The 56,959-nt window shown below is 57.9% G+C and carries 49 protein-coding genes and 6 tRNA genes (2 of these 55 cut by a window edge); 21 read left to right on the top strand and 34 right to left on the bottom strand.

Annotated elements, in window-relative coordinates; translation table 11 throughout:
• Both BW956_RS14755 and BW956_RS14750 read left to right on the top strand, forming a co-directional pair.
• Window positions 1-227, top strand: the 3' portion of a protein-coding gene (locus BW956_RS14755; RefSeq protein ID WP_076463590.1) for an HNH endonuclease. It extends 139 nt beyond the left edge of the window; the window shows 227 of its 366 coding nt (coding positions 140-366); the start codon falls outside the window, past its left edge; it ends in the stop codon at window positions 225-227.
• Between the two features lie 147 nt (window positions 228-374).
• Entirely contained in the window at window positions 375-848 is a 474-nt protein-coding gene (locus BW956_RS14750; RefSeq protein WP_076463588.1) for a hypothetical protein, read from the top strand.
• A gap of 126 nt (window positions 849-974) precedes the next feature.
• On the opposite strand, the gene BW956_RS14745 is transcribed toward BW956_RS14750, so the two are convergent.
• Window positions 975-1,061, bottom strand: a tRNA-Leu gene (locus BW956_RS14745).
• A gap of 147 nt (window positions 1,062-1,208) precedes the next feature.
• Between BW956_RS14745 and queA the strand changes: the two genes are divergently transcribed.
• The 6 genes from queA to rnr all read left to right on the top strand — a co-directional run bounded on the left by queA (window position 1,209) and on the right by rnr (window position 9,214).
• Entirely contained in the window at window positions 1,209-2,261 is a 1,053-nt protein-coding gene (gene queA, locus BW956_RS14740) for a tRNA preQ1(34) S-adenosylmethionine ribosyltransferase-isomerase QueA (RefSeq protein ID WP_076463585.1), read from the top strand.
• Between the two features lie 14 nt (window positions 2,262-2,275).
• Complete coding sequence (gene tgt / locus BW956_RS14735; RefSeq protein WP_076463582.1) at window positions 2,276-3,394, top strand: tRNA guanosine(34) transglycosylase Tgt; 1,119 nt, start codon at window positions 2,276-2,278, stop codon at window positions 3,392-3,394.
• A 38-nt stretch (window positions 3,395-3,432) separates the two neighbouring features.
• Window positions 3,433-3,768, top strand: a complete 336-nt coding sequence (gene yajC / locus BW956_RS14730) for a preprotein translocase subunit YajC (protein WP_010322688.1) — start codon at window positions 3,433-3,435, stop codon at window positions 3,766-3,768.
• Window positions 3,769-3,836: 68 nt separating this feature from the next.
• A complete protein-coding gene (gene secD / locus BW956_RS14725) occupies window positions 3,837-5,690 on the top strand; it encodes a protein translocase subunit SecD (protein WP_076463579.1) in 1,854 nt (617 codons plus the stop codon).
• A 10-nt stretch (window positions 5,691-5,700) separates the two neighbouring features.
• Window positions 5,701-6,624, top strand: a complete 924-nt coding sequence (gene secF, locus BW956_RS14720) for a protein translocase subunit SecF (protein WP_076463576.1) — start codon at window positions 5,701-5,703, stop codon at window positions 6,622-6,624.
• 106 nt (window positions 6,625-6,730) lie between these two features.
• Entirely contained in the window at window positions 6,731-9,214 is a 2,484-nt protein-coding gene (gene rnr, locus BW956_RS14715) for a ribonuclease R (RefSeq protein ID WP_083703091.1), read from the top strand.
• Window positions 9,215-9,235: 21 nt separating this feature from the next.
• Here rnr and BW956_RS14710 read toward each other — a convergent pair whose 3' ends face one another.
• On the bottom strand, window positions 9,236-10,579 hold the full coding sequence (locus tag BW956_RS14710; RefSeq protein WP_076463573.1) for a phosphatase PAP2 family protein: 1,344 nt from the start codon (window positions 10,577-10,579) through the stop codon (window positions 9,236-9,238).
• 112 nt (window positions 10,580-10,691) lie between these two features.
• Here BW956_RS14710 and serB point away from each other — a divergent pair, with 112 nt between their 5' ends.
• Window positions 10,692-11,915: a phosphoserine phosphatase SerB gene (serB, locus tag BW956_RS14705; RefSeq protein ID WP_076463570.1), complete on the top strand. Its 1,224-nt coding sequence runs from the start codon at window positions 10,692-10,694 to the stop codon at window positions 11,913-11,915.
• 24 nt (window positions 11,916-11,939) lie between these two features.
• Here the strand turns inward: serB and BW956_RS14700 are convergent, their stop codons facing one another.
• The 6 genes from BW956_RS14700 to BW956_RS14675 all read right to left on the bottom strand — a co-directional run bounded on the left by BW956_RS14700 (window position 11,940) and on the right by BW956_RS14675 (window position 15,668).
• Window positions 11,940-14,090, bottom strand: coding sequence for a bifunctional diguanylate cyclase/phosphodiesterase (locus BW956_RS14700; RefSeq protein ID WP_076463567.1), 2,151 nt, complete (start codon window positions 14,088-14,090; stop codon window positions 11,940-11,942).
• An 81-nt stretch (window positions 14,091-14,171) separates the two neighbouring features.
• Window positions 14,172-14,246: transfer RNA gene (locus tag BW956_RS14695), tRNA-Gln, on the bottom strand.
• A gap of 11 nt (window positions 14,247-14,257) precedes the next feature.
• Window positions 14,258-14,334 (bottom strand) — tRNA-Met (locus BW956_RS14690).
• A gap of 9 nt (window positions 14,335-14,343) precedes the next feature.
• Window positions 14,344-14,418: transfer RNA gene (locus tag BW956_RS14685), tRNA-Gln, on the bottom strand.
• 11 nt (window positions 14,419-14,429) lie between these two features.
• A tRNA-Met gene (locus BW956_RS14680) sits at window positions 14,430-14,506 on the bottom strand.
• A 166-nt stretch (window positions 14,507-14,672) separates the two neighbouring features.
• Complete coding sequence (locus BW956_RS14675) at window positions 14,673-15,668, bottom strand: helix-turn-helix transcriptional regulator (RefSeq protein ID WP_076463565.1); 996 nt, start codon at window positions 15,666-15,668, stop codon at window positions 14,673-14,675.
• Between the two features lie 157 nt (window positions 15,669-15,825).
• Here BW956_RS14675 and BW956_RS14670 point away from each other — a divergent pair, with 157 nt between their 5' ends.
• The 3 genes from BW956_RS14670 (at window position 15,826) to BW956_RS14595 (ending at window position 22,804) form a co-directional block, all read left to right on the top strand.
• A complete protein-coding gene (locus BW956_RS14670; RefSeq protein WP_175612022.1) occupies window positions 15,826-16,782 on the top strand; it encodes a helix-turn-helix domain-containing protein in 957 nt (318 codons plus the stop codon).
• Window positions 16,783-16,902: 120 nt separating this feature from the next.
• Window positions 16,903-22,098: an autotransporter-associated beta strand repeat-containing protein gene (locus BW956_RS22295; protein WP_139327200.1), complete on the top strand. Its 5,196-nt coding sequence runs from the start codon at window positions 16,903-16,905 to the stop codon at window positions 22,096-22,098.
• Entirely contained in the window at window positions 22,061-22,804 is a 744-nt protein-coding gene (locus tag BW956_RS14595) for an autotransporter outer membrane beta-barrel domain-containing protein (protein ID WP_175612021.1), read from the top strand. The genes BW956_RS22295 and BW956_RS14595 overlap by 38 nt, the downstream gene beginning before the upstream one ends.
• Window positions 22,805-22,888: 84 nt before the next feature.
• On the opposite strand, the gene ychF is transcribed toward BW956_RS14595, so the two are convergent.
• The 7 genes from ychF to BW956_RS14560 all read right to left on the bottom strand — a co-directional run bounded on the left by ychF (window position 22,889) and on the right by BW956_RS14560 (window position 28,807).
• Window positions 22,889-23,980, bottom strand: a complete 1,092-nt coding sequence (ychF, locus tag BW956_RS14590) for a redox-regulated ATPase YchF (protein WP_076463556.1) — start codon at window positions 23,978-23,980, stop codon at window positions 22,889-22,891.
• 21 nt (window positions 23,981-24,001) lie between these two features.
• On the bottom strand, window positions 24,002-24,589 hold the full coding sequence (gene pth, locus BW956_RS14585; protein WP_076463553.1) for an aminoacyl-tRNA hydrolase: 588 nt from the start codon (window positions 24,587-24,589) through the stop codon (window positions 24,002-24,004).
• A gap of 21 nt (window positions 24,590-24,610) precedes the next feature.
• Window positions 24,611-25,201: a 50S ribosomal protein L25/general stress protein Ctc gene (locus BW956_RS14580; protein WP_076463550.1), complete on the bottom strand. Its 591-nt coding sequence runs from the start codon at window positions 25,199-25,201 to the stop codon at window positions 24,611-24,613.
• A 121-nt stretch (window positions 25,202-25,322) separates the two neighbouring features.
• A complete protein-coding gene (locus tag BW956_RS14575) occupies window positions 25,323-26,264 on the bottom strand; it encodes a ribose-phosphate pyrophosphokinase (protein ID WP_139327199.1) in 942 nt (313 codons plus the stop codon).
• Window positions 26,265-26,327: 63 nt separating this feature from the next.
• A tRNA-Gln gene (locus BW956_RS14570) sits at window positions 26,328-26,402 on the bottom strand.
• Between the two features lie 111 nt (window positions 26,403-26,513).
• Window positions 26,514-27,083, bottom strand: a complete 570-nt coding sequence (gene lolB / locus BW956_RS14565; RefSeq protein WP_076463544.1) for a lipoprotein insertase outer membrane protein LolB — start codon at window positions 27,081-27,083, stop codon at window positions 26,514-26,516.
• Entirely contained in the window at window positions 27,080-28,807 is a 1,728-nt protein-coding gene (locus tag BW956_RS14560) for a tetratricopeptide repeat protein (RefSeq protein ID WP_076463541.1), read from the bottom strand. The genes lolB and BW956_RS14560 overlap by 4 nt, the downstream gene beginning before the upstream one ends.
• A 192-nt stretch (window positions 28,808-28,999) precedes the next feature.
• Here BW956_RS14560 and hemA point away from each other — a divergent pair, with 192 nt between their 5' ends.
• Genes hemA through BW956_RS14535 form a run of 5 tightly spaced genes read left to right on the top strand, consistent with a single transcriptional unit; the run spans window position 29,000 to window position 33,395 of the window.
• Window positions 29,000-30,268, top strand: coding sequence for a glutamyl-tRNA reductase (gene hemA / locus BW956_RS14555; RefSeq protein WP_010322671.1), 1,269 nt, complete (start codon window positions 29,000-29,002; stop codon window positions 30,266-30,268).
• Window positions 30,269-30,295: 27 nt separating this feature from the next.
• Complete coding sequence (prfA, locus tag BW956_RS14550; protein ID WP_076463538.1) at window positions 30,296-31,381, top strand: peptide chain release factor 1; 1,086 nt, start codon at window positions 30,296-30,298, stop codon at window positions 31,379-31,381.
• Window positions 31,374-32,216, top strand: coding sequence for a peptide chain release factor N(5)-glutamine methyltransferase (prmC, locus tag BW956_RS14545; RefSeq protein ID WP_076463536.1), 843 nt, complete (start codon window positions 31,374-31,376; stop codon window positions 32,214-32,216). Before prfA ends, prmC begins: the two co-directional genes overlap by 8 nt.
• A gap of 5 nt (window positions 32,217-32,221) precedes the next feature.
• Window positions 32,222-32,986 (top strand): molybdopterin-synthase adenylyltransferase MoeB, encoded by a 765-nt coding sequence (moeB, locus tag BW956_RS14540; protein WP_076463533.1) that lies wholly within the window; start codon window positions 32,222-32,224, stop codon window positions 32,984-32,986.
• The gene (locus BW956_RS14535) at window positions 32,976-33,395 is read left to right on the top strand and encodes a CoA-binding protein (protein ID WP_076463530.1); all 420 of its coding nucleotides are present in this window, start codon (window positions 32,976-32,978) and stop codon (window positions 33,393-33,395) included. The genes moeB and BW956_RS14535 overlap by 11 nt, the downstream gene beginning before the upstream one ends.
• On the opposite strand, the gene BW956_RS14530 is transcribed toward BW956_RS14535, so the two are convergent.
• From BW956_RS14530 to BW956_RS22775, 4 genes are all read right to left on the bottom strand, one after another.
• Window positions 33,396-34,016: a hypothetical protein gene (locus tag BW956_RS14530; RefSeq protein ID WP_076463527.1), complete on the bottom strand. Its 621-nt coding sequence runs from the start codon at window positions 34,014-34,016 to the stop codon at window positions 33,396-33,398.
• Window positions 34,017-34,029: 13 nt separating this feature from the next.
• The gene (locus BW956_RS14525; protein ID WP_076463524.1) at window positions 34,030-34,986 is read right to left on the bottom strand and encodes an AEC family transporter; all 957 of its coding nucleotides are present in this window, start codon (window positions 34,984-34,986) and stop codon (window positions 34,030-34,032) included.
• 119 nt (window positions 34,987-35,105) lie between these two features.
• Complete coding sequence (locus BW956_RS14520; protein ID WP_010322664.1) at window positions 35,106-35,996, bottom strand: DMT family transporter; 891 nt, start codon at window positions 35,994-35,996, stop codon at window positions 35,106-35,108.
• Window positions 35,997-36,082: 86 nt separating this feature from the next.
• The gene (locus BW956_RS22775) at window positions 36,083-36,205 is read right to left on the bottom strand and encodes a hypothetical protein (RefSeq protein ID WP_276327837.1); all 123 of its coding nucleotides are present in this window, start codon (window positions 36,203-36,205) and stop codon (window positions 36,083-36,085) included.
• 145 nt (window positions 36,206-36,350) lie between these two features.
• On the opposite strand from BW956_RS22775, the gene BW956_RS14515 reads away from it, so the two are divergent.
• A complete protein-coding gene (locus tag BW956_RS14515; protein WP_010322663.1) occupies window positions 36,351-37,304 on the top strand; it encodes an AEC family transporter in 954 nt (317 codons plus the stop codon).
• On the opposite strand, the gene BW956_RS14510 is transcribed toward BW956_RS14515, so the two are convergent.
• From BW956_RS14510 to BW956_RS14495, 4 genes are read right to left on the bottom strand one after another with little or no spacing between them, the layout of a single operon-like run.
• Entirely contained in the window at window positions 37,296-37,919 is a 624-nt protein-coding gene (locus BW956_RS14510; RefSeq protein ID WP_076463522.1) for an HvfX family Cu-binding RiPP maturation protein, read from the bottom strand. The two genes, BW956_RS14515 and BW956_RS14510, sit on opposite strands and share 9 nt — an antisense overlap.
• Entirely contained in the window at window positions 37,916-38,713 is a 798-nt protein-coding gene (locus BW956_RS14505; RefSeq protein ID WP_076463519.1) for an HvfC family RiPP maturation protein, read from the bottom strand. The genes BW956_RS14510 and BW956_RS14505 overlap by 4 nt, the downstream gene beginning before the upstream one ends.
• Window positions 38,694-39,548: an HvfB family MNIO-type RiPP peptide maturase gene (locus BW956_RS14500; RefSeq protein ID WP_076463517.1), complete on the bottom strand. Its 855-nt coding sequence runs from the start codon at window positions 39,546-39,548 to the stop codon at window positions 38,694-38,696. The genes BW956_RS14505 and BW956_RS14500 overlap by 20 nt, the downstream gene beginning before the upstream one ends.
• 55 nt (window positions 39,549-39,603) lie before the next feature.
• Window positions 39,604-39,942 (bottom strand): HvfA family oxazolone/thioamide-modified RiPP metallophore, encoded by a 339-nt coding sequence (locus BW956_RS14495; RefSeq protein ID WP_076463515.1) that lies wholly within the window; start codon window positions 39,940-39,942, stop codon window positions 39,604-39,606.
• Between the two features lie 344 nt (window positions 39,943-40,286).
• Between BW956_RS14495 and BW956_RS14490 the strand changes: the two genes are divergently transcribed.
• Window positions 40,287-40,871: a histidine phosphatase family protein gene (locus BW956_RS14490; protein WP_076463512.1), complete on the top strand. Its 585-nt coding sequence runs from the start codon at window positions 40,287-40,289 to the stop codon at window positions 40,869-40,871.
• Here BW956_RS14490 and BW956_RS14485 read toward each other — a convergent pair.
• The 7 genes from BW956_RS14485 to BW956_RS14455 all read right to left on the bottom strand — a co-directional run bounded on the left by BW956_RS14485 (window position 40,855) and on the right by BW956_RS14455 (window position 48,694).
• On the bottom strand, window positions 40,855-42,183 hold the full coding sequence (locus BW956_RS14485) for a BatD family protein (protein ID WP_076463510.1): 1,329 nt from the start codon (window positions 42,181-42,183) through the stop codon (window positions 40,855-40,857). The two genes, BW956_RS14490 and BW956_RS14485, sit on opposite strands and share 17 nt — an antisense overlap.
• Entirely contained in the window at window positions 42,173-43,663 is a 1,491-nt protein-coding gene (locus BW956_RS14480; protein WP_083703087.1) for a vWA domain-containing protein, read from the bottom strand. Before BW956_RS14480 ends, BW956_RS14485 begins: the two co-directional genes overlap by 11 nt.
• Entirely contained in the window at window positions 43,660-44,655 is a 996-nt protein-coding gene (locus BW956_RS14475; protein ID WP_076463506.1) for a VWA domain-containing protein, read from the bottom strand. The genes BW956_RS14480 and BW956_RS14475 overlap by 4 nt, the downstream gene beginning before the upstream one ends.
• A complete protein-coding gene (locus BW956_RS14470) occupies window positions 44,642-45,145 on the bottom strand; it encodes a DUF4381 domain-containing protein (protein WP_076463503.1) in 504 nt (167 codons plus the stop codon). Before BW956_RS14470 ends, BW956_RS14475 begins: the two co-directional genes overlap by 14 nt.
• On the bottom strand, window positions 45,142-46,149 hold the full coding sequence (locus BW956_RS14465; RefSeq protein ID WP_217695135.1) for a DUF58 domain-containing protein: 1,008 nt from the start codon (window positions 46,147-46,149) through the stop codon (window positions 45,142-45,144). Before BW956_RS14465 ends, BW956_RS14470 begins: the two co-directional genes overlap by 4 nt.
• The gene (locus tag BW956_RS14460) at window positions 46,103-47,071 is read right to left on the bottom strand and encodes an AAA family ATPase (protein WP_076463497.1); all 969 of its coding nucleotides are present in this window, start codon (window positions 47,069-47,071) and stop codon (window positions 46,103-46,105) included. The genes BW956_RS14465 and BW956_RS14460 overlap by 47 nt, the downstream gene beginning before the upstream one ends.
• Window positions 47,072-47,146: 75 nt before the next feature.
• On the bottom strand, window positions 47,147-48,694 hold the full coding sequence (locus BW956_RS14455) for an arylsulfatase (RefSeq protein ID WP_076463495.1): 1,548 nt from the start codon (window positions 48,692-48,694) through the stop codon (window positions 47,147-47,149).
• A 111-nt stretch (window positions 48,695-48,805) separates the two neighbouring features.
• Between BW956_RS14455 and BW956_RS14450 the strand changes: the two genes are divergently transcribed.
• Entirely contained in the window at window positions 48,806-49,492 is a 687-nt protein-coding gene (locus BW956_RS14450; protein ID WP_076463493.1) for a Crp/Fnr family transcriptional regulator, read from the top strand.
• Between the two features lie 7 nt (window positions 49,493-49,499).
• On the opposite strand, the gene BW956_RS14445 is transcribed toward BW956_RS14450, so the two are convergent.
• The 4 genes from BW956_RS14445 to BW956_RS14430 all read right to left on the bottom strand — a co-directional run bounded on the left by BW956_RS14445 (window position 49,500) and on the right by BW956_RS14430 (window position 54,774).
• A complete protein-coding gene (locus BW956_RS14445) occupies window positions 49,500-50,657 on the bottom strand; it encodes an L-lactate dehydrogenase (protein ID WP_076463491.1) in 1,158 nt (385 codons plus the stop codon).
• A 21-nt stretch (window positions 50,658-50,678) separates the two neighbouring features.
• Window positions 50,679-51,611, bottom strand: a complete 933-nt coding sequence (locus BW956_RS14440; RefSeq protein WP_076463488.1) for a 2-hydroxyacid dehydrogenase — start codon at window positions 51,609-51,611, stop codon at window positions 50,679-50,681.
• Between the two features lie 56 nt (window positions 51,612-51,667).
• Window positions 51,668-53,035: a GntP family permease gene (locus tag BW956_RS14435; RefSeq protein ID WP_076463485.1), complete on the bottom strand. Its 1,368-nt coding sequence runs from the start codon at window positions 53,033-53,035 to the stop codon at window positions 51,668-51,670.
• 95 nt (window positions 53,036-53,130) lie between these two features.
• Window positions 53,131-54,774: a fatty acid--CoA ligase gene (locus BW956_RS14430; protein WP_076463482.1), complete on the bottom strand. Its 1,644-nt coding sequence runs from the start codon at window positions 54,772-54,774 to the stop codon at window positions 53,131-53,133.
• Between the two features lie 788 nt (window positions 54,775-55,562).
• On the opposite strand from BW956_RS14430, the gene BW956_RS14425 reads away from it, so the two are divergent.
• Window positions 55,563-56,959 carry the 5' portion of a coniferyl aldehyde dehydrogenase gene (locus BW956_RS14425; protein ID WP_076463479.1) on the top strand. It continues 34 nt past the right edge of the window, so the window shows 1,397 of its 1,431 coding nt (coding positions 1-1,397); the start codon lies at window positions 55,563-55,565; its stop codon lies beyond the right edge, outside the window.

The following is a 56,959-nucleotide window of genomic DNA, read 5'->3' as shown; positions in this document are numbered from 1 at the left end:
GCCTTCAATGTACGGCAGAGCATCTCAAAGCCAGGCAGGACGGAGGGGGAGACCAGGCCGCCAACGTGGTGGCCGCTTGTCAGTTTTGTAATTCCACTAGGCATAAGAATCAGGGAAATGCGAAAGGGCCGTCATCCTACCGAAGTCATGTTCAACGCCGCATCAAGGCGGGTCACTGGCACCCTAAAGTGCTGTTGCACAAAATAGGATTGGCCGCTGAAAAGTAAAACGGGGCCCCTAGCTTTGCAAACACTACCGCGGGGCAGGTGCAACCACGCGGTTCACGGTATTTTTTTGGTGTTTATAGCGCCTCACCACCATAGGGTATAAAGTATATTTATTTCAATGAGTTGGCTTTGTCCAAGGTGGGGATTATGACGTTTGAAGAAAAGGTGGATTTATTGAGAGGAGTGCTTACCAAGAGTTTTCAGGCGATGGTAGATATGGGGTTTGTTCGTCTCGATGAATGTAAGGGCGGTTTTGCCATTAGTGCCGACAAAGCAAAGGAGTTATCTGCTCGTGGGCTGGGGGCCGCGGCTTCGATCGATGATAGTAGCGGCAAGCCCGTAATGTATTTCGACCCCGGGATGGATCCAAAGGGTTTGGTCTGGGTTGCCACACATGAGGCGGTTCACCTTGCGCAGATAGCTAAAGGGGATTTCGAGCCGAGTTTTGGATATGTTCTCTGGAAGGGGCAGAGGTTTGAAGGCTTGGATGCCTCTGATCCCAACTACTTTTCCAAAGACCACCAGCCTTGGGAGCACGAAGCGGCAAAGATAGAGAAAGAGATACGAAAACAGATAGGTCTTGGTTCTATAGACGCTGCGCTAGAGTCAGTTGATCACTAGAAGTGTAAGGGATAACCGGTCTGCGCAAATAACTGCGATACCATAGAGAACAGACATTGTTACTAACTCATCTGCAGCCTATGGGCAGCCTCAGTTTTTGCTGTGAGTGCTTGCTAACTCTGTAGGTGGTACCAGCGGCCGGACTCGAACCGGCACACCCGTTAAGGCGGGGGATTTTGAATCCCCTGTGTCTACCAATTTCACCACGCTGGCACTGTCTGACGGGGCCTGATGAACAGTGGCTCCGTGCAAGTGAAGGCGCATATTATATTTGTCTTTACTCGTTCGTCAATCAGGACTGAAAAAAACCTTCCATTCAGGTAGAATCGGCGCTTTCCAACAGGCTTCCAGTTTGAATTCATGCAGGTAAAAGATTTCTACTTCGAGCTGCCGGAGGAGCTGATTGCGCGCTACCCTCTGGAGCAACGCAGCGCCAGCCGGCTGCTGTGCGTTGACGGCAATACGGGCGAACGTACCCACCGTCAATTTTCCGATCTGCCCTCCATGCTGCAACCCGGCGATTTGCTGGTGTTCAATGACACCCGCGTGATCCCGGCGCGCTTGTTTGGCCAGAAGGCCAGTGGCGGCAAAATCGAGATGCTGATTGAGCGTGTGACGTCTGACAGCGAAGCGCTGGCGCATATCCGTTCCAGCCGTGCTCCCAAACCGGGCACTGCATTGACGCTGGAAGGGGGGCTTGAAGCCGAGGTGGTCGGCCGCCAGCAGAACCTGTTCGAGGTGCGCTTTACCAACCTTGAGGGGCATCTGGTCAGTGCGCTGGAAGAGTATGGTCATATGCCGCTGCCGCCGTATATGAACCGCGAAGATCAGTTGTCGGACCGTGAGCGCTATCAAACGGTGTATAACCGCAAGCCTGGTGCCGTTGCCGCGCCGACGGCCGGTCTGCATTTCGACGAGCCGCTGCTGGAACAGCTCAAGGCGATGGGCGTGGAGCAGGCGTTTGTGACCCTGCATGTGGGAGCGGGTACTTTTCAGCCGGTGAAAGTGGATAACATCCATGATCATCACATGCATGCTGAATATATCGAAGTCTCTGAAGAAGCCTGTGCGGCGGTGAAAGCGGCACAGGCGCGCGGCAATCGCGTTATTGCCGTGGGCACCACCAGTGTGCGCTGCCTGGAGACTGCGAGTCAGTCCGGCGAGATCGAGCCATTCTATGGCGATACGGATATTTTTATCTACCCCGGCTATCGCTACCGCACCGTGGAAGCCTTGATTACCAACTTCCACCTGCCTGAATCGACCCTGCTGATGCTGGTCAGTGCCTTCTCCGGTCATAAGGCGATGATGGATGCCTATGCCGAGGCTGTGGCCGAGCGTTACCGTTTCTTCAGTTATGGCGATGCCATGTTTTTGACCCGTCGCGAGGCGACGGACGAGGAGTCAGCGTGAGAAAAGAATGTTTCATGAAGTTCGAAACCACGACCACTGAAGGCAAGGCTCGTCGTGGACGCTTGACCTTCCCTCGTGGTGTGGTGGAAACCCCGGCATTTATGCCGGTCGGTACCTATGGCACCGTGAAGGGCATGACGCCGCGTGATATCGAGGCGACAGGTGCGCAGATTATCCTCGGCAACACCTTCCATCTGATGCTGCGCCCCGGTACCGAAATCGTGCAGCAGCACGGTGATCTGCATGACTTCATGCAGTGGAAAGGCCCGATCCTCACCGATTCCGGTGGCTTCCAGGTGTTCAGCTTGGGCAAGATGCGCAAGATCAGCGAGCAGGGCGTGACCTTCCAGTCACCGGTGAACGGTGACAAGGTGCTGATGACGCCGGAAAGTTCCATGCAGGTTCAGCGCGAACTGGGCTCAGACATTGTCATGATCTTCGACGAATGCACGCCTTATCCTGCGACCCACAAGGAAGCCGCTGATTCCATGCGCCTGTCCATGCGCTGGGCACAGCGTTCCAAGGATGCCCATGGCGACAGCCCTTCGGCGCTGTTCGGCATCATCCAGGGCGGCATGTATGAAGACCTGCGTGACGAGTCTCTGGAAGGCCTGACCGAGATCGGCTTCGATGGTTATGCCATCGGTGGTCTGTCCGTGGGTGAGCCCAAGGAAGACATGAAGCGTGTGCTGGATCACCTGGCGTGGAAAATGCCGGAAGACAAGCCGCGTTACCTGATGGGTGTGGGCAAGCCGGAAGATCTGGTTGAAGGCGTACGCCGCGGTGTGGATATGTTCGACTGTGTGATGCCGACCCGTAACGCGCGTAACGGTTTCCTGTTTACCCGCAACGGCATCGTCAAGATCCGTAATTCGTCCAATAAAACGAATACCGCACCTGTGGATGAAACCTGCAGCTGTTATACCTGTCAGAACTTCAGTCGTGCCTATTTGCACCATCTGGACAAGTGCCGCGAAATCCTGGGCGCACACCTTAATACCATCCACAACCTGCACTACTATCAGGAGCTAATGGCTGGTTTGCGCAACGCTATTGAACAGGGTAAATTGAGCGACTTTGTAGACGAATTCTATCGTCAGCGGGGACAGGAAACCCCACCGCTGACGGCGTGAAGCGAATACTTTTCACTGTAATCGGGAGTACAACCTGAATGAGCTTTTTCATCTCTCCGGCGCTGGCCGCTGATGCCCCTGCCGCGGGCGCAATGGATCCGGGTATGTTCAACATCCTGTTCCTGGTCGGTTTCGGTCTGATTTTCTACTTCTTCATGTGGCGCCCCCAGGCCAAGCGCGCCAAAGAGCACAAAAACCTGCTGGCTAACCTGGCCAAGGGTGATGAAGTGATCACCGCTGGCGGCATCATCGGCAAGGTTATCCGTCTGAACGACGACTACGTGGTACTGGAAGTGTCTGAAGGTACCGAGCTGAAGTTCCAGAAAGCCCATGTGGCAGCCGAACTGCCGAAGGGAACGATCAAAAGTATCTGATCTCCCGTCTGAGTGATCCAGCGCCACTGTTCAGGTGGCGCTTTTGTTTTTGGTGAGGACCGAGCACGATGCTCAACCGCTACCCCCTGTGGAAAAACCTGATGATCCTGCTGGTACTGGTGATTGCCGGTATCTACGCAGCCCCCAACCTCTATCCCGATGATTTCGCTGTCCAGGTATCCAGCACCCGTACCACCGAGGTGAATGCCAATACCCTGACGCAAATTGAATCCGCCTTGCAGACGTCCGGTATCGATACCAAGGACGTGGCTTTGCAGGAAGACGGGGGTGCTCTGGTGCGCCTGGGCACATCCGATGCTCAGTTGGCCGCCAAGGAAGCGATCGCGGATCAGCTGGGTAGCGACTATGTGGTAGCGCTGAACCTGGCACCGACGACCCCTGACTGGCTTAGCAGCCTGGGTGCAGGCCCGATGAAACTGGGCCTCGACCTGCGTGGCGGCGTGCACTTCCTGCTGGAAGTGGATATGGCACAAGCCGTAGGTCAGCGTCTGGATGTCTATGTCAGCGAGATCAAGACCAAACTGCGTGAAGAAAAACTGCGTTACCGCGTGGTTGATCACCTGGATGATGGCCGTCTGGCGATCCGCTTCGTCGATGCCGAAGCCCGTGATGCCGCGTCCAGCCTGCTGCTGCGCACCTATCAGGAGTTCCTGGTGGACAGCCAGGATGTGGATGGCGATGCCTGGTTGTACGTCAACCTGACCGAGCAAACCATCCGCGAGATTGAAGATTATGCAATCAAGCAGAACCTGACCACGCTGCGTAACCGTGTCAACGAGCTGGGTGTGGCCGAGCCGCTGGTACAGCGTCAGGGTCGTAACCGTATCGTGGTACAGCTGCCGGGCGTGCAGGATGCTGCCGCTGCCAAGCGTATTATCGGTAAAACGGCCAACCTGGAGTTCCGTCTGGAAGCGGGGCCGGATGCCAGCCGTGCTACAACTGAAACGTATGGCTTCCGTGATACACCGGAGCGCACCGCCAATCTGGAAAAAGACGTGATCATCACCGGCTCCAGCGTGTCCAACGCTCAGGCAGCCTTTGATGAAAACGGCATGCCCCAGGTATCCATTACACTGGATGCCAAGGGCGGACAGATGATGAGCCGTGTTACCCGTAACGCCATCCAGCGCCGCATGGCGGTGCTGTTTGTTGAGCACAAGCAGCGTACGCTGGTGCAGACCATTGATGGCGAGCGTGTCGAGAAGCGTATTCCGTATACCGAGAAGGGCTTGATCTCTCTGGCCACTATTCAGAGCACCCTGGGCAACTCCTTCCGTATTACCGGTCTGGATAGCGCTCAGGAGTCCTCCGAGCTGGCGCTGCTGCTGCGTGCCGGTGCCCTGGCCGCTCCGATCTACTTCGTAGAAGAGCGTACGGTTGGCCCGAGCCTGGGTGCTGAAAACATCGAACTGGGGACCCTGTCAGTCAAGATCGGCTTCGCGCTGGTGCTGGTGTTCATGCTGGTGTACTACAAGGTGTTCGGTCTGCTGGCGAACGTGGCCTTGACCTTGAACCTGGTGTTGCTGGTGGCAGTGATGTCGTTGATGTCGGCAACACTGACCTTGCCGGGTATCGCCGGTATCGTGCTCACCGTGGGTATGGCAGTGGATGCCAACGTTTTGATATTTGAACGTATCAAAGAGGAACTTAAAAACGGCCAGCCGGTCCAATCGGCTATCCACAGTGGTTTTGCTCGCGCGTTCACTACCATCCTCGATGCCAACGTTACAACGCTGATTGCCGCAGTAATCCTGTTTGCCATGGGCACAGGCCCGGTCAAGGGCTTTGCCGTCACCCTGTCGGTCGGCATTCTGACCTCCATGTTCACCGCGCTGCTGGTTACCCGTGCACTGGTCAATCTGGTGTATGGCGGCCGCAAGCTCAATAAAGTGATGATCTGAGGAGACCCCCATGGCTACAGGCAAGATTTATAACTTCATGGGTGTTCGCAAGCTGGCGCTGGCGTTCTCCCTGATTCTGATGCTGGTTTCGATCGGCTCCCTGGCTGTCAACGGCCTCAAGTTCGGCCTCGACTTTACTGGCGGTAGCCTGGTTGAGATCGGCTATGAACAGCCGGCAGATCTGGAGCAGGTGCGCTCCAGTCTGCAGACGGCAGGCTTCCAGGATGTCACCGTGCAGACCTTCGGTTCACCGCGTGACGTATTGATTCGTCTGCAGGCAGACCATGATCCCAAGCTGGGTGACAAGGTTCTGCAGGCACTGGAAGATGGATCGAATCAGAGCCTGGAACTGCGCCGTAACGAGTTTGTGGGTTCACAGGTCGGTGAAGAGCTGCGCGAGCAGGGTGGTCTGGGCATGCTGCTGGCACTGTTCATGATCATGGTGTACCTGGCGTTCCGCTTCCAGTTCAAGTTCTCCATAGGTGCGGTTGTCGCGCTGGTGCACGATGTTCTGGTGGTACTGGGCTTCTTCTCACTGCTGCAGGTCGAGTTTGACCTGACAGTGTTGGCAGCAATACTGGCGGTAATCGGTTACTCCCTGAACGACACCATCGTGGTGTATGACCGTATCCGTGAAAACTTCCGCGTACTGCGAAAGGGCGATGCCGCCGAGGTGATGAACACCTCGCTGAGCCAGACCCTGAGCCGTACGTTGATGACCTCCATCACCACGTTGCTGGTGCTGGTGGCTTTGTTCTACTTCGGTGGTGAAATGATCCATGGCTTTGCCATGGCACTGCTGGTGGGTGTGCTTATCGGTACCTACTCCTCTATTTATGTGGCGGCCAATGCGTTGTTGATGATGAATATCACGCGCGAAGATCTGCTGCCGCCGCAGAAGGAAGAAGGAGAAGAGGGCGAGGAGCTACCCTGATATTACAAAGCCGGCAATCGCCGGCTTTATTTTTTACATCTGTAGCAGCTATTCTGGAATGCATAAGCCGAAAAGGCAGGCGGTTACAGACAAAAATGGAATATGAATGACTAAGAATTGGCAAGAGAAAGATCCCAATGCTCAGCTGGAAGCTGAAAAATATGCGCAGCCGGTACCGAGCCGCGACTTCCTGCTCAACTTTCTCGAAAAATGGGGCGCGCCGATTGGCCACCCCGCACTTTGCCGTGAACTCGGCGTTGAAGATGAAGATGGTATCGAGGGCGTGCGTCGCCGATTGATCGCCATGTGCCGCGACGGCCAGCTGATTTCCAACCGTCGCAACGAATATGGCCTTATCCGCAAGATGGATCTTATTTCCGGTCGGGTGATTGGTCACCGTGACGGTTTTGGCTTCCTCAAGCCGGATGCTGGTGGTGATGATCTCTTCCTCAGCCCACGTAACATGCGTGAGGTGTTTGATGGCGACCGTGTACTGGTTCAGTCCATCGGCCTCGACAGCCGTGGCCGCCGTGAAGGCAAAATCGTGGAAGTACTGGAGCGCAACACTACCAAGGTGGTCGGACGCTTTGACGGTCATGGCGGCTTCGGTAGCCTGATCTGCGAGAACCAGCGCATCACCAACCAGGTGATGATCATTCCTGACCCGACCACGGGTCTTGAATATGAAGACGGTCAGCTGGTAGTGGCGGAGATTATTCAGCACCCGAACCGCAAGCAGCCGGCACGCGCCCGTGTCATTGAAGTACTGGGCGACCGCATGGCGCCGGGTATGGAAATTCAGGTTGCTATCCACAACTACGAAATTCCTGACGAGTTTCCGGAAGATGTGCACCAGGAAATTGGTGAGCTGACGCCGGAAGTGCGCGAAGAGGATAAGCAGAACCGTGTGGATCTGCGTGATCTGCCCTTCGTCACCATTGATGGTGAAGACGCCAAGGACTTCGATGACGCTGTGTACTGCGAGAAGAAAACCTTTGGTGGCTGGCGTCTCTGGGTCGCCATTGCGGATGTCTCCTACTATGTGCGCCCGGATTCGGCGCTGGACCAGGAGGCGGTCAAACGCGGTAACTCGGTGTATTTCCCCGAGTTTGTGGTACCCATGCTGCCGGAGCTGCTGTCCAACGGTCTCTGCTCGCTGAACCCCAAGGTCGATCGTCTGGCCATGGTGTGTGAGATGACGGTAAGCCGTGCTGGCAAGCTGTCCGGTTACAAGTTCTACGAAGCCGTGATCAACTCCAAGGCGCGTCTGACCTACACCAAGGTTGGCGCCATGCTGGATCAGGAAAACGAGAGCTGTGCACCCTTGCGCCAGGAATATGCACATGTGGTCAAGCATATTGACCAGCTGCATAACCTGTACAAATCACTGCGCAAGGCCCGTGACGAACGTGGCGCCATCGACTTCGATACGGTGGAAACCCGCATCGTCTTCGACCAGGTGCGCAAGATCGATGAAATTGTGCCGGTACACCGTAACGATGCCCACAAGATCATCGAGGAGTGCATGTTGATCGCCAACGTGGCGACGGCACGCTTCCTGGCCAAGTATGGCAAGCCGGCGCTGTATCGTATCCATGAAGGGCCCAAGGCGCAGAAGCTGGAAAACCTGCGTGCCTTCCTGGGTGAACTGGGGCTGAATCTGCCCGGTGGTGAAACACCTGAGCCCAAGGACTACCTCAAGTTGGCCGATGCCATAGAGGGGCGTCCGGATCGTCATATCATCCAGACGATGATGCTGAGATCCATGCAGCAGGCGGTGTATAGCCCGGAGAATCTGGGGCACTTTGGTCTGGCCTACAACGCCTATGCCCACTTCACGTCGCCGATCCGCCGCTATCCGGATCTGTTGGTGCATCGTGCCATTCGTGGTGCCATTCACGGTGAGGCCAAGGTGAAGGGCGTCGAGCGTCCGAAGAAATTCGAAGCCAACAGCGCCTTCAAGTATCCGTACAGCAATGAGCAGATGCTGGTGCTGGGTGAGCATTGCTCCATGACCGAGCGTCGTGCCGATGATGCCACCCGTGATGTGGTCTCCTGGCTCAAGTGTGAGTACATGCAGGATCAGATCGGCGAGAGCTATCCGGGTGTGGTGTCAGCCGTGACCGGCTTTGGTGTCTTTGTCGAGCTGGAAGACCTCTATGTGGAAGGACTTATCCACATTACGGCTCTGCCCAGTGACTACTACCACTTCGAAGCGGCCAAGCAGCGTCTGGTAGGGGATAGAACCCGCCGCGTGTTCAAGCTGGGTGATCGCGTCGAGGTGCAGGTGGTGCGTGTTGACCTGGATGAGCGCAAGATCGACTTCGAGCTGGTGGGCGAGCCGGATCAGGGCAAGCCAAAGAAGAAACTGACTCAGCGTGAAAAACTGGCCAAGGGTCAGGTGGGTGATGGACGCTCCAAGCCCAAATCCCAGTCGCGTGGAGGTCAACGCGGAAAAAAGCCTGAAGGGCGTGCCAAGGGAGCCGCTCATCGCGGTAAGAGCGATGACAAAAGTGAGGCTCCCAAGCATAAGCCCAAGAAGGCCCGTAAACCCAAGCATCCGCCCAAGGCCCGTCGCAAGAAGGCCTGAGGTTGGAGCCTGCCTGCCGGATTAACCGATCCGGTAGGCCAGGGCGGCTGGTCCCAGCTGCCAGGCGACATACCCCAGTGTGAGTATCAACAGCGCGCCCAGCCAGCCTGGCGGCGCCAGTGTTTTGGCTGGATAGCGGTACAACCAGATCCGGTACACCGCCGCTACCGCCAAACCCTCCGCAATGCCCGCCACTACATCCAGTGGCCAATGCACCCCCAGTAAACAGCGAGACAGCCCGATCAACAGAATCAGTGGTGCTGCCACCAGATAACTGTTGTGCCGCTGTGCATGAGGGCGGTTGTGGGCCCACCAGGTGCAGGTCAAACCTATCCAGGCTGCTGCTGCAGAGGCGTGCCCGCTGGGGAAGCTGAAGGTGGTCAGAGCTGCCTGTTCGGGTCGGTCAATCGCAAACAGGTGCTTCAGCAGGACATTCAATGCAATGACGGTGAGAGTGCCCAAAATCACGCCCCAGGCCTGTGTCTGACGGAGCCAGAGTGCACCAAAGAGGCTGGTGGCCAGTGCCAGTATCAGTGCCAGCTCCAGATCGCCCAGCAGGGTGACGGCAAGAACCGTTTTGGGCAGCAGCGCACCCAGCGCACTCAATGTTGGCAATAGCGTCTGGTTCAGGTTCTCGCCTGAAGGGCTTAGGGTCAGGGCCGTGCTCAGTAGCAACAGGCCGGCGGTGCTGATCAGCATGACCAAAGGGGAGGGTGGCCAGGGGCCCGGCAGTAACTGGCCTAGCCGCTGTGACAGTACGGAATCAGGGTGCAGGCGGTGATGTAGCTGTTGCCACGCCAGCAGCACAAACACGAGACCAGCCACCAGCCAGAGCAGAGGCTCAAGTGCAGGTGGCATGGCTTGCAGACCGCGGCCGGTAAAGTAGCCGGGCAGCAGGTATGCCGGTGCCCAGCCCAAAGCCGATAGCAGGTTGTACAGCATGAAGCGGGGTGTGGGCATCTGGCAGCTGCCGGCAGCAAAGGGAATCACCGGTCTGAGCGGGCCGATGAAGCGCCCCAGCAAAATACTGAGACCACCCCAGCGGGCAAAAAACCGTTCCCCCTGCTCCAGCCATGCCGGATGGCGCTTCACCAGACTCAGGTTGCGGATGCGATCAGTGCTGTGTTTGCCAAGCCAGAAACTGACACCATCACCCAGCAGAGCGCCTGCCAGTGCCATTGCCAGGCAAGCGCCAAGATCCAGGCCACTGGAGCCTGCGGCAAAGGCCAGTGCGAACAGCAAGGCGACGCCGGGCAAGACCAGGCCAACAAAAGCCAGAGACTCGGCGGCGGCAACCCCAAGAATCAGGCTGAGCACGGCCCAGGCGGGTAGATTGGGCAGGGTAATAAGTGTTTCTTCAGGCACGGGTAAAATCCATTTCCGGTTGGGCTCAGGCATACGGGCCAGCGGCCTGTCTGATATAATTACAGTCTAGTGCTGGTGATGCCAGCGGTGCTTTATCAAACGGAAGGGTTCGATGAACGAAATCATCCTGCTGACAGTCTCCGGCGATGACCGTCCCGGTGTGACATCGGCAATCACCGGAATTCTTGCTCGCTACAACATCAATGTTCTCGATATCGGCCAGGCGGTTATCCACAACACCCTGTCGCTCGGTGTGCTGATTCAGGTGCCTGAAGAGCTGGAATCTTCGCCTTTGCTGCGGGATCTGCTGTTCAAGGCGCATGAAATGAAAATGCAGGCGCGCTTTGAGCCGGTCGAAAGTGAAGCCTATGAGCAATGGGTATCGGGTCAGGGCAAATCCCGCCATATCATCACACTGCTGTCTCGTCAGATCAGTGCCGAGCATATTGCCCGTGTAACCACCATTGCGGCTGACCATGGCCTCAATATCGACAATATCAGCCGTTTGTCCGGTCGTATCTCCCTGCAGCAGGAAGCCTGTAACAAGACGCGTGCCTGTGTTGAGTTCTCGGTGCGTGGCCTGCCGGCCGATGCGGCAGCCTTGCGTGAAGAGTTCCTGAAGGCGGCCAGCGATCTGGGTGTGGATATCGCCTTCCAGAAGGATGATATCTATCGTCGTAACCGCCGTCTGGTGGTGTTTGATATGGACTCGACGCTGATCGAGGCCGAGGTCATCGACGAGCTGGCCAAGGAAGCCGGCGTGGGCGATCAGGTGATTGAAATTACCGAGTCTGCCATGCGTGGCGAGATCGATTTTGACGAAAGCTTCCGTCGCCGTGTGGCACTGCTGAAAGGGCTGGACGCTTCGGTACTGGAGCAGATCGCCGAGCGCCTGCCGCTGACCGAAGGCGTGGCTGAATTGGTGTCTCACCTGAAGGCGATGGGCTTCAAAACCGCCATCCTGTCCGGCGGTTTCACCTACTTTGGCCGCTATCTGCAGGACAAGCTGGGCTTCGACTATGTTCACGCCAATGAGCTGGATATCAAGGATGGCAAGGTGACCGGTGAAGTCACCGGCCAGATCGTCAATGGCGAGCGCAAGGCTCAGCTATTGCGTGAAATTGCCGAGCGTGAAGGTGTGCGTCTGGAGCAGACCATTGCCGTGGGCGATGGTGCCAATGACCTGCCGATGCTGTCCATTGCCGGCCTGGGTATTGCCTTCCGTGCCAAGCCGCTGGTGCGTCAGAGTGCCAAGCAGGCGATCAGCACGCTGGGGCTGGATGGCATTCTGTACCTGATCGGCTTCCGCGATCGCGACAGCGAGACGCTGGTCTAGTCCTTCCTGTCAAAGCCGGCCAGGTCAGTTATCCTGGTCGGCCTCTCCAAAGAAGTCATAATCCATATTCTCCCGCGGTGGCTGCAGATAGTGTCCCTGAATCAGGTGGATACCGGCACCGTAGAGCTGTGGAATCACCTGGGTATTTTCCACCTGCGGCGCAATCAGTGTCCGTTTCTGATGCAGCAGAGGTTCCACCAGGGTGCCAAGCGTTTCCATATCCAGGCTGTCACTCTGCAGGTCGCGCATGTAGGAGCCATCCAGCTTGACGAAGTTGGTGCGCAGCTCCTGGCGGACATGGTTGGAATTGGGTGAGCTGCCGAAGTGCTTCAGGCAGGTTCTGCAGTTGAGCTGCAACATGGCGCCCACAAAGCGCCGAGCCGACATCAGATCGACTGCCGCATCACTTTCACTGAGCTGGAAGATCAGCTGGGATGGACTGATGGACGTCTCTGTCAGTTTCAGTGCCAGCCATTCCGGCAGCTTGTTGCAGCGAATCGACGGACCTGACAGGTTGATGAAGAGGGAGACGTTCTGCGCCTTGCATTCCGGTGATTGCAGGGCCTTGAGGGCATGCTCGATCACCCAGCGGTCCAGTTCCCGCAGAATCTCCGGCTCGATGGTTTGAATGATGAATGCATTGGGCGATATCGCCTTGTTGCTGTCGCTGACCAGGCGCAGCAGTACCTCGTAATAGGCGGAAGGGCTCGCCGTGCGAAGCGGGACGACAGGCTGATACAACAGGCGGAAGCGGTCACGCTTGAGGGCATTGGCCAGACGCTTGTTCATGCGCCCATCCAGTTGCGTCAACTGGCTTTGTTCGGGGTTGTAAAGCTGTACGCCATTGCCCGGTCGGTTACCCTGGTGCAGGCTGGCAGCCGCTTTGCGAGCGTGATCAAGCAGCACCACCGGGTCGGGCGTACTGTCATTGATCATGGCAATGCCCACAGACACAGTGGTGTGGATGGATACCTGGTCAACGTCGCAAATATGATTACGAATCGCGTGGCAAAGCCCCTGACCCAGGCTGATCGCCTTGTCAGGGTCTGCGTTGTGCATCAGGATCATGAAGCTGTCATCATCCAGGTGGCCCAGCAGGTGGGCCGGGCTGACTTTCTGCTTCAATATGTGGGCAATGGCACGCAGGATCAGTGCTTCGCCATCGGCACCTACCTCGGCACGAATGATTTTCAGGTGATCCAGTCGCAACAGCAGCAGGCTGCGATCCTGGCCGCCGCGCAAGGCTCGTAGACATGCGGCCTCAAGGGCTTGCATACAGGCATGCTCATTCTGCAGGCCCGTCATCGGGTCGAGGCTGCGGAAGGCTTCTTCTTCGCACTCGGGCTCACTGATTTCCACCGCCTGACAAATCTTCCCTTCATACTCCACGGGCGACAGGCTCAGCATGCCTTCAAAGTGGGTCTGGTCAGGGCGGGTAAATGTGATCGTCTGAGGTTTGCTGCCATCGCCTCCGTTTGCTGCCTGGCGCAGGCACTGGGTCAGGCGGTCCTGCTGATTGCTGACGACAAATGCATGTAGCTGCCGATTGTTCAGGTGAGTATCGTCGATATAGCCGAGCAGGTGCGCAAAACTGTCGTTGCTGAACAGGATACGGCCTTCATACAGGTAGCAGATGGCGCTGTTCGAGTGCTTGACCAGGTATTGATTGCGTTCGCGCAGGTGCTTGAGCTCAGCATGCGTTGCTCGCAGCTCACGACGTTGTAACAGCTGTAGATACTGGCGCTCGATTTCATGCAGGATCCAGTGATGATCCGGTTCGGGTACGACAGCGGCAACCCCGAGTTTATGCAGCTCACTGGGTGCAATCACCTGGGCTTCAGGGGCCAGTACAATGACCGGCAGGTCGCGTTCCTGGAGCTTGATCCAGTCTAACGCTTGTTCCGGGCTCAGAGCGGGCCTGTAATCGCTTTTCCAGGTGAAAACCAATATATCCCATGCGCGTCTCTCAAATGCCTGTTGCAGGGCTTCCAGGTTCTCTATGGCCAGGCCGCGGGGTGCGAAATCCGCGTTGCGCAAGTTGGTCAGCAGAAGCTCCATGGCTGCGCCGTCACATTGTGCAAACAGGATGTTGATATTGCGGCTACCCGTATCGCTGTCCCGATAGGTGGTATGTTTTGAAAGTGCGGATAGGATCTGATCGGTTGAGCTGGTCATGCACACTCCGGGGGCTGTCAAAACGCATGTTCGTTTATCTTAGCCTAAACCTGGAACGAAGGAGAATATGCAAGGAGGAGATGGCAGGGGTAGCAGGATTCGAACCTGCGCATGCTGGAATCAGAATCCAGTGCCTTACCGCTTGGCGATACCCCTGCAATGTAGAATGGTGGCAATAGCGGGACTCGAACCTGCGACCCTCGCATTATGAATGCGATGCTCTAACCAACTGAGCTATATTGCCACACATAAGTGGCTGGGGTAGCAGGATTCGAACCTGCGCATGACGGGATCAAAACCCGTTGCCTTACCGCTTGGCGATACCCCAGCATTTGAAAGTGGTGGCAATGGCGGGACTCGAACCTGCGACCCTCGCATTATGAATGCGATGCTCTAACCAACTGAGCTACATTGCCAACTGCTTTCAAGGCCGCGAATTATTCCCTGTTTTTGAAATGCTGTCAACACCCTGAAAGCAAAGAAGTTTAAAAAAATTGAAGCAGGGTTCTTCAGGCGTGCTGGACGCTGGAATATGGCCGAATCAGTGAGACGAATCTGGCGGGATTCTGGAGGAAAAAAGACCTATTCAGCGGGCGTATCGATTGTTCTTAGCCGGAGCGTATGGCCCGGTGTTTCGCCAAAATATTCACGGTATGCCTTGGAAAAATTGCTCACATGGCTGTAGCCCACCGCGTTCGCCACCATTTTTACCGGAACACCGTCGTCTTCAATCAACTTGCGAGCATGTTCCAGCCGTTCCCGTCGCCAAAACTCGCGTGGGGAGCATTGTGCCGATACCTGAAACAACTGGTTCAGCTGGCGTCGGGTAATGCCAAAACGCTGGCATATGTCATCAGCCTTGAGGGGGGCGTCCAGGTTGTTGCGGATGTAGGACGTCAGGCTATCGAATATATGCTCGCCCCAGAGAGAGGCTCTGCCTTCAACGTCTGTATCGCTTGCCAGTATTGTCCGCGCCATCTCCGCCAGAATAGACATGGACACGCCTTCCAGCGCGATTTCCTGCAGTGGATCAGACGAACAGGTACTGGGTGCAAACACATTGGCCAACAGGCCGCGTAAACGGGTGTTGACCGTCACTTCACGGCTGACGACACCGGATTCGGGAAACGAGGAAAAACAGGCAAGGGCCCCGGGCAGCTGGTGTCCAAGCTGCTTGTGAAGACCGGAAATTTTACCGGCTACACCTATGTGTCGAAGTGTTTGACCGCCTTTCAGGTGAAAACGGGTGCCATTGTCTCTGACGCGATACATGATGCCGGATTGCGGCGTGATACGGTGCTGTATGCCATCCGGGGTTTCCAGCAGCATTTCGCCGCTTAGCAGAAGTACGCTGCAGAGCAGGTTGGGCAGCTCGGTATCAGCCGCATTAGTATCGATGACACAGTCACGCTGTACCCGGAACTCGGAGCGATAAAGCCTCAATATATTATTGAAATCAAAGCGTTGGAGTCTGCCCATGCCGCTGCCATCCGGCAGTGGAAAATCCTGGGCTTCAAAATCCCAGAGGGTCCGGTTATCGCTGTTCAGGTGTTCAAAATCATCGTTTTTGTTATTCATGGCGGGCCAAAGGCTGAGTCAGTTGGGGGCTAAACCACACAGTCTCTTTTACGCTACCAGAAGTTATCGAGTGTTCAAAACGCATAAAAATGCGCGAAAATCATAAAACAGAATACTTGAAGTGCATATCATTCAAATGCATCTTTAACCGATGCACATGGATTGGAAGCAAACACATTTCTCATTGAGCGATGCCTCGTTGCAGGCGGCTGCTCAGCCCTGGCTTGACCTGGAAATGCACCAGTTAAGCGGAGGGCCCTACCAGGGTGAGTGTTCAACATTGACCCTGGATGGCATGCACCTGGTGCATGAGCATCAGAATCAGGCCGTCCACAAAAGCGGCGTCACCCAGGGTAACCTCTGTGCAATTTCCATTGCGAAAACCGTCAGTCCGGGAATGCGCTTTTCACAGTTTTTAAACCCGATGGATTCCTGGCTCTATTATCTGCCCAGGGATGTGGAGCTTGATATCCGGGTAATGCCGGAAAGCGAAACCTTCTACCTGTGCCTGGATCAGGACTGGTTGCTGGAAAGCACACGGACACTTAACCAGTATGAAGGGGCACAGCAGCCGACTGGCCCTCAGGCGTTCCATAGTCAACACACCGCCAGGCTTATGGCCGATTTCAACGCACTCATTCACCGCAGCAACCCGGCAAGGCTGATGCCGTCAGACAACTGCGCCCGGCTGCTGCGAGATAGTGTCGTCATCGCACTCAGCCAGGCTACTGCGATTGATACCGGTGTCTGCCGCAGCGTCCGTGCCGGCTGGCGAGCCCAGCGGCTGGTCTCGACCGCCCGAGACTACATGGGTGCCTGCCTGCAAACAGGGCAGGTGCCTACCATCACCGATATCTGTGTGACGACTGGCGTATCGGAGCGCACGCTGCAATATGCCTTTCGCAGTGCCATGCAGCTCTCGCCCGTCGCCTACCTGCGTACCCTGAGACTCAACCGGGTACGTACCGATCTTCTGCTCGCTCTGCCAGCTCACACAACCGTGACCCAGATCGCCATGCGCTGGGGCTTTGTCCACCTGGGTGAGTTTTCCCAAGAGTACAAACGCCTGTTCGGGGAACGGCCGTCGGAAACCCTCGCACAACGCCCGGATTAAGCCTGAGGGATAACCTCGCTTTGCGGAATTCCGATAGTTGGCCAACACCTGTTTGACGATAATCAAACATTAAAACTCGAGCCAGCCATTGGGCCATCAAGCGTTTACAGGGAGGTTGTCATGAATCACGCCTATCGCGTCGTCTGGAACGAAGCACTCAACGTCTGGATGGCGGTTGCCGAGATCAGCCGCCGTAAGGGCAAAACCAAAGTCTCTGTCCTGCTCAGCGGTCTGCTGCTGGGTGCTTCGCCTGTGGAGGCGGTGGACGAAACCTTTACCGCGTCTTCCGGGAACTGGTCGGTTGGTGGCAACTGGGTGGGCGGTTCAGTGCCGGTTTCTGCGCCTGACCTGCAGTTGAATTTTGACAATTCCGCAGACGGGTCTTTCGAGACGACCCACGATCTTGGTGTTCTGAAGCTGAACAAGCTGAGTTTTATCTCGCCGCACTTGGGTTCCTCATCAATCTTCATCCATGCTGGTGACCCTGACACCGACAGGCTGATTTTTGACGGTGCAGACGCGGAAATCACGCAGTCTGCGCCTGATGGCGCTTCTTTTGCTACAAGGGTTTACACCAAACTGGAACTCCTTACTACTGTTAGAGTTACGACCGATAATCCCTCATCGACCGAGAAAGTGATGCTGTTTGGCGGTCTGTCCGGGAGCGGTGGCCTGACTGTTGGCAACGGCGTTAGCTTGCTTCTCTCGAAAGAAAGTGCAGGGCTCTATAGCGGCGATACTATAGTGGAGCTTGGAGGGCATTTGGTTAACAGTTCTTTAGTCCCCAACTCCCTCAGTACCGCTTCCCGTCACATTATTGATGGCACTCTCCGGATGGCTGGTTCCGGTGCCATCGGTAGCCTTGAGGGCAGTGGCCGAGTAGCGATGGGCTCGGGTGAAAGCCTGGCAGTAGGTGCCCTGGATACTGATACGATTTTTTCCGGGGTGATTGAAGAGATCACTCTAGACTCTCTCGCGAGTCTCATTAAAACCGGCAACGGCACCCTAACCCTGACCGGCGCCAACACCTACACCGGCGAGACCCGTATCTCCAACGGCACCCTGTCAGTACAGGATGGCGGCAGCCTCAGCCATGATGGGGCGTCGCTGTACGTGGGTGATACGGCCAGCCAGACCGGCACCCTGGAGATCGGGGCGGGCAGTTCGGTGACCAGTGAACGGTCGTCTATTGGCACCAGCGGTACCGGGGTGGTTCGTGTCGGTGGCAGCGGCGCACGATGGAAAGTGACAGAGCACCTCTATATGGGAAACTTAAGTGAGGGTAACCTTGAGGTCCTCGATGGTGGTGAAGTGGATGTTACCGGCATCCTGAGGGTGGGGGGTATGGCAACTGGCCATGCAACCGTGGATGGCCTCGGGTCGAAGCTTAATGCGTCTGAACTGACCTTGGGCTTTAATAGCAGCGGAATTCTGACCCTTGCGAACGGAGGTACGGTTTCAGTTGATGGAGGTCTTGGAAGAGTTTTTTTGGGGCATAATCGTGGTAGCCATGGCACCCTGAACTTTGGCGCCTACGACCTTGCTGCTCCGACCACTGCGGGCGTGCTCGACGCTGACCGTCTCGAAGTCTACCACTCCGGGACTGGTGCGGCGGGCACCATAAACTTCAATCAGACCGACACCCTCACCCTGGCGGCCGATATTCTTGAGGGCTTCTCAAAGGGAACGATTAGCGTCAACCAGCGTGGCACCGGCACCACCATCCTGACCGGCACGAACAGCTACTCGGGAGACACCAGGGTCTCTGGCGGCACCCTGCAGGGCAACACCTCCAGCCTGCCGGGGGATATCATCAATGACGCCCGGGTGGTGTTCGACCAGGGCAGCGCCGGCACCTACGCCGGCACCATGACCGGCGGCGGCACTCTGGATAAGCTGGGGGCGGGCGTTCTGGCGTTCACCGGCAACAACACCTATACCGGCGATACCACGGTCTCTGCCGGGACCCTGCAGATCGGTAATGGCGGTACCTCCGGCTCCATTGCCGGCAACGTGAACAACAACGGCTCACTGGTGTTCAACCGCGCCGATGACTCAACCTTCGCTGGCGCTATCAGCGGCAGCGGCTCCTTATCCAAGCAGGGCACCGGCACCCTGACCCTCACCGGCACCAACACCTACACCGGCGAAACCCGTATCGCCAACGGCACTCTGTCAGTGCAGGAGGGCGGCAGCATCAGCCATGGCGGGGCGCGGCTGTACGTGGGCGATACCGCCAGCCAGACCGGCACCCTGGAGATCGGGGCGGGCAGTTCGGTGACCAGTCACCGGTCTCATGTTGGCGCCGGCGGTACCGGGGTGGTTCGTGTCGGTGGTAGCGGTGCGCAGTGGCAGCTGACAGAGCGTCTCTACGTTGGTCACAGTAGCGAGGGTACCCTTGAAGTCCACGATGGAGGACAAATGGATCTACCCGGCGCACTGATCATGGGGGACTTCGTTGGCGTCAATGGTCGGGTAGCCGTGGAGGGCGCCGGGTCGAACCTCAAGGCAGGGCAACTGATTCTAGGATTTAACGGAAGCGGTACACTGACCCTGGCGAATGGAAGTACGGCTTCAGTCCAAGGGGGCAGCGGAGATGTTTATCTCGGAGTATATGACAGTGGTAATGGCACCCTGAATTTTGGTGCCTACGACCTTGCTGCTGCAACCACTGCGGGAGTGCTCGAAGCTGGCAGTCTCGAAATCGGCTCTGGAAGCGAGGGTACGGGTACCATCAATTTCAACCAGATCGATACCCTGACACTGGCGGCCGATTTTACGGAACGCCATGGCAGGGGCAATATCAACCAGCGTGGCGCCGGCACCACCATCCTCACGGGGGCCAATTCCTATTCCGGTGACACCACCATCTCCGATGGCACCCTGCTGGTCAATGGCTCCATTGCTGATTCAACGGTGATTGTCAGTGGTGGCCTGCTTGGCGGCGGCGGGGCGGTTGAGGGTGTCACGCTCAATGGCGGTACTCTGGCGCCGGGCAACTCCATCGGCATACTCAGCACCGGTGATGTGACCGCCAACACTGGCTCCACCTTGCAATTCGAGGTGGATAGTACCGGGGCTTCGGACACTCTGGCGGTGACCGGTGGCGTTACCCTGAACGATGGTGTAGTTATCGACGTCATCGCTCTGGATGCGCTAGACAGCCTGCCAATCCATAGTCAGCACATCCTGATCGCCAATGATAGTGCAGATGCCATTGGTGGCACCTTTACTCCGAGTGCCGGCAGCCTCGGCGGTGACGGTGAACTGTTTTCTGTTATTTCTAAGACAGGCGGGGATGGCAACGACCTGACGGCTGACAGCTACCGCACCGGCCTGACCCTTGCTGATGGTGCAACCTTCAGTGATCACCTCGCCTTCCCGGATCACTTCCCCGGTTTTACGTTTACCGTTGAGGGCACAGACGGTGCGACCTTTAGCGGCCTTCTGGGAGAAAGCTCTACGCCGGTATCCCTGAACAAAGAGGGGGCCGGTACCCTGGTTGTTACCGGCGCCAACACCTACACCGGCGGCACCACCATATCCAATGGCACCCTGGCTGTGCGCGATGGCGGCAGCCTCAGCTATGATGGGGCGTCGCTGTACGTGGGCGATACGGCCAGCCAGACCGGCACCCTGGAGATCGGGGCGGGCAGTTCGGTAACCAGTCACCAGTCTTCTATTGGCACCGGTGGTGGTACCGGGGTGGCTCGCGTCGAAGGCAGTGGTGCGCATTGGGAAGTCGACTCCCTCATCACCGGGGTTAGTAGTGATGGAACTCTGGAGCTTCGCGATAGCAGTGTAGTGGATGTCACCAACACCCTGGTCGTGGGGCGTGGAAACGGTGTCACTGGCCAGGTAACCGTGGATGGTGCCGGGTCGGCGCTTAATGCGTGGCACCTGACACTGGGCAATTCGGGACACGGCTCCATGACTCTGGCGAATGGAGGTACCACGTCAGTCCGTGGGGGCAGCGGGCAATTGTTTCTAGCAACTGACTCCGCCGGCAATGCCACCCTGAATTTTGGCGCCTACGACCTGATGAATCCTACCACCACAGGAACCCGGGAGACCGGCACCATTGAGGCTAAGGACGGCCCAAGTACCATTAATTTCAACCAGACCGACACCCTGACACTGGCGGCTGACATTCTTACATTTGGCGGCTCCGTCAGCGTCAACCAGCGCGGTACCGGTACTACCATTCTTACTGGCAGCAATACCTACAGGGACGACACCAGGGTCTCTGACGGCACACTGCTGGTCAATGGTTCGCTGGAGGACTCCCATATTATTGTCACCGGCGGTGAGCTTGGGGGGAGTGGTTCTCTGGGTAACGTCACCGTCAACAGCGGTACCATCACTCCAGGCAACTCCATCGGTACGCTTACGGTGGGCGGTGACTGGACCCTGGGGGCTGGGGCTGCCTACGAGGTGGAACTGATCGGTGGCGGCACCACCGCCGGTAGCCATAACGACCTGGTGGATGTGGCCGGCAGTGTGACCATTGAGGGCGGTGCCCTGTTCCATGTGACGCCGGAGAATGGAACGGATACAGGGCGCACAGGCTATTCCGATGGTGCCATCTATACCCTGGTTGAGTCCGGTAGTGGTTTGACCGTCAACGGTCAGCAGACGATTACCGACGACTATGCTTACCTGGATTTCCGCACTGACCATGATAGCGACAACTATTACCTGATCAGTGATCTACGGGTCATCACACCGCCACCAGAACCTGAGCCGGAACCCGAACCGGAACCCGAACCGGAACCCGAACCTGAGCCAGAACCTGAGCCAGAACCTGAGCCAGAACCTGAGCCAGAACCTGAGCCAGAACCTGAGCCGGAACCTGAGCCGGAACCTGAGCCGGAACCGGAGCCGGAACCGGAGCCGGAACCGGAGCCAGAACCGGAGCCAGAACCGGAGCCCGAGCCCGAGCCCGAGCCCGAGCCCGAGCCTATTCAGAGCTTCTGTCTCGATGGCATGTCCGGCAACCAGTGTCGCACCGGTGATAGTGCCTTCAAGCTGGCGGAAGGGCACCCAGTCTATGATCAGGTTCTGAATATGAGCGAAGCCCAGGCGAAGGCAGCGCTGAATGCGTTGTCGGGTGAGCTGCATGCCAGCACCCGTGCCCAACTGGCTACCCAGAGCGATGGTATCCGTTTGGCGGCACTGGAACGGCTGCAGTCCACACCAGAGCAAGCGGGCACCGGGCTCTGGTTCGATATGCTCTACAGCGATAGTGAGCAAGAGGGGGGGTACCGGCATAGCCCGTTTGGAGAGCCAGAGCCGTGGCCTCCTGCTGGGCGTTGATGGACAGCTGGAAAATGGCTGGCGCCTTGGTGTACTGGGCGGTTACCAGGACAGCGATATGGACCTTGACGCCCGGGCCTCCTCTGCCGAGGTGGATAGCCTGCACCTGGGAGTGTATGCATCCAAACGCTGGGACAACTGGCACTTGAGCCTGGGTGGTACCTTCGGTCAGCATCAGCTGGAGACGCAACGTCAGGCGCTGGGACAAACCTTGGCAGCCGACTACCACGCCCAGAGCTGGCAGGCTTTTGCCGAAACCGGCTATCGCTTCGAGTCCAGCACCGGCTGGGTGCAACCCTTTGTGGGGGTATCCTGGCAGAAGCAGCGCAATGACGCCTTCAAGGAGTCCGGCGGCTCGGCTGCTCTGGCGGTGGAGCGCACGGAATCGAGTACCGGCTTTGGTAGCGTCGGTGTGCGCGGTGGTGCGGAGTTGGGCGCAGATCCTTTGCCGGTTCGTGTGCAGGGCTCTATCAGTTGGCGCCATGCCTTTGATGATGTCGATACGGTCAGTGAGCACCGCTTCCTGGGAGGTGACAGTCGTTTCAGTGTTAAAGGAACGCCGATTGCCGAAAACACCGTCGTAATGGATGCGGGGCTTGTCGTACCGGTATCAGAGAATACCGATATCAGTTTCGGCTACCGGGGCGAGCATTCAGACGAGAGTGAGGTACAGGAGGGGTATATTCAGATGAGTGTGCGCTTCTAGTCCAGAAGCCTGGTCATGGCAGGCGAAAGCGAGATTGCCTGCCATGACGGGGCCTGGCACCGGAGTCGGTGTCAGGCGTCGTGCTTATACGTTGAAGCGGAAGTGGACTACATCACCGTCTTTGACGATGTATTCCTTGCCTTCCAGGCGCCAGCGACCGGCATCCTTGGCACCCTGTTCACCCTTGTGCTCGATGAAGTCATCGTAGCTGATCACTTCGGCACGGATGAAGCCTTTCTCGAAGTCAGTGTGGATAACACCAGCCGCCTGAGGCGCGGTAGCGCCGATGCGGACGGTCCAGGCGCGTACTTCCTTAACACCGGCGGTGAAGTAGGTCTGCAGGCCCAGCAGGCTGTAACCGGCACGAATCACGCGGTCCAGGCCCGGCTCTTCCATACCCATATCCTGCAGGAATTCGATTTTTTCATCGTCTTCCAGCTCGGAAATCTCGGATTCCAGCTTGTTGCAGATCGCCACGACTTCAGCGTTTTCGGTCGCCGCCAGTTCCTTCACCTGATCCAAGTACGGGTTGTCTTCAAAGCCGTCTTCAGAGACGTTGGCGATGTACATGGTCGGCTTGGTGGTCAGCAGGTGCAGGGTCGGCACCAGTTTCAGCTCGGCTTCATCCAGCGCCAGAGAGCGGACCGGCTGGCCTTCTTCCAGATGCGGAATCAGTTTTTCCAGCAGCGCCTTGGTGGCGATGGCTTCCTTGTCGCCACCCTTGGCGGTGCGCTGCACGCGCTGCAGCTGCTTCTCGCAGGACTCAAGGTCTGCCAGTGCCAGCTCCAGGTTGATGGTTTCGATATCTTCCAGCGGGTGGATGCGGTTGGCCACGTGGATAACATTGTCATCCTCGAAGCAGCGAACCACGTGGGCGATGGCATCGGTTTCACGGATGTTGGCCAGGAACTTGTTACCCAGGCCTTCACCCTTGGATGCACCAGCGACCAGGCCTGCGATATCGACAAACTCCATGGTCGTCGGGATCACCTTCTCGGGCTTGACGATCTCTGACAGCGCATTGAGGCGCGGGTCCGGCATGGGAACAATACCGGCGTTCGGCTCAATGGTGCAGAAAGGGAAGTTCTCGGCGTCGATGCCCGCTTTGGTCAGGGCATTGAAGAGCGTAGATTTGCCGACGTTGGGCAGGCCGACAATACCGCATTTGAAACCCATGCTTAGATCCTGTAGTTGAAGTTAGCCGTTGAAGCTGTGCAACTGATTCATCGCCTTGGCCCAGTCACCATGAATGGCGAGGGGCAGGTATCTCAGTGCTTCATCAATCGCCGCTTGCGTTTTGTCACGTTCGGACACCGGGGCCTTGCTCAGGACAAAGCCAGAGACCTGAGCGGCACTGCCAGGATGGCCGATACCAACACGCAAGCGGTAAAAATTCTTGTCGTTCCCCAGTTTACTGATGATATCGCGCAAGCCGTTATGGCCGCCGTGACCGCCGCCCTGTTTAATGCGCGCTGTTCCCGGTGGAATATCCAGCTCATCATGCACGACCAGTATGTCACTGGTGGGAATCTTGTAGAAATTGGCAAGTGCTGCCACGGCCTGGCCACTGCGATTCATGAACGTTGTCGGGATCAGCAGATGGACGGGGCGGTGGTCGATCAAGACCTTGCCGTAGAGGCCGAAGAATTTCTTCTCCGGTTGCAGGGGGGAGTGCTGGTGGGCAGCAAGCTGCTCCACCAGCTCGGCGCCGGCATTGTGACGGGTTTTGCTGTATTCGTTCCCGGGGTTGCCGAGACCGACGATCAGTTGAATCCGGTCGTTCATGCCAGTGCCTGTCGCCTAAGCTTACTTGCCGGCTTTGGCGCCACGCGGAGCGTAGCAGTAGCCAACACTCTGGTCGTGGTCTTCGCCGCGACGCAGGGCAACGATCTCAACACCTTCCGGCAGAGTGATGTCGGACAAGTGAGCAATCTGACCCAGTTCGATCTTGGACAGATCAACTTCCAGAACTTCCGGCAGATCTTTCGGCAGGCACAGGATTTCAACAGTAGAAGCTTCCTGAGCGAACTTGGCAGCAGCCTTGGCGGCAGCAGATTTTTCGAAGTTCACGAATGCCAGCGGCACCTGCAGTTTGATCTTCTGGTTGTCATCGATGCGCTGGAAGTCAGCGTGCAGAACAACCGGCTTGGACGGGTGACGCTGCAGGTCCTTGATGATGACCTTCTCTTCTTTACCTTCCAGGTTCAGAGTCAGGATAGAAGAGTAGAAGCCGTCTTCCAGCAGCATGCGGTACAGTTCACGTGCGATAACGGAAACTGCTTTCGGCTCGGAAGAACCGTAGATGATGCCCGGAACCAGACCTTCACGACGCAGGCGGCGGCTCGCACCCTTCCCCTGATCGTTACGGTCAACAGCGTTTACAGTAAAAATTGCCATGTTTAATACACCTTATATATTTAAACCGCATGCCTCCGCGACCAGATGCATGCGGTATGTGGTGGCTCCAGAGGAGCCGGACAGTTACACGGGGTTGAGCCCGTGGGTCAGCGCCTGTTCCTTATCGGAACATGGCACTAATGGATTCTTCGTTGCAGACGCGGCGTACCGCTTCTGCCAACAGCGGTGACAAGGACAGCTGACGGATCTTGTCACACTTCTGCGCCTGCTCGGACAGCGGAATGGTGTCAGATACAACCATTTCGTCCAGTTCAGAGGCGATGATGTTATTGATGGCCGGGCCGGACAGTACCGGGTGGGTCACGTAGGACACGACGCGCGCAGCGCCCTTGTCTTTCAGTGCCTTGGCAGCCTTGCACAGGGTACCTGCGGTGTCACACATGTCGTCGACCAGGATGCAGGTACGACCGGTAACGTCACCGATCAGGTTCATCACCTGAGCTTCGTTGGCGCGCTCACGACGTTTGTCGATGATGGCCAGGTCGCAGTCCAGCTGCTTGGCAACGGCACGGGCACGGACAACGCCGCCCACATCCGGGGATACTACGATGACGTCGTCATACTGCTGGTCGATGATGTCATCCAGCAGGATCGGTGAGCCGTATACGTTATCAACCGGGATGTCGAAGAAGCCCTGGATCTGGTCAGCGTGCAGGTCGACGGTCAAAACACGGTCGATGCCTACGCTGGAGATCATGCTGGCCACAACCTTGGCACTGATGGGTACACGGGCAGAACGCGGACGGCGGTCCTGACGAGCGTAACCAAAGTAGGGGATAACCGCGGTGATACGGGTAGCTGAAGCGCGACGCATGGCGTCAGCGAAAACGATCAGCTCCATCAGGTTATCGTTGGTCGGGGCGCAGGTGGACTGGATGATGAAAACGTCTTTACCGCGAACGTTTTCCTGAATCTCTACACTGACTTCGCCATCGCTGAAACGGCCTACATGTGCTTTGCCCATTGGGATATCGAGGCGTTCGACAACTTTCTGAGCCAGCTCCGGGTTTGCATTGCCGGTGAAGACCATCATTTTAGACACGGCGATTACCTTCTCGATTGCGTCGGAATTTGATGAAGAAGAGAGGAAGTCAGTCATGGTAATTGGCTGGGGTAGCAGGATTCGAACCTGCGCATGCTGGAATCAGAATCCAGTGCCTTACCGCTTGGCGATACCCCAGTCGTCTCCTGTGGTGCGAACCACGCTAAGAAGGCGCATATTCTCTACAAACCATTGGTAGAAATCAACCCCTGCGTCGCGAAATTCTGTCGGTTGTAAATCGGGACTACTTCAAGTCTCCCAGCGACTGAGGATTACGGTAAGGCGCAGATCCTCATGTTGCAAGCGTAGCTTCTCAGGCAGTGTCTGTCCTGCTTGAGTGGAAAAACGCATATATTCTACGCGCCAGCCGGCCTGAGTGAAACCGATAGCAGGGTCTGCAAGAGGCGTAGAGGGGAACTTGGGGTCGGCAAGGCCGCGAATCCAGAAACGGGCCTGGGACAGGGGCAGGTGCCAGCCCAGCAGTTTCTGCATCAGCGCTTCGGGGCTGCTGGCGCGATAGACCTGGTCATCACCGGACTGGCGCAGGCTGACGCCCGTATTGTCGCCTTCGATGCGCAGACCGCCCTGGCCCAGAGGGCCGGTGAGGGCAATGCGGTATTCGTCCTGCTGCTGCCACCAGTCCAGGTTGGCACTGTGGCTTTCACTGGCCATGCGGATACCGATCCGGCCTTCGGCCTGCCAGCTGTGTAATTGTGCAGCACTGGCCGGGTTGAACCCCTGCGGCGGAGCCGGTTGCCGAGCGAACTGGCTGCAGCCGGCCAGTGCAAGGCTAAGTGTCAGGGCAAGCAGGCGCTTCATGGTTGTTCATCCAGAGCGTCGACAGCCTCCTGCAGGTGAAGGTTGTCAGGTGTTTGTTCCAGACCTTCCTGCAGCATTTTCCGGGCGGTCTCTTGCTCGCCCAGTGCCCAGAGTACCTGTACCAGATGGCTGCGCACCTCCGGGTCCGGGTAGGTGTCGAAAGCACGCTGGAGAAAGTTCAGTGCTTCGCGGTTGCGTCCCAGTTTGTGCAGTACCCAGCCCATGGAGTCGAGAATGGCGGGGTCGGAGGGTTCCTGTTCCAGTGCCAGGCTGATCAATTGATGCGCACGTTCGATCTGATCGGGGGCATACAGCGTCAGGGTATAACCCAGGGCGTTCTGGATCATGGCGCTGTCCGGCTCCAGTGAATGGGCCTTGCGCAGATCGGCCAGCATGGATTCGCTCTGATCAGGTGTGGCAATCATGGCACGGGTGTAAAGGAGGTTGGCACTGGGCGGCAGGTTATTGATGGCGTCGGTCAGAATTTCCCGTGCGGTATCGATCAGGTCCTGACGCTGCAGCCACTCTGCATAAAGGATGGTCAGCGTTTCGCGGCGCTGCGGATGCCGGGCCACGTGATCTTCCACCAGCAGTTCAACCTCGGCTACCTGGTGTGGCTGGTCATAGAGTGACAGGGCACGGCTGAACGCCTGTACGGCGTTGGGGCCGTCTTCAACCAGCAGGAAGTGGTCCAGAGCCTGTTGGCGATGGCCCTGTTCCTGGGCAATGACGCCCAGATAAAAGTGCGGCTGCAAATTGTCAGGCTGTTTTTCCAGCAACTGCTGCAACAGCCTCTGGCTGTATTCGGGGAGGTCATTCTCCAGCAGCAGTAGCGCGAAATAGTACTCCAGCTGAGGGTCTACCCCTTCCTGCTCCACGACCTGTTGAATTGCAGTCCAGGCTTCTTCTGTTTGACCGGAGAGTAGCAGTAGCTGGGCTTGTACAGCTGCCAGTCGGGAATGGTTGGGGTTGTCCTGCATCGCCTTTTGCACCAGTGCCAGCCCTTTTTCAGGTTGATCCTGGCGGCGATAGAGTTCCGCTCGCTGCAGTACCAGTTCGGCCTGGGTCGGCTCTACCTGTAAACCCTGGTCGAGCAAAACCGCTGCCGCGTCCGGTTGTTGCAGGCGTTGCAGCAGGAGGACGCGGGTGAGCAGGTAATCCAGGCGTTCAGGGTCATCGCCGCTGATGCGGGTGAGCAGCTGGTAATACTGGCCGGCCACTTCCGGCGACATCTGGTCGGCTTGAGTCGTGATCAGGGTCAGTGCTTCATCGCCACCCTGTTGCAGCACTTTTTCCAGCAAGGGAGCGGCTTCTTCAAAGCGGCCTTCGTGCAGCAGGATATTGGCCTGAATGTGCAGAGGCTCCAGTGCATCAGGCGCATAGCGGCTCCAGAGGGTGCTGGCTGCCAGCACCCGTTTGGGGTCACGCAGGAATTGAGCGATGCGTGTGGCGCGTTCGGCAACGGCTGCGTCCTGGGTGGCCTCGGCCTGGCGCAGATAGGCCTCCAGCGCCTCGTCGAAGCGGCCCTGTTTGCCCGCCAGTTCAGCGCTGAGCAGGTCATACAGGCTGTCGGCATTGAGCTCTCCGGGTACCTGGGGCGATACCTCGAACGGCCGAGTAGAGACCGACTCCGGGGCCTGGGTAAGGCTTTGTTGGGCACATCCGGATGCCAGCAACAGGGCTGTAACGCTGATCAGCTTGGGAAGAGTCCTCAGTATATACACGGTTCCATTCCTGCCGAGGGGGTAAGCCCCACTATAGAGTAGAGGGCCGGAGCTTGTCATGGGGCTGACGAGCCCAGGCTGAACAAAGGTCTATTGATCAGTGTACGGTAAGGAAGCGCAGATGGGTTAATCCCGAGGCGGCAAAGGTGTATCATGTCGCGCTTGTCTGTAACGGGGTGACGCGAACCTTATATGGCTCTGCTGGCGTTAGGTATCAATCACAAGACGGCCTCTGTCGAGGTCCGGGAACGGGTGGCGTTTGCGCCGGAGGCGTTGGGCGAGGCACTGCAAGAAGCCAAGTGCCGGGCCGATCTCTCCGAAGTGGCGATTCTGTCGACGTGTAACCGTACCGAGCTCTACTGTTCAACGGAGCTTGAGGGTACGCGCGCGCTGCTGGAGTGGCTGGGCCAGTACCATGGTCTGGACGTGGACGAGCTGCAGAACTGTTCCTATGCCTATTGGGACGAGGAAGCCGTGCGCCACATGATGCGTGTCGCCAGTGGCCTGGACTCGCTGGTATTGGGTGAGCCGCAGATTCTGGGGCAGCTCAAGTCCGCCTATTCCGTGGCACAGGAAGAAGGATTGGCCAGTGTTGAACTGGGTCGTCTGTTCCGCACCACCTTTAATGTGGCCAAGCAGGTCCGCAGCCAGACAGCCATTGGTCAGAACCCCGTTTCCGTAGCCTACGCCGCCGTTAGCCTGGCCCAGCATATCTTTGCCGATATCAGCAGCAGCCGTGCGTTGTTGATCGGTGCCGGTGAAACCGTGGAGCTGGTTGCCCGCCATCTCAAACGGGCAGGTGTACAGAACATCACCGTTGCCAACCGTACCCTGGCACGTGCACTGGCCGTGGCCGAAGAGTTTGATGGCCGTGCCATCGAACTGAGCCAGATCCCTGATGAGCTGCCCAATACCGATATTCTGATCGCATCCACCGCCAGCCAACTGCCGATTCTGGGCAAGGGTGCGGTGGAAGCGGCGCTGAAAAAGCGCAAGCATCGCCCCATCTTTATGGTCGATATTGCCGTTCCGCGCGATATCGAACCTCAGGTGGGCGAGCTGGATGATGTCTACCTCTATACCGTGGATGACCTGCGTGAGGTGATCGAGGAAAACCAGCGCGAGCGCCAGAGCGCCGCACTGGAAGCGGAAGGCATCATCGAAACCGGTGCCCATGAATACATGCGTCAGCTGCGTGAGCTGGATGCGGTAGGAACACTCCGACTGTTGCGTGAACAGGCCATTGCCGTGGCGCAGCAGGAGCTGGAGAAGTCCCGCAAACAACTCAGGAACGGCAAGGACGCAGAAGAGGTGCTGCAACGTCTGGCCCACGGCCTGACCAACAAGCTGCTGCACCAACCTACCGTACAATTGCGCAAGGCGTCGTCCGACGGCCGCTCCGATCTGCTGCAGCTGGTGCAGGAACTGTATCAGCTGGACGGACCTGACAACCGCGACTGATCGTCCTGCCACAGGAGTGAACCTGTCATGAAAGCATCCATCATCACCAAGCTGGAGGCGCTGTGCGATCGCCATGAAGAACTGGCGGCGCTGCTGAGCGAACCCGAGGTGATCGCGGATCAAACCCGCTTCCGCGACTACTCACGTGAGTATTCCGATCTGGAAGAGGTGACCAAGGCCTTTAATGCCTGGCGTCAGGCCGGTGAGGATCTGGAGTCGGCCCAGTTGATGCTGGAAGACGATGATCCCGACATGAAGGCGATGGCGCAGGAAGAGATCGACGCGGCGCGTGAACAGATCGAAGCACTGGAAGCCGAGCTGCAGATTCTGCTGTTGCCGCGCGACCCGAACGATCATCGCAGTGTGTTCCTGGAAATTCGTGCCGGCACGGGCGGTGACGAGGCGGCCATTTTCTCCGGTGATCTTTTCCGCATGTACTCCCGTTACGCCGAACAGAAGGGCTGGCGCGTTGAAGTGATCAGCGCCAACGAAGGCGAGCATGGCGGTTACAAGGAGATCATCAGCCGGGTCGCCGGTGAAGATGTCTATGCCCAGCTCAAGTTCGAGTCCGGTGCCCACCGCGTTCAGCGTGTGCCGGAGACCGAATCCCAGGGCCGTATTCACACATCTGCCTGCACCGTCGCGGTAATGCCCGAGATGGACGAGTCGGCAGAGGTCGAGATCAACAAGGCCGACCTGCGTGTGGATACCTACCGCGCCTCCGGTGCCGGTGGCCAGCACGTCAACAAGACCGATTCCGCGATCCGCATCACGCACTTGCCCACCGGGCTGGTGGTGGAGTGTCAGGAAGAGCGCTCCCAGCACAAGAACCGCGCCAAGGCGATGGCGTTGCTGGCATCGCGCCTGCAGCAAGCCGAGATCGACAAGCAGCAGGCGGAACAGGCCAGTGCGCGTAAAAGCCTGGTAGGCTCTGGTGACCGCTCCGAGCGTATCCGTACCTACAACTTCCCGCAGGGGCGTTTGACCGACCACCGCATCAACCTGACGATCTATCGCCTTAACGAAGTGATCGCCGGTGACCTGGATCAGGTGATCCAGCCGCTGCGCAACGAATATCAGGCCGAGCAGCTTAGCAGTCTGTCCAATGACTGATGTTTGTGTGGCCGATGCGCTGGCAAAGGCCGAGCTGCTGGTAAATGTCAGTGACAGCCCCCGCGTGGATGTGGAGCTGCTGTTGTGCGAGGTACTCGATAAGCCGCGCAGCTGGCTATTTACCTGGCCCGATAAGGCCTTGAACTCTGAACAGCAGGCCGCATTCGATCAACTGCTGGCACGTCGCCTCCAGGGCGAGCCGGTGGCCCATCTGCTGGGCTATCGTGATTTCTGGACCCTCAGGCTCAAGGTCAGCACCGATACGCTGATCCCGCGACCGGACACCGAATGTCTGGTGGAACAGGCACTGAGTCTGCTGCCGAATCAACCGGCACGTGTGGCCGACCTGGGCACCGGCACCGGTGCCATCGCACTGGCGCTGGCCAGTGAACGGCCCGCGTGGCAGTTGCAGGCAACCGATTTTCATCCCGGCGCTGTGGCACTGGCTCGCACCAATGCAGAGCTGAATCAATTGAATAATGTTGAGGTGCTGCAGGGGAGCTGGTGTGAGCCTCTGTCCGGGCGCTACGACATGCTGGTCAGTAACCCGCCCTATATCAACCCTGAAGATCCGCACTTGCAGCAGGGTGATGTCCGTTTTGAACCTCTTACCGCCCTGATTGCCGAAGAAGAAGGCATGGCCGATATTCGCCAGATTGCCGAACAGGCTACCCGACACCTGTGTAACGGTGGCTGGCTGCTGTTTGAACACGGCTATGATCAGGGCGATGCCGTACGCCAGTGCCTGACGCGTCTGGGCTATGCCGAAGTGGAAACGGTACGTGATCTGGGAGGCAATGAGCGCGTAACCCAGGGGCGCTGGCAGGAGAAATAATAAAGATGATGAATGATCAGGAACTGATGCGCTACAGCCGCAGCATCATGCTGCCGGAAGTGGACATTGCCGGCCAGGAAGCCTGGCGTCAGGCGCGTGTGTTGATTCTGGGCCTGGGTGGCCTGGGAGGACCGGTTGCCGCGTATCTGGCGGCGGCCGGCGTCGGTGAGCTGGTGCTGGTGGATGATGACGAAGTCGAAGCCAGTAATCTGCAGCGTCAGATTATTCACAGCGAAGAAGCCTGTGGGCAGGCCAAGGTAGAGTCCGCCGCTGCCAGCCTCAGAGCCATCAACCCGGGCGTCAAGGTTGTTACACGTGCAGAACGCCTGCAGGGCGAGGCCTTGCAGCAGCAAGTGGCCGATGTGGACCTGGTGCTGGATTGCAGTGACAACTTTGCCACCCGCTTTGCGCTGAACAAGGCCTGCTTTGCCACCTGTACCCCTCTGGTATCCGGTGCCGCCATCCGTTTTGATGGCCAGATCAGTGTCTATGACCCGCGTGACCCAGAATCGCCCTGTTATCAATGCCTGTACCGCACTGGCGATGATGAAGCGCTGACCTGCAGCGAGTCAGGTGTATTCCCGCCGCTGGTGGGTATCATCGGCAGCATGCAGGCGATGGAAGCACTTAAACTCTTGGCCAGGGTGGGCGACTCCCTGACCGGCCGTCTGCTGTTGCTGGATGGCCAACGAATGCAATGGCGCAGCCTCAAACTGCGTCCCGACCCCGAATGTCCCATCTGCAGAGGAGAACACCGGCATGCAGGATAATCAGATCAAGTCATTGCTGGAACGTACTCAGCGTATCGCCCTGGTGGGAGCCAGTGCCAAGTCTCACCGTGCCAGCTATCAGGTAATGTCCTTCCTGCTTGAGTCCGGCTATGAAGTCATTCCGGTTAACCCTGCGTTGGCCGGTCAGGAGCTGATGGGCCAGACTGTGGTCGCCAAACTGGCGGATATCGAGGGGCCTGTGGACATGGTGGATATCTTCCGTAACTCGGTGGACGCCGGTTACGTGGTGGATGAAGCAATCGAAGTCGGCGCCCGTGCGGTCTGGCTGCAATTGGGCGTGATTAACGAAGTGGCAGCCGAGCGTGCCGAAGCCGCCGGGCTGGAAGTGGTCATGGACCGCTGCCCGGCGATTGAGCTACCACGATTGGGCGTTATCTCGGCGGCCTGATCAGCCGCCCAGCATCATTTTACGGATGCGAATATCTTCCCTTACCCGCCTGAGCTGGAGCGCCAACGCTTCGTCTTCCAGTTGCTCCAGCCAGGCATCTTCACAATCTGCCCCCGACTGAATCAGAAACTGCAGCAGGGCCTGGTCGCCCTGAGGCATCAGCTTCTCCAACAGCACCCGGCCGCTTTCATCCCGCGCATCCAGATCGGCACCGTATTCCAGCAACCGACTGATATGCACCATCAGGCTGGTGGGTGGGCAGTGATCGGCGCAGTGGTGCAGCAGGGGCTGTCCCTGATGGCTCAGGTTGGCATTCTCGCCGATCTGCAGCAGGGCACTCAGCTGTGCCAGACTGTTGTTCTGCTGCAAGGCCAGCACCGTTAAGGGGGAGCCACAGCTGGCCGCAGGCAAAGGGGACTGACATTTCTGCAGCAGCAACTGCAGAAGCCTTGGTTCCTCCGCCTTGAGGGCATGTTCCAAAGCATGGCGGCCATCCATGTCTGCCTCATAAATGCTGTCGACCTCCACTTTGGCCAGCAGGCGGGCAAGCTTGTCCACATCGCCAGCCTGAACCGCCTTGATCAAACGCTGCTGCGGTGAGTTGAACAGTGACTTCAGCATCAGGCCTCCTTCATCAAATAACGCCCAGCAGGCGCAACAGGTAGATGCCACCACTGAGGGTCAGTACCGAGCCCAGTGTGGTGGTCAGTACAATATTGGCCGCCAGTTGTGCATTGCCGCCCATCGCCTTGGCCATGACAAAGCTGGCCGCTGCGGTTGGACAGCCGAACAGTACCATCAGAATCGCCAGATCCTGGCCGCCGAAGCCATAGAGCCAGGCGCCCAGTGTCAGTACCAGTGGAATAATCACCAGTTTGAGCGCCGTGGCCCAGAAGGCCTGTGCCGAGGTGTCGTGCAGGCTTTTCAGGTTCAGCGAAGCACCGATGGTCAAAAGCGCCAGAGGCAGGGTGAGGTTGGCGAAATAGGTTCCGGTTTTGGCAACCACCTGTGGCAACTGGATACCGAACCAGGATACCGGCAGGGCAAAGACCACCGCCAGAATCAGCGGGTTTTTCAGTACTTCCAGCAGGGTGCTGCTGAGCTTCATGCTCTCGCCGCGCTGCATGGGCACGCTGAGGCATAGAATCGACAGCACGTTAAACATTGGAATCACCAGTGCCAGCAGCAGTGATGCCTGGGCCAGGCCGGCGTCGCCAAACAGATTGAAACTGACCGCCAGACCGATAATGCCGTAGTTACTGCGAAACGAGCCCTGAATAAACACGCCCAGATCTTCCGGCGCTTTGATCCAGCGCGCGGCCAGCCACCAGATAAGACCGAAGGAGAGCAGTATCCCGACCAGCACAAAGCCCATCTGCTCGGGGTTGAACACGGCATGAAAGTCCATGCGGGCGATGGACATGAACACCAGTGCCGGCAGGGTAATCACAAACACCAGCTTGGAGCCGGTGGCAACAAAGGCCTCGTCAATCAGACGCAGGCGGCGTAGCAGGTAGCCCAGGAACAGAATAAAAAAGATCGGGGCCACAATATTGGCGGTATAGCCGAGGGTTTGCAGGTAGAGGTTCAAGCGGCGTCTCCGGCTGCGGTGAGAAGAAGGCGTATTTTACTGTAAAAAAGACTCATTTACTGGAGTGTCGATGCAACCAGGAGCAGACGTGCCAGCGCCTGTACGCTGGCACGTCGAGTTCAGCTCACAGGGCTTCGCTCTGGTTGCAGTCGGTGTCCCCAGAAGAACAGCCCAAGCCCGGTCACTACCAGCAGGCAACCCTGCCAAAGTCCGGCGGTAAGCGGTTCGTCATTGAGCAGGTGACCCAGCATCAGTGCAAAGACCGGAGTAATCAGTGTCACCAGGGCGACGGTGCTGGGCGGCAGGTGGCGCAGCACATGGAAGTAGCAGACAAAGCCCAGCAGCGAACCGAAGGTGGCCAGGTAGAGAATCGACCAGAAGGAGCGGCTGCCCACTTCGATGGCCAGGCTGTCCGTGCCCGTAAACAGGCCCACCAGCACAAACCCCGGCAGTGACCAGAGCAGGGAACCCACCGTATGAGCCAGCGGGTTGAGCTGACCGTTACAGCGTTTTACCAGAACCGCACTCAGGCTGAACAGGGTCACCGCCAGCAACAGCAGCAACAGGCCGGGCAGACTTTCCGGCCCCAGTGCCACATCGTCGGTAAAAATGACCCCGAGCCCGGCAAAGGCCAGGAAACAGGCGACCCAGCGATAGGCACGGAAACGCGCTTCATCCAGCAGCCATTGTCCCAGCACGGCCGACAGGATTGGTGCCAGACCGAACATGATGGAGATCAGGCCCGAAGGTACATAGCGTGACGACAGGTAGGCACAGCACATGGCACCAAACACGCCAATGGCGGCACAGGCATAGGTTTTTTGTGCGCGGCGGTTCAGCGGCAGGGGTTCACGCAAAACAGCCAGCAGGCCCAGACCCAGCAGGGCGGCAATCGCCATACGCAGGCCGGCAGCAACGACTGGATCAACGGATTCGCTGCTCCAGGCAATGGTTAAGGGTGTGGTGGACCAGATCAACACCACCGCGAGATAGGAAACAGGTACCGACATAACCACTCCGTGTCAGTCGACCGCAGCTGCAACGACAAAAACCGCAGCAACTGCTGCGGCCATGAGTCAATTTAATTCAGAACAGATCAGGGCTGGGCAGCTTCGCACAGGGGCGCATCTTCGGCGGAACGCCGACGACAGATTTTCGTCGTGGTAGATGGCATGGATAGTTGCGGGGCTGCATGCTTGGAGTCCTTATTGATCAGCATTCATCATCCACCATCCTCCCCCGCGCGGTCAACCATGAAAAAAATACACCTGTTGGCTGAGAATTAATCGTTTTAGCCACGCGCGTAAAAACTGCACAATGTTGGTATATAGTTAATATATTAATTAAATGCCCGCGGAGGTGCGATGTTTCAACTTTTTCTCCTGACTTTGCCAATCTTTATGCTGATCGCGATCGGCTATTTTGCTGTCCGTGCCGGTTGGGTCAGCGAATCGGCCTTGCCGTCTCTGGGCAGTTACGTGATCAAGCTGGCGTTGCCGGCGCTGCTGTTTCAGTCAATGGCATCCCGTCCGGTGGAGGAATCGTTGAACCTGGATTACATCCGCGCCTATGCGCTGGGCTCGGTGGTGCTCTTGTTGGCGGCTTTTGCACTCAGCGCCAAATTGCGCAAGGCCAGTTGCTGGGAGTCCGCATTCCAGGGGCTGGGCGCAACGTTGGCCAACAGTGCCTTCATCGGTCTGGCGGTGGCGGGTGAACTGTTCGGCTCTGCTGCGGCGGTCGCGGTTGCACTGACCATGCTGGTGGATCTGCTGATTCTGATTCCGCTGGGACTGGTGCTGGCCGAGTTGTGCAGTGGTCAGGGTGGGGCAGGCAAGCGTGCGCTGGAACTGTTCAAGCGTACCCTGACCAACCCGCTGGTGTTGGCGATTCTGGCTGGCCTTTTGGTGGCGGGGCTGGAAGTTCGTTTGCCGGATGCTCTGGATCAGGCGGTTGGCATGCTGGGCCGTTCGGCGGCTGCCGTGGCCCTGTTCGTGATTGGTGGCAGCCTGGTGAGCAGCTCCGTGAAAGGGCGCATGGCCGATATCGGCCAGATGACCGTCTTCAAGTTGCTGCTGCATCCGGCGGCGGTCGCACTGGCGGTTTGGGTACTGCCCGGCTTTGACCCTGCAATGCAGACCATTGCGATTCTGATGGCGGCCATGCCCATGGCCAGTGTGATCTCCCTGCTGGGTGAACGTTATGGACAGGCCGCGCTCTGTGCACCGGCACTGGTGGTAGCGACAGGCCTGTCCTTCATCACGGTTAACCTGGTGCTCTGGCTGCTGGGGCTGGCCGGTCGGTTACCGATGTCACTCTGATGTGTCTGCGACACCCAGTCCGGTACGGCGGGCCAGCCAGTAATCCACACTGGTGAAACGCCCGCCACCGGTGAAAAACAGGCTCAGCAGCATGACAAAATAGGTAGCCGCAAACTCGATACCGTTATTGAGAATGACCACGCTGCCTCGGCCCGTGAGCCAGTCATAGTTGCCATATTCCTGCAGAATCGAACGGGCGCGCTGCAGACGTTCGGCTGATTCCATTACCCGGTCATTGGCGAGCCAGCTGGAGGTGTCGGCAATGGCAAGCCAGCCGTTATCCCAGTGCACGGTGATGGCCGCGACCAGCATGGTGATCATCAGTGGGATACTGACCCAGCGCACGGCCAAACCGATCAGCAGCAGAATACCGCCAAAGAACTCGGTACCTGCGGCCAGTGCGGCCATAACTTCGGGGAAGGGCAGCCCCAGTCCCCAATCCGGGTTACCGAACCAGGCGGCAGTATCTTCGAAATGGCTGAGCTTGTTCCAGCCAGCCTGCATCATGATGGGTGCAAGATAGAGTCGTAGCAGCAGGGGCGCAATACCGTCACCCCACTGCAGATGCTGCAAGGCGCCCTGGAAGGGGCGGTAGGCAGTTGTTAAGCGGTTCATGGTCCTGTCTCCTCACAGGGGGCCGTGGCGAAAATGATGTCCCGACTGACAAACTGCTGCATCAGATCCAAACCACCCTGGAAGATGGTGTCGGCAGGCAGCTGGGGCAGTTCGTCGGCCATTTGCTGCAGTACTTCCCGGCCACTGAGTTCAGGGTGTTGATTCAGACTCCACAAAAGGTGTGCGCTGACCGCGTTCAGCTCCATAAACTCGACACTGTCTTTGCGATCACGGTACACCAGCAGCCAGGTTGGTTGCTCCGGTGGCTTGTCCGGCTGAAAGTCGGCGCAGATCTGATGCACGGGCCACTGGTAACTGAGTGACCAGGCCAGCGGTGAAACCAGCGGGTGTTCCTGCAGCAGCTGCTCGGCTGTCACCGGAGCGGTCGAAACATCGGTGAAAGGGTCCTCTTCGGCAATATCCAGTGCCAGCTCCACCCATTCATAGTGCAGTAACTCCTGCAGGAAAGGCGGGTCTTCGGGCTGGGGAGCACGGCTCTGTTCGACATAGTCGCGGTAGGCCTGGGCCAGGTCGCGAAACAAGGGGCTGTGGGAGCTGTATTCCTGCATGAAACGGCGAACTTCTGCAGCCCAGAAATCATCGCTGCACAGGCCGCGGTAGATCGGAAACGCCCCTTCCAGAAAGCCTGAAATATTGCTGAAGAACAGATCCACATAGACCTGCATGCGCCGCGCTTCGATACCCTCGGGTACAGGCTGATCGGGGTTGCGAATCTGGTCAGCAAAACGCCGCTGGCGTTGCACAAAATCGGCTTCAGGCACTGAGGCGGTCATGATATTCAGCTCCCTGTTGCTGGTAATGACGAATCTGGCGCACTTCTTCCATCAACTCATGCAACGGCGGCAGGTTGAAGTCGCGCTCCAGCAAGGTCGCAACCGGGCCCACATGGGCATAGGTTTTCTGCAGCAGCGACCAGACCGGATCGATAATGGGCGCACCATGGGTATCGATCAGCAGGTCTTCAGCTTCCTGATAGTGTCCGGCCACATGCAAGCACACCACGCGCTCGGCAGGCAGGCTGCGCATGAAAGCTTCTGCATCGTAGCGATGGTTAACACTGTTCACGTAGATGTTGTTCACGTCGAGCAGCAGGTCGCAGTCGGCTTCCTCCAGCACGGCGCGGGTAAATTCGGCTTCGCTCAACTCGGTGGCGAGCGGGGTGTAATAACTGACGTTTTCAATCGCAATGCGTCGTTGCAGCCGGTCCTGTACCTGGCGAATACGCGTGGCTACATGCTGCACGGCCTCTTCGGTAAAGGGGATCGGCATCAGGTCGTACAGATGGGCATGGTCGCTACAGCTGCTCAGGTGTTCGCTGTAAAGAAGAATGCCATGCTGATCGAGAAAGCGACCGGCCTGATCGACAAACGCCATATCCAGTGGCTCGGGACCACCCAGGGAGAGGGAAAGGCCATGAGCACTGAAAGTATGCTGTTCGGTCAGGGCGCGAAACTGGCGTCCCAGACGGCCTCCCATCTGCATCCAGTTTTCCGGCGCGACCTCAAAGAAACTGACATCACTCAGGTCTGCATCCGGCAACTCTTTCAGCATGGCCCGTCTAAGGCCGAGTCCGGTGCCCTGCAACGGTGAGGGAGAAAGTTCACGCATGGGGCCTCCTGTTGAGTGTTCACCGGTTCCCGCAGGAACCGGTGACTAGGCTGGCTTAAGAGTTACCACCGCACTTGGCTTCACCACATTTGCCTTCGCCATCGGCTTTAGGCTTTTTGTCTTCGCCGCACTTGGCTTCACCACATTTGCCTTCGCGATCAGCCTTGGCTTTGTCTTCGCCGCATTTGGCCTCACCGCATTTGCCTTCACGTTCAGCTTTATCTTCACCACATTTGGCTTCACCGCACTTGGCTTCGGCCAGTTCAGCATAGCCGCTGCTGAGAGGCTGAGCAGCGAAAGGGTTCTCGGCGGCAGTTGCGCTTGATGTCGCACCCAGGCCCAGCAGAAAAGCAGTACCTACGGCAGCAATGGTCGGTTTGGTATAGTTAGACATTGTGATCACCTTATCGTTGGTTATATGTGTCCGTGTCGGCCAGGACGTTGTCCTGTACCGTTTTGTTGTGCTTCCTGATCATCAGTCGAGGTAAGACAGGATTCCTTACAGCCAAAATGAAATTTTTTTGGATTTTTTTGTGAAGGGGCTGCAGCCGAGGCTGAGTGATCAGTTAACCGAGGTAACAATCGATCCCGGTTATATCTTCGTACGTGTGGGTAAGCTGTTTTGGGTTTGTTAGGTTTCAGATCGATACTGCGTGCCGAAAATACGCGTTCGCCCACTCGGGAAAGCCTCGCGTGTGCTCTGTATTCTTTGCATGCCGTTAGTGAGGAGGAGAGATAATGAAAGGCTTCTTGTCTGTGTTGGGGTTACTTGCGTCACTATTTACAGCCCAGCATCTGGTTGCTGCTGACGCCAATAACGAAGAAAAAGCACTCTGGGATGCGCTGCGCTCGCCCAAACATTTTGCTCTGATGAGGCACGCACTCGCTCCGGGCACGGGTGATCCGGCCAACTTTACTTTGGGGCGCCGCGAAACCCAGCGCAATCTTTCCGAGCAGGGCCGGCAGCAGGCACAACGTATTGGTGCGTTGTTCCGTGAAAACGGCATAGAAAGCGCTCAGGTGTTTACCAGCGAATGGTTTCGCTGCCGGGATACGGCCGAACTGCTAGGGTTGGGGGCGGTAACGCCGCTGCCAGCACTGAACTCTTTCTTCCGTAATTATGAGCAAAAAGAGCCCCGTACCGAGGCACTGAAGCGCTGGCTATCTCAGCGGGATATGGATGAGCCGCTGGTGTTGGTGACCCATCAGGTCAACATTACGGCGCTAACGGGTGTGTATCCCGCCTCGGGTGAAATCGTTGTGGTGGCACAGGATGCCGAAAATGGGCTGAGAGTACTGGGCAGTATCAGAACCGATCTCTAGAGATGGGGTGTCGGTTCAACGGCGGCAGGGGGCTGCTGTGTGAACCTGAATGCTTGGGCCGCTTGCGTTTGCTCAAGTGACGGAGAGACGTTCCCAACAGGCGCAACGCCCTGGGCTTAGCGGGATCTGGCTGGTAAAGCAGATCGAGTCCGGTCAGTAATGGCTGCTGTAATTCTGCTTCCAGCTTTGCGTGGCGGACACTTGGGCTTTGTGTATCGCGTCGCAACAGTTGGTAGGCTGCCGTGAGTTCAGGTGTTCGTTGGCGCAGCTGCTTGCGGGCCATCAGGCCTGCCCGGGTGCGGGAGTCATGCCAGTGCTGGTGCAGCCGTTGCACTCGTAAGCGGCCAACACGAAACAGCGAACGGCGATAGTGCACACAGGCCCATACCGACAGACTAAAAAGTGCCAACAGAACCATCCCGGATCCGCTGAAGTTCATGGCCTTCACTAGTCGGTCTGAAAACTGCTCCAGCATTGTCTGGGAAGAGGTCGAGCTGGACGCGGGAATGACCTCAATGGTCAACTCAGGCAGTCGAGCCAGTTTCATTTTTTGCTCATCAATATCCCACCAGGCCAGTTCAACTGCTGGAAGCTGGTACGTACCGCTCTGTTCCGGCAGATATCGCACTGATTCTATACGTACGCCACCCACCGGGTCACCAGCTGCGTCGGTGAGTGTGCTGGTATCGGCAGGTAGCCGAGTCCCCTGCAAAGCGCTCAACGCCGATATGGTCACAGCCGGAATGGACAATGCCAGGGCGTTCTGTGCCTCTACGCGGATTTCACGTATCAGCGGCTGGCCCTGTTCAATTGAGTCTGAGGACAGTTTCAGTCGTTGACTCAGCTGTACATCGCCAGCCAGCAGACTCAGTTTGCCCTGTGCCTTGGCGGGCAGGGCTTGAACGGCAAACGAGCGGGCAGGTACCTGAGCCTGAACTGGGGTATCTGCCTGACCGATGGGCACCTGCAAGGTCAGGGCGGGAATAACCGTGACGCCAGCCTGTAGTGGGGTCAGTCGGTAGCGGTAGCTGACGCCGAAATAGGCTTTGCCTTCAATTCTGCGTTGAATGGGGCGGCCCTGACTGCCTTCAAAACTGGTGAGGGCGCCGGGGATATCCAGTTCTGGAAAGGAGGGAGTACCCTCGAGCCAGGTGTCGGTGAGCACATCGATGCTGTAATACAGTGTTTGCCCGGCGCGAACTTCGTGGTCTTGCTGCAGCTTTGTGAGAATACGCACCTCCTGCGCCCAGACGGATGGCAACCAGCCGGCACAGGCCAAACCGATCAGTGTCAGCAGGGCTTTAATCTTCATGGGCGACTCCTGCTGCCTGTTCAGCGGCAAAGCGGCGGCGCAAAAACTCGGTGGCCGAGGTGTTCAGGTTTTCCAGCCAGATGGCATCGTTCATGCGCGTCGACCTCTGTATCTCGGCCGGGGTGCCCTGGTCGGCATGCTTGTCGAAACGCAGCGCATCGGCTTCCATTTCTGGCGCGCCTTCCCTTTGGGCATCCAGCTGCCGGGCCAGCGGTTCGATCAGTGCCAGATTCTGGCGCGCGGTCGGGAAGTCCGGCTGTTTCTGTAATGCCGTTTCATAGGCGGTTATCGCCTTGTGCAGCTCGAGTTGTCGGGCGTAGCTGTTGCCCAGGTAGAACCAGGCCTCTGCGGTATCCAGCTGGCTGAAATGCTCAATGGCCAGAGCATAGTCGGCGGCGCGATAGGCGGATACACCGCGCAGGTAGAGAGACTGGAACTGCTCAGCGGCTTCGCTGTAACGGCCCGATTCAAAGGCGATACGGCCCTGTTGGTCCGGGGTCAGAAAAGCATCGGCAAGTGTACCGGCCTCTGCCTGTGGCGGAGCTGACAGGAACAGGGTCAGAGGTAACCAGCACCATTGCACCTGCCAGCCCTTGCGGACTGAGACAAGGCTCAGCAGCAGGGCGGGCCAGACCAGCCAATAGCCCAGATCCCGCCATTCCAGTTCATCATCCCGGTTGTTGAGGTGGGTGAAATGGGCTTCCACCTGATTTTCCAGCCAACGCACATCGCTTTCTCTTGTGGAGAAGGTGCGGCTGTGTGCTCCCAGCTGCTCAATTCGCAGTTCGGCTGCGGCAGTGTTCAGCGTGGTTTCCGGTGCCAGTACCAGTATCGAGCCGGTAGGTGTTGCAGGCTCGCCCAGTTGGGTATTGCCCAAGTCATCGGTGATGAGGATCAGAGCCTGCGCATCGCTGGCCTGTTGTAACGAGGACTGTGCCAGCGCTAGTGCGGCTTCAAGGTTGTGCCCGCTGCCTGGAATCAGGCCGGCTTCCAGTGAGTTGAGGTAGAGCGACAAGAGTTCCCGGTCACGGGTTGGAGGCATAATCAGGTGGGCACTTGGACCATAGCCGATCAGGCTGAGATGCCAGCCCGGGTTTTGCTGTGCCAGTGTCTGGATGTGCTCCTGCGCCAGTGCCAGCGTGTTGGAGCCTGTTCCCATGGAAGGAGAGAGGTCTATCAGCAAGGTGACTCGGGTTTTCTCCTCTGCGAAGGGTGGCAAGGCTCTATCCCAGCTTGGCCCGGCGACGGCCAGCCCCCCCAGGATTAGCAGCAGGCTGGTGCTATGGATGGGTAGCCAACGCTGTTGCGCGCCGGCGCTGATTTTCAGGTGCCGCAACAGGTGAGGGGCGATCATTCGCTGCAGTGCATCCCGATGACGACGCAGTTGTTGCCAGAGCGGTATCAGCATCAGGCCGAACAGGGTAATCAGCAGTGCCCAGGGGCGCAGAAAGTGAAACTCGTTCAGCGCTTCCATCATCATCGGTCACCTGTTTTTGCCTGCGGGCGTTGCAGAGCGGCTGACACCAACCCCGGCAGCAGCTGCAAAATGAGCACACCCAACGCCAGCGCCATCGGTATCCAGAAGAGTTCGCGGCGGGGCTGGGCTCTCAGTTCTTCGGCGATGTGCGGTGTCAGAGTATCAATACGGGCATACACCTGTTCCAGTGCCTGCTGATCACTGGCAAGAAATGCCTGCCCGCCGGTACGTTGGGCAATGGCCTCAAGCGTGTCCCGGTCGACGCGGTTATCGCCGGACCCCTCAGTCTGGCCAAAGGCGATGGTGTGGATCTGCAGGTTGCGCTCGGCGGCGATACGGGCTGCCTGTAGCGGGTCCAGGCGGCTGCGGTTATCTTCGCCATCGCTGAGCAGAATCATGACCTGTTCGGGCATCTGACTGGACTCAAGTAGTTTCAGCGTAACGCCGATGGCATCGCCCATGGCGGTGTTGGCACCGGCGATACCGGTTTCGGTCAGAGCCAGAATTTGCAGCAGGCTCTCATGTTCACTGCTGGATGGGGCCAGCGGGAAGGCCTGGTCGCCAAAACCGACCAGGCCGATACGGTCGTCCGGACGTTGGGCAATGAATTGCATGGCCGCCTGTTTGACGGCACTCAGGCGTTCCAACCGCTGTCCATCCGGTGCAGGCACATCCTGTTCACTCATGGACTGGGACAGATCGATAGCCAGTATCAGGTCGCGTCTGGGCTCCGTATGGTGAATAGGCGGCTCCAGCAAAACCGGCCGAGCGGCGGCGCCCAGCAACAACAGCCAGATCAACCATTGGATAATCAGGGTGCTGTGGGAGGCGATCTGGATGGCCGTGCTTTGATGGTCCTCCAGCTGTTCATAAAAGGCGCTGGTGTAGGGGACTCGGAGTCTGTCTTCCTCAGGCCGAAAGGCCGGCAGCCAGCGCCAGGCCAGCCAAGGCAGGGGAAGCAACAGCCACACCCAGAGATAGTCAAACTGGATCATGGTGTGTCTCCAGCCAAAGCCGGCAGTGTTTGTACAGCAGGGCCAGATCCAGCTGCTGGACGGCCCTGTCGTCGGCGTAAGCCAGCAATCCCAGTTGTGCGGCAAAATCAGCAGGCAGGGGCGCCGATGACATCCGCTGCAACAGCTGTTGCCAGTCATCTCTGCCCATTGAGCGTGTGCCCAGATGTTCGGGGCCCAAACGCGCCAGCGCCGTGCGTTTGAGCAGACCGGGTATGTCGCGCAGGGGGCTGATATCGCCCGGTGCGGCTTGCCAGTGGATCAGAACCTGGTTCAGTTCCGCCAGTGCCTGGCGTCGATAGGCATTGGCACGGTAACGCCGATAGCGGTGGGTGGCGTACATCGCGGTAGCCAGCAGTATCAGGGCCAGCAGTGCCCACCAGCCCCAGGTCTGTGGCCAGAATGCGGGGAGCGGTGGGTCGGGTAATTCCTTTAGCTGTTGCAGCTGTTGCAGCTGTTGGGTCAGGCTCATCGGCGCTGTGCCCCCAGCAGGCCAAGGGAACGGCGCAGTTGCGGCAGTACCGGTTCTCCACAGCTGATTTTCAAATGCGGGAGGTGGCTGTGTCTGAGATGATCATCAACCGTTTGAAAGCGTTGCGCCAGAAAGCTTGCAAGGGTCTCACGGGTACTGGTCTGGCCCAGATCCAGCCGCACACGGGTCTGGTCTTCGCTCAGGTTGACGATGCCCTGGCGGGGCAGGTTGAGTGCGATGGGGTCGTAGATCTGCACGGCCAGCACGTCGTTGTGCATTGCCAGTTGTTGCAGCAGTCCCAGGGTGCGTTCGGTCAGGCCGGAGAAGTCGCTGACAATACAGAGGGTCTGATCGTGGCGAGCCTGGATCAGGGCGCGTGAGAGCACGCGATCCAACTGATCGGGCGTGCGCGCTGCGGTGTTATCCACATGCAGCGCCCGGTTGTGGCGGGCGATGCGGCTGAGCAGGTCGATCACACGCTGGCGGCTGCGGTGGGGTGTGACGCTGTCGATACTCTGGTCGTTGAAGACAATTCCGCCCAAACGGTCGCCTGCGTGAAAGCTGATCCAGCCCAGCAGGGCTGCAACTTCAGCAGCAGCGGTGGCTTTCAATAGCAGGGTCGAGCCGAACAGCATGTCCATGCGCTGGTCACAGAGAATCAGTGTGGGGCGGTCGCGCTCTTCGGTGAAGCTGCGCACCAGTGGAGTGCCGGTGCGCTGGGTCGCACGCCAGTCCAGATGACGAATGTCATCGCCATGGTTGTAACGGCGCAACTCATCGAAATCCAGCCCCCGGCCACGCATGCGTGAGCCATGGTGACCGGCCAGCAGGCTGCGGCTGCGCTGGCAGCCATGAAAGTCCGGCAGGCGGCCTTCGGCTTCCAGTCGCAGCAGGCGCTCGGTGCTGGTGAAAACCTCGCTGTCGCCCTGTTCCCGTGTTCGCTTCATCGACTTGGCCTCAAGCGGGAATGGCGACCCGGTCCAGCAGGTGGGTGACAACATCATCCTCGCTGATCCGGTCTGCAATGGCGTCGTAGCTGAGCCGCAGTCGATGGCGCAATACCGGCAGGGCCACGGCGCGGACATTATCCGGCGTGACGTGGGCTTGCTCATACAGCCAGGCGTGGGCACGGGCTGCACGGTCGAGGGCAATACAGCCGCGCGGGCTGGCGCCGGTGGTTACCCAGCTGCGAAGCTGGTCATCTTGGCTCAACTCGGGGCGAGTGGCCTGCACCAGGCTAACGATGTACTCGTCAACCTTGGGGGAAACGAATAACTGGTTGATCTCCTGGCGGGCGGCGAGCAGAGCATCGGGCTCCAGGACGGGTGTGCTGTCCGGCTGAGTCCTATCCTGTTCGCCGCGTACCAGACGCAGCATGGCGCATTCGTCAGCGTGGTTGGGGTATTCCAGCTGCAGCTTCATCAGGAAACGGTCCATCTGCGCTTCCGGCAGTGGATAAGTGCCTTCCTGCTCGATGGGGTTCTGGGTGGCCAGTACCATGAACGGGTTCGGCATGTGGTGGGTGTGGCCGGATACGGTAATCTGCCGTTCTTCCATCACCTCCAGCAATGCAGACTGGACCTTGGCCGGGGCACGGTTGATCTCGTCGGCCAGGATCAGGTTGCCAAACAGAGGGCCAGGCTCAAACTGCAGCGACTGCACGCCATCGGCGTAATGCAGGACTTCCGAGCCGGTCAGGTCCGAGGGCAGCAGGTCGGGCGTGAACTGAATTCGGCTCATACCTGCATTCAGGTGATGTGCCAGGCGTTTTACGGTGCGGGTCTTGGCGAGGCCCGGCAGACTCTCGATCAGTACATGGCCGTCGGCCAGCAGTGCCAGCATCAGCTGTTCGATCAACTGGTGCTGACCCAGGACTTCGGCTTCCAGCTGGGTAATCAGCCGGCGAATGGCGGTGTGAGTGGTCATGGGCGTCCTCACAGTGGGAAGGCCTCAAGGACGAAAGGCGACTCCAGAGGTACGGAGTCACCTTTCCTGTGACGCTTACTGACCGGCCTGGATGAACTGTTCCATCATCTGGTCAATGGTAAACGTAGCCGGTCGCTGACGCGGCGGGTAGTCCTTGAAGGTGCTGAGGAACTGCTTCATCTTGATCAGGGTGGCCATGCCACGGGCCTGGATCTTGCGGTCCCACCACACCTGATAGGAGTTGGAATCGGTGTCGGCGCGCTCGAACGGGTCCTGGCGCAGGTTGAACACCTTGGGTACACGCAGTTTCACGAAGGGCTCGGCCCAGACATCAAACTTGCGGGCGCGCTGTTCGGCAAACACCAGTTTCCAGTCGCCATCACGCAGCGCCAGAATCTCGCCACCATCGCTGGCATAGACGAAGTCCTTGCGCGGTCCCTGCTCGGTTTCACCGGTCAGGTAGGGCAGGAAGTTGTAGCCATCCAGATGCACATTGAAAGTCTTGCCGTTGGCATCGTGACCATTCAGCAGCTTCTGCTTGATATCCGGAACACCGGCGGCAGCCATCAGAGTCGGTACCCAGTCCTGGTGTGACATGATGTCGTTGGAGATGCTGTTGGCTTCCACCTTGCCCGGCCAGCGGACAACCGCCGGGACACGGAAGCTGCCTTCCCAGTTGGTGTTCTTCTCACCACGGAAGGGGGTGATACCGGCATCAGGCCAGTGGTTGTAGTGCACACCATTATCAGTGGTGTAGATCACGATGGTGTTGTCGGCGACACCCAGATCATCCAGCTTGCTCAGCAGTTGGCCCACCTGGCCGTCATGCTCGACCATGCCGTCGTTGTAGAAGCCCTGACCGGACAGGCCGCGAGTCTCGTCCTTGATATGGGTGTAGTAGTGCATGCGAGTGGAGTTGAACCAGACGAAGAACGGCTGTTCCTTGTTGTGGGCTTTCTCCATAAAGTTCAGAGAGGCCTGCAGGAACTCTTCGTCGATGGTTTCCATGCGCTTGGTATTCAGCGGGCCCAGGTCTTCGATCTTGCCGTCAGCGGTGGATCGAATCACCCCGCGCGGTGTGATCAGAGACTGCAGTTGTGGATCTTCAGGCCAGGCTGGATCTTCCGGTGCTTCTTCGGCATTGAGGTGGTAGAGGTTACCGAAGAACTCATCAAAGCCGTGGTTGGTCGGCAGAAATTCATCGCGGTCACCCAGGTGGTTCTTGCCGAACTGGCCTGTGGCGTAGCCCAGCGGCTTGAGCAGTTCTGCCAGTGTAGGATCTTCCGGCTGGATGCCCAGCGGAGCGCCGGGAATACCGACCTTGGTCAGGCCGGTACGAATCGGGTGCTGACCGGTAATAAAGGCGGAGCGACCGGCGGTGCAGCTCTGCTCACCGTAGTAGTCGGTAAACATCATGCCTTCATTGGCAATGCGGTCGATATTGGGGGTTTGATAGCCCATCATGCCATGGCTGTATTTGCTGATATTGGTAATACCGATATCATCGCCCATGATGACGAGTATATTGGGGCGCTCTGCTGCAGAGACACCAAGGGGAAGGCAGATCAGGGTGAACCCCAGGAGCATGCGCTTGGCACGCCCGAACAGGCTTCCGGAAATCATCGTATTCTCCTGTCGTCAGCATTGCTGTTATTTGGATTTATGCACAACGCTTTGCACAGCAGTCTACGCCAGGGGTTAAACGTAACACTGTAATCAGAGTAACAATTCAGGATGATTGACGTACTTGAAACCCTGGCCGGATGCCGCGTTTTGGCAGGCCTGCCGGAGGAAGGACTGGAACAGGCCGCACGCATGGCCCGGGTGCTGACGTTTGCGGAAGGGCAGACGATCTATACCAAGGGCAGTTCATCCAAAACGCTGGCCGTGATCGAGTCCGGTGCGGTCAGAATCAATGCCATTAACTCGGCCGGCAAGGAGCTGACGCTGACCATCTGCGGGCCGGGTAACTGGTTTGGCGATGCGGTGTTCTGTGCCGACACTACCCGTGCCTATGGGGCCGTGGCTCACGAACCGACGCGTTTGCTGGAATTTTCCTCGGAAGAGATCAATGCACTGCTGGAGGCTTATCCACAGGGCTATGCCACCATTGTGCGGGAACTGGGTCAGCGCTTGCGTGCTGCATTCACGGTGATCGAAGACGATGCCTTGAGGGGGAACCCGGCGCGGCTGGCGCGGCGCCTGCAGTTTATCGCTGCGTTTCAGTACGGCCGTATCGATCAGCCGGTGTCCCTGCGTCTGACGCAGGAGCAGCTGGGCAATATGCTGGGAATTACGCGGCAGGCCGCCAACCGTGCCATGCAACCTCTGGTGGAACAGGGGTTACTGGAATACCGCTACGGCCAGGTCTATCTGAAAGACCCGGCCGGCCTGGAAGCCTTTCTTTTGGCACAGGAATAAACCCTGTTTAGACGCGCTCTACCAGTTCAGGGGTCAGCTCAGACAGGTTGTTAACGCCCATGAGCGCCATCCCTGTTCTGATCTCGCTCTGAAAGGTGCCCAGCAGGTCTTTAACACCCTGTTCACCCGCTGCCGCCAGGGCATAAATCCAGGGGCGCCCGATCAGTACACCATTGGCACCCAGCGCAACGGCCTTGATTACATCGATGCCGTTGCGGATACCACCATCCAGGTAAATCTCGCACTGGTCACCCACTGCTTCGGCGATGGCCGGCAACTTGACGATGCCTGACGCCACAGAGTCCAGCTGGCGCCCGCCATGGTTGGACACCACCAGGCCATCGGCACCGGCATTCACTGCGGCCTGAGCATCTTCCACTTCCATCACACCCTTAATGATCAGCTTGCCGGGCCAGATGGATCTGAGCCAGGCGATGTCATCCCAGGTGACACTGGAGTCGAACTGGCTGTCGATGAACGCCTTGTATTCGTTCAGGTCATCGGGGTCGGGCACCACATCGCTCAGGTTGCCGATGGTATGGGGCTTGCCCTTGATACCGACGTCGAAAATCCAGCCGGGGCTGGTGGTCAGCTGAGCCGCCTTGGACAGCTTGCTGCGCAGATTGGTGCCGATCATGCCGTTACGGTAGTCGCGCAAGCGCATACCGGGCAGGGGCAAGTCGACCGTGAACACGAGGGTGGTGACGCCAGCCGCTTCGGCGCGCTTGAGCAGTGACTTGATTACCTCGCGGTCGCGCAGCATATACAGCTGGAACCAGATCGGTTTGCCGGTGGCGGCGGTGATCTCCTCTACCGAACAGATACCCAGCGTGGAGCAGGTGAAGGGGATACCCTGGCTGTCTGCTGCGCGTGCACCCTGAGTCTCACCGCGGCGGGCATACATGCCGGCCATGCCCACGGGGGCAAGGGCGACTGGCATGGCTGCATCAAAACCGGCCAAGGTTGTGGCGGTATCGACCTGGTCAACATTACGCATTACCCGCTGCTTCAGACGGAAACGGTCAAAGTCGTTCACGTTGGCAGCCAGGGTAGCCTCTGCGTTGGCGCCTCCATCCAGATAGTCGAACAGAAAGCGCGGCAGTCGACACAGGGCACGGCGTCTGTAATCGTCTACGGTGACCGGATTTACATTGAAGATACTCATGATAAGGGCCCAGCCGGCGGGTTAGTTGCAGACATCCAGGGGGGCGCCCTGTTGCTGGAAATTGGCGATATTCATGCACACGCGGCGGGCCATATCGGCGCGGCATTCCTGCGTCGCGCTGCCGATGTGCGCCAGTAAAGTGACGTTATCGAACGCCATCAGCTCGGGGCTGACCTGGGGTTCAAACTCATACACATCCAGCCCTGCAGCACCCAGTTTGCCGGCCTTGAGGGCATTGATCAGGGCGGCTTCATCGATCAGGGGACCGCGACCAGCATTGATCAGGACGGCACCGGGCTTCATCTTGTCGAAGGCAGCGGCATCGATAATGTGGTGTGTTGCCGGGTTGAGGTCACAGTTGAGCGAGATGATATCGGCTTCGGCCAGCAGCTCATCGCGGGTCTCGCAGAAACGCGCGCCCAGGGTGGCTTCCACTTCGGGTTTGCGGCCGCGGTTGGAGTAGATGATCTCCATGCCAAAGCCCTTGGCACGACGGGCCACGGCTTCGCCAATGGCGCCCATGCCGATAATCCCCAGAGTTTTGCCATGCACACGAATACCGAGCTGACCCATGCCTGATGCCCAGTCTTCGTTGCGCAGGTAGCGCTCGCTGGCACTCAGCTTGCGACAGGCTGCCATCAGTAAAGCCATGGTCAAATCAGCCGTATCCTCAGTGACCACCGGAGTGTTGCTGACCACAATGCCTCGCTCGCGCGCTGCAGGCAGATCGACATGATCCAGGCCTATGCCGATGTTGGCGATCAGCTTAACTGACTCGGGCAGTCGAGCCAGGGTTTCGCCGCGAATCGGGTCCAGCGGCGTGGATACAACGATGTCGCCGGCCGGAATGGACGCGGCGTTCAAATCGATGGTCTCCACGGAGCCAAACTGGCCCAACGCATCCAGCATCGCCTGAGGCAGCGGGCGGGTAACAAGAATGGTCGGTTTACTCATGGTGGTTGTCCTTTTTGTTATGTGAGTCCGGGCATACGACTGCGTTCGTATGCGGGCTAGAGGGAAAAGAAAGCGATCATGGCCACCGTCACCACTACCGGGATAACGACGGTGATAACGCCGATATCCTTGTACGCCTGCTTATGGGTGAGCCCGGTGATGGTCAGAGTGGCGACCACCGTGCCGCAATGGGGCAGGGAGTCGAAGCCACCACTGGCCATGGCCGCGATACGGTGGAGTACCTGCGGGTCCAGTCCCATTTCGATATAGGCCGGTGCCATGGTTTGCATAAAGATCTGCAAACCGCCGGATGCCGATCCGGTGATCGCCGCGACCAGACTGACCGAACTGAAGGCCGACAGCAGTGGCGGCAGATCTGAATTGATCATGGCTGAGGTGAATTCCACAAAGCCGCTGGTGTGGGTGACGATCCCGCCAAAACCGATAACGGCGGCGGTATTGATCAGCGGCATGATGGAGTCATGGGTACCATGGCCCATCACAATCAGCGCATCACGGCGTACATGGGAGAACAGCAGGGCCGCAAAGACAGAGCCGGCCAACAGGGCAATACTGGGCCAGACGATTGGCTGGCTGTTGGCAAAGGTGATCAGGGTTTTCAGCAGTGCCCCCTCGGCCAGTGTGCTCAGATCCATCGACATGCTGATTACGCGGGGCAGGATGATCAGAGAGATCACCAGTACCATCGGCAACAGCGCCAATGCCCAGTGCGGGTAGTCGCGTTCATCGATGGTGGAAATACGATCGCCCGGACCGGGCTCAAAGCCTTCACCGTTGATAATCGCGCGCTTGCGCTCGCGCTCCAGGTACCACATGCCCATCAGGAACATGGCCAGGCCACCAATAATGCCGATCCAGAAACCGGCAAAGAGGTCGGTGCCCAGTGATACCGAGGAGATCACGTTGTGGATGGACGGTGTGCCCGGCAGTGTGGTCAGCGTGAAGGTACCCGCGCCCAGTGCCAGTGCACCGCAAAACAGTCGCTTGGGAATATTGGCTTCTTGCAACAGCTTCAGGCCCAGTGGGTAGATGGCAAAGATCACCACAAAGGCTACAACACCGCCATAGGTGAGCAGAGCACAGGCCAGGGTCGTGATCCACAGGGCACGGTGAGAACCCAGTCGACGGATCAGCGCTACGGCGATGCTGGAAGCCGCATGGCTGTCACCCATAACGCGCCCGAAAATGGAACCGGCGGCAAACAGCAGGAAAAACTTGCCGGCGAAGGTGAAGGCCCCCAGCGGTCCGAAGGCATAGTACTCCGACAGACTGGGCGCGAGCGGCAGACCATTGGTCATAACCACCAGCAGGGAACAGATCAGCGATGACAGGATGATGTTCACCCCGCGCAGCGCCAACCAGATCAGCAGCACAACGCCGCCGATAAGTCCGGCATATTCCATGTCTTATTATTCTCCGATGAGCATGGTTGGAATCTCGAGGTGACGGGCCCCGGTAGCTGTCGGGACCCGGCTGCCGGCAAGACCGGCGTGCGCGATCAGGCTTCGGACAGTTGCGCGCGGATGCGTTTCTTGTCGATCTTGCCAACGCTGGTTTTGGGAATATCGTTAACCAGCTGGATTTTGCGCGGGATGGCCCACTTGTTGATGGTGCCGTCTTCGACGTACTGCTGCAGGTGTGCCTGAATGTTGTCCAGCTCCAGTACATCCGTACGCGGAATAATCATGGCGAAGGGACGCTCGCCCCAGCGTTCATCAGGCACGCCTACTACGCTTACTGAATCCACATCCGGGTGCTGACTGATCAGTCGTTCCAGCTCCAGGGAAGAGATCCACTCGCCACCGGTTTTGATCACATCCTTGATACGGTCCTTGATCTCGACGCAGCCATCCGGGTGCAGCACGGCAATGTCGCCGGTATGCAGCCAACCGTTTTCCCAAAGCTCGGCCCCTTTTTCCGGTTCATTGAGATAGCTTTGGGTCAGCCAGGGTGCGCGTACTACCAGTTCGCCGCTGCTCTTGCCATCGTTGGGTTGAACCTTGCCGTCCGGGGTCCAGATCTGAATATCACACAGGTCCGTGGGCAGGCCTGCCTTGGTACGCCAGCTGATCTGTTCATCTTCAGGCAGGGCACGGCGGTCAGGGTCCATGCGGGTCATGGACATCAACGGGCAGGTTTCGGACATGCCATAGGCGCTGAAGGGTTCGATACCCTGCTCAATGGCCTGCCTGGCCAGGCCAGGAGTCAGCGCGCTGCCGCCAATAATTACCTGCCAGCCGTCAAAATTGGTATCTGCCGCTTCGCTGGACTGCATCACCATCTGCAAAATGGTGGGTACACAGTGGGAGAAGGTGACCTTCTCTTCACGGATGAGGCGAGTCAGGTTATTGGGTTCATAGCGCAATGGGTAGATCTGCTGAACCCCCATCATGGTTGCAACATAGGGGATGCCCCAGGCGTGTACATGGAACATGGGTGTGATCGGCATGTACACGCTTTCATGGTTCATCAGAGCACGTTCGTTGTTGTTCGACTGCAGCGCATTCACCATGTTGAGGGTGTGCAGTACCAGCTGGCGGTGTGAGAAGAACACGCCTTTGGGGTTGCCGGTGGTTCCCGTGGTGTAGAAGGTGGTAGCGATGGAGTTTTCGTCGAAGTCCGGGAAGTCGTAGTGGGTGTCGGACTGGGCCAGCAGCGCTTCGTACTCGCCCAGGGAATCGAATTCCGAAGAAGTGACCTGAGCGTCATCGGTCAGTTGAATGTAGCCCTTGACCGTTTTCAACTCATCCTTGATGCCATCGATAATGGGGACAAAGTCGTCATGGACCAATACCAGGTCATCCTCGGCATGGTTCATGGTGTACAGAATCTGCCCCGGCGACAGGCGAATGTTTACGGTATGCAGAATGGCACCGACCATGGGGACGGCAAAGAAACATTCCAGATAACGATGGCTGTCCCAGTCCATGACCGCGACCGTATCGCCCGGGCCAATACCGGCGGCTTTCAGAGCGTTTGCCAGGCGGCAGATGCGCTGGTTGAACTCGGCGTAGCTGAAACGATGAGGGCCGGACACGATCTCGTTGCCGGTTTCAAAACGTTGCTGGGAGGTCAGCAGCTGTTTGATCAGCAGAGGGTAGTGATAGGCAGAATCTGCAGATTGTAGAATTTTTGTAGCCATCGGTATGTCTCGTTTCTAGTTATTTTGATCGACAGTTCCCCGTCAGGACGGGCTGTCAAAAGCCTGTGCGAAGCGATGCGGAACCGATTTCAAATGCGGTAGCGATCAGCTCGCTACAAACAAGACAGGGCGGGGCAGCAGCAATACAGTGCTGTTGCGGGTGCAGAGTGAAAGGACGATGCCCTTCATTGGGTCTGGTGCCTGAAACTTGTTATTTGAATGGTTGCTTCAGCATTCAGTGTTGTAGGAATAGTGCGAGAGCAGGGCCTGAGCTGCTTGACATAAACCGCACGGGTTTTGACATTAGACGACAGGCTCCTTGTTGCTGCAGTAGTGCAGTGAAAGGGGCAGGAGTGCAGCCAGGAGTAAAGCTGGACTAGCGCATAGGCTCAATTTGGATGACGTTATTTGTCAAATCTGCAACGTATACTGTCAAGCTGCTGGGGTGGGGCTCTTTTAGGCTGTCAGTATCGAAATAGCCGATTAACAGGTTGTTGAAAAATGTTATCGAGGCAGTTGAGGCTAGCGGAACGCCGCCCGAGCCAAAACAGGCGAAAAAGCGCAGTTTAGTGGACTAAATGAGCATTTTGAGACTGTTTTTAACGAAGCATTCGGCAACGTAGATAGATTTTCGACGGCCTGTTAAAGCGCTGGGTCATTGGAGTGGCGCTGGACAGAGGGCTGTAGTTGTTGCTCCTCAAGTCCCGCCATTGTGTCGATCAAGTGCCGGTGCGCAGGCGTAAGCCCGTGTTGGAACACTGACAGTTAGAATAAATATAGAGGTCATCATGACAAGTGCCGCACCCATTCTCAATCAGGAAGTAAGCCGGATTGATCAGGTCTTTGAAAAGCAACGCCGCGCATCCCGCGAGAAGCCCTATCCCAGCTATCAGGAGCGCATTGACGCTCTGAACAAGATCGACAAGATCCTGATGGAGAACCAGGACGAAATCTGTAAAGCGGTGAATGCCGATTACGGTAACCGCAGCCACCAGGAGACCAAGCTGCTGGAAGTGGCGCAGATGGTCAGCTCCGTGGCCTATCACAAGAAGCACCTCAAGGCCTGGATGAAGCCGGAAAAACGCCATGTAGGCATCAGCTTCCTGGGCGCCAAAAACCGGGTTATCCCCCAGCCCAAGGGCGTTGTGGGTGTGGTCAGCCCCTGGAACTACCCGCTGGGTCTGGCGATCGGCCCGGCCATCGCGGCACTGGCGGCCGGTAACCGCGTGATCGTAAAAATGGCGGCCAACTCACAGAATTTGTGCCGTCTGCTGGATAAGCTGGTGTCCGCCGAATTCAGTGACGACCAGTTTGCCGTGATTCCTGGCGTGCGTGCCAGTGCCTTTACCGACCGCCCCTGGGACCACTTTGTCTTCACCGGTTCACCGGCGACCGGCAAGGTTGTCATGGAGACAGCCTCCAAATATCTGACCCCTGTTACCCTGGAATTGGGTGGCAAATCGCCGACCATCGTTGCCAAGGATTACGACCTGCGCATCGCTGCCGAGCGTCTGCTGTTCGGCAAGTTCGTCAACTGTGGCCAGACCTGTACTGCACCGGATTACCTGTTCCTGCCGCGTGGCGCTGCCGACGAATTCATCAAGCACGCCAAGGATGTCCTCAACGAGCGTTATGGCACGGCTGACTCGCCTGACTTTACCTCACTGATCGATGATACCGCGTTCCAGCGCATCACCGACACGGTTGAAGATGCCACCAGAAAGGGTGCCAAGTCCGTCCAGCTGGTGGCCAAGGGGCAGCCCAACGCGGAAAGCCGCAAGTTCCCGCCCACCGTGGTGCTGGATGTCAAAGAAGACATGCTGATCATGCGCGACGAAATTTTCGGCCCGCTGCTGCCGATCAAGCTGTACGACAGCCTGGATGAAGTGATCAATTACATCAATGCCGGCGAGCGTCCGCTGGCGCTGTACCTGTTCACCAATGATAAACAAACCGAAGACAAGGTGCTTTTCAACACCCTGTCCGGTGGTGTTTCCATCAACGATACCCTGCTGCATGTGGCTCAGCATGATATGCCATTCGGCGGTGTGGGTAACTCGGGTATGGGGCACTACCACGGTAAGGAAGGCTTCCTGGAATTTTCCAAGATCCGTCCTGTATTCAAGCAGGCGAAGAAGTCCGGCATCCTGATGTTGGCACCGCCCTACGGCGAGCGCTTCGACAA

The organism is Marinobacterium stanieri, from assembly GCF_900155945.1.
Lineage (GTDB): Bacteria > Pseudomonadota > Gammaproteobacteria > Pseudomonadales > Balneatricaceae > Marinobacterium > Marinobacterium stanieri.
The sequence above is the reverse complement of the archived record's forward strand: the minus strand, read 5'-3'. Positions and strand labels throughout refer to the sequence as shown.

Excerpts from the sequence above, each read along its gene's own strand:
- queA (WP_076463585.1), top strand. The coding sequence starts at position 1,209 with ATGCAGGTAAAAGATTTCTACTTCGAGCTGCCGGAGGAGCTGATTGCG.
- BW956_RS14445 (WP_076463491.1), bottom strand. The coding sequence starts at position 50,657 with ATGAGTATCTTCAATGTAAATCCGGTCACCGTAGACGATTACAGACGC.
- prmC (WP_076463536.1), top strand. The coding sequence starts at position 31,374 with ATGACTGATGTTTGTGTGGCCGATGCGCTGGCAAAGGCCGAGCTGCTG.
- BW956_RS14475 (WP_076463506.1), bottom strand. The coding sequence starts at position 44,655 with ATGATCCAGTTTGACTATCTCTGGGTGTGGCTGTTGCTTCCCCTGCCT.
- BW956_RS14490 (WP_076463512.1), top strand. The coding sequence starts at position 40,287 with ATGAAAGGCTTCTTGTCTGTGTTGGGGTTACTTGCGTCACTATTTACA.
- BW956_RS22295 (WP_139327200.1), top strand. The coding sequence starts at position 16,903 with ATGAATCACGCCTATCGCGTCGTCTGGAACGAAGCACTCAACGTCTGG.
- tgt (WP_076463582.1), top strand. The coding sequence starts at position 2,276 with ATGAAGTTCGAAACCACGACCACTGAAGGCAAGGCTCGTCGTGGACGC.
- BW956_RS14470 (WP_076463503.1), bottom strand. The coding sequence starts at position 45,145 with ATGAGCCTGACCCAACAGCTGCAACAGCTGCAACAGCTAAAGGAATTA.
- moeB (WP_076463533.1), top strand. The coding sequence starts at position 32,222 with ATGATGAATGATCAGGAACTGATGCGCTACAGCCGCAGCATCATGCTG.
- BW956_RS22775 (WP_276327837.1), bottom strand. The coding sequence starts at position 36,205 with ATGCTGATCAATAAGGACTCCAAGCATGCAGCCCCGCAACTATCCATG.
- prfA (WP_076463538.1), top strand. The coding sequence starts at position 30,296 with ATGAAAGCATCCATCATCACCAAGCTGGAGGCGCTGTGCGATCGCCAT.
- lolB (WP_076463544.1), bottom strand. The coding sequence starts at position 27,083 with ATGAAGCGCCTGCTTGCCCTGACACTTAGCCTTGCACTGGCCGGCTGC.
- BW956_RS14580 (WP_076463550.1), bottom strand. The coding sequence starts at position 25,201 with ATGGCAATTTTTACTGTAAACGCTGTTGACCGTAACGATCAGGGGAAG.
- BW956_RS14510 (WP_076463522.1), bottom strand. The coding sequence starts at position 37,919 with ATGAACCGCTTAACAACTGCCTACCGCCCCTTCCAGGGCGCCTTGCAG.
- BW956_RS14450 (WP_076463493.1), top strand. The coding sequence starts at position 48,806 with ATGATTGACGTACTTGAAACCCTGGCCGGATGCCGCGTTTTGGCAGGC.
- BW956_RS14455 (WP_076463495.1), bottom strand. The coding sequence starts at position 48,694 with ATGATTTCCGGAAGCCTGTTCGGGCGTGCCAAGCGCATGCTCCTGGGG.
- yajC (WP_010322688.1), top strand. The coding sequence starts at position 3,433 with ATGAGCTTTTTCATCTCTCCGGCGCTGGCCGCTGATGCCCCTGCCGCG.
- secD (WP_076463579.1), top strand. The coding sequence starts at position 3,837 with ATGCTCAACCGCTACCCCCTGTGGAAAAACCTGATGATCCTGCTGGTA.
- BW956_RS14465 (WP_217695135.1), bottom strand. The coding sequence starts at position 46,149 with ATGATGTTGTCACCCACCTGCTGGACCGGGTCGCCATTCCCGCTTGAG.
- BW956_RS14430 (WP_076463482.1), bottom strand. The coding sequence starts at position 54,774 with ATGGCTACAAAAATTCTACAATCTGCAGATTCTGCCTATCACTACCCT.
- secF (WP_076463576.1), top strand. The coding sequence starts at position 5,701 with ATGGCTACAGGCAAGATTTATAACTTCATGGGTGTTCGCAAGCTGGCG.
- BW956_RS14500 (WP_076463517.1), bottom strand. The coding sequence starts at position 39,548 with ATGCGTGAACTTTCTCCCTCACCGTTGCAGGGCACCGGACTCGGCCTT.
- BW956_RS14700 (WP_076463567.1), bottom strand. The coding sequence starts at position 14,090 with ATGACCAGCTCAACCGATCAGATCCTATCCGCACTTTCAAAACATACC.
- BW956_RS14505 (WP_076463519.1), bottom strand. The coding sequence starts at position 38,713 with ATGACCGCCTCAGTGCCTGAAGCCGATTTTGTGCAACGCCAGCGGCGT.
- BW956_RS14495 (WP_076463515.1), bottom strand. The coding sequence starts at position 39,942 with ATGTCTAACTATACCAAACCGACCATTGCTGCCGTAGGTACTGCTTTT.
- rnr (WP_083703091.1), top strand. The coding sequence starts at position 6,731 with ATGACTAAGAATTGGCAAGAGAAAGATCCCAATGCTCAGCTGGAAGCT.
- serB (WP_076463570.1), top strand. The coding sequence starts at position 10,692 with ATGAACGAAATCATCCTGCTGACAGTCTCCGGCGATGACCGTCCCGGT.
- BW956_RS14530 (WP_076463527.1), bottom strand. The coding sequence starts at position 34,016 with ATGCTGAAGTCACTGTTCAACTCACCGCAGCAGCGTTTGATCAAGGCG.
- ychF (WP_076463556.1), bottom strand. The coding sequence starts at position 23,980 with ATGGGTTTCAAATGCGGTATTGTCGGCCTGCCCAACGTCGGCAAATCT.
- BW956_RS14515 (WP_010322663.1), top strand. The coding sequence starts at position 36,351 with ATGTTTCAACTTTTTCTCCTGACTTTGCCAATCTTTATGCTGATCGCG.
- BW956_RS14535 (WP_076463530.1), top strand. The coding sequence starts at position 32,976 with ATGCAGGATAATCAGATCAAGTCATTGCTGGAACGTACTCAGCGTATC.
- BW956_RS14485 (WP_076463510.1), bottom strand. The coding sequence starts at position 42,183 with ATGAAGATTAAAGCCCTGCTGACACTGATCGGTTTGGCCTGTGCCGGC.
- BW956_RS14675 (WP_076463565.1), bottom strand. The coding sequence starts at position 15,668 with ATGAATAACAAAAACGATGATTTTGAACACCTGAACAGCGATAACCGG.
- BW956_RS14670 (WP_175612022.1), top strand. The coding sequence starts at position 15,826 with ATGGATTGGAAGCAAACACATTTCTCATTGAGCGATGCCTCGTTGCAG.
- BW956_RS14750 (WP_076463588.1), top strand. The coding sequence starts at position 375 with ATGACGTTTGAAGAAAAGGTGGATTTATTGAGAGGAGTGCTTACCAAG.
- BW956_RS14480 (WP_083703087.1), bottom strand. The coding sequence starts at position 43,663 with ATGATGATGGAAGCGCTGAACGAGTTTCACTTTCTGCGCCCCTGGGCA.
- BW956_RS14460 (WP_076463497.1), bottom strand. The coding sequence starts at position 47,071 with ATGACCACTCACACCGCCATTCGCCGGCTGATTACCCAGCTGGAAGCC.
- BW956_RS14440 (WP_076463488.1), bottom strand. The coding sequence starts at position 51,611 with ATGAGTAAACCGACCATTCTTGTTACCCGCCCGCTGCCTCAGGCGATG.
- BW956_RS14435 (WP_076463485.1), bottom strand. The coding sequence starts at position 53,035 with ATGGAATATGCCGGACTTATCGGCGGCGTTGTGCTGCTGATCTGGTTG.
- pth (WP_076463553.1), bottom strand. The coding sequence starts at position 24,589 with ATGAACGACCGGATTCAACTGATCGTCGGTCTCGGCAACCCCGGGAAC.
- BW956_RS14520 (WP_010322664.1), bottom strand. The coding sequence starts at position 35,996 with ATGTCGGTACCTGTTTCCTATCTCGCGGTGGTGTTGATCTGGTCCACC.
- hemA (WP_010322671.1), top strand. The coding sequence starts at position 29,000 with ATGGCTCTGCTGGCGTTAGGTATCAATCACAAGACGGCCTCTGTCGAG.